Source organism: Devosia rhizoryzae, assembly GCF_016698665.1.
Lineage (GTDB): Bacteria > Pseudomonadota > Alphaproteobacteria > Rhizobiales > Devosiaceae > Devosia > Devosia rhizoryzae.
The window spans coordinates 3376134-3432504 of the sequence record NZ_CP068046.1; the positions used below are offsets into that span (position 1 = coordinate 3376134).

At 62.8% G+C, this 56371-nt stretch carries 51 protein-coding genes and 1 pseudogene (2 of these 52 only partly in view); 34 read left to right on the top strand and 18 right to left on the bottom strand.

Translation table 11 applies throughout. The features are described 5' to 3' along the window. From JI748_RS16570 to JI748_RS16585, 4 genes and pseudogenes are all read left to right on the top strand, one after another. A protein-coding gene (locus JI748_RS16570; RefSeq protein ID WP_233280564.1) for a fumarylacetoacetate hydrolase family protein crosses the window boundary here: on the top strand, positions 1–76 show its 3' portion. It extends 608 nt beyond the left edge of the window; 76 of the gene's 684 nt are visible here — the last part of the coding sequence; the start codon falls outside the window, past its left edge; the stop codon is at positions 74–76. Then, complete coding sequence (locus JI748_RS16575; protein WP_201633256.1) at positions 76–1167, top strand: ATP-dependent DNA helicase; 1092 nt, start codon at positions 76–78, stop codon at positions 1165–1167. Before JI748_RS16570 ends, JI748_RS16575 begins: the two co-directional genes overlap by 1 nt. Before the next feature lie 153 nt (positions 1168–1320). Beyond that, a pseudogene (locus JI748_RS16580) lies at positions 1321–3150 on the top strand (cation:proton antiporter domain-containing protein); the annotation flags it as partial. Positions 3151–3669: 519 nt separating this feature from the next. Beyond that, the gene (locus tag JI748_RS16585) at positions 3670–4107 is read left to right on the top strand and encodes an RrF2 family transcriptional regulator (protein ID WP_201633262.1); all 438 of its coding nucleotides are present in this window, start codon (positions 3670–3672) and stop codon (positions 4105–4107) included. Between the two features lie 110 nt (positions 4108–4217). On the opposite strand, the gene purU is transcribed toward JI748_RS16585, so the two are convergent. The 5 genes from purU to JI748_RS16610 form a co-directional block, all read right to left on the bottom strand. After that, positions 4218–5069, bottom strand: coding sequence for a formyltetrahydrofolate deformylase (purU, locus tag JI748_RS16590; protein ID WP_201633264.1), 852 nt, complete (start codon positions 5067–5069; stop codon positions 4218–4220). A gap of 864 nt (positions 5070–5933) precedes the next feature. Next, entirely contained in the window at positions 5934–6743 is an 810-nt protein-coding gene (locus JI748_RS16595; protein WP_201633267.1) for an ABC transporter permease subunit, read from the bottom strand. 1 nt (position 6744) lies between these two features. Then, positions 6745–7698, bottom strand: a complete 954-nt coding sequence (locus tag JI748_RS16600; RefSeq protein ID WP_201633269.1) for an ABC transporter permease subunit — start codon at positions 7696–7698, stop codon at positions 6745–6747. Next, positions 7695–8849 (bottom strand): ABC transporter ATP-binding protein, encoded by a 1155-nt coding sequence (locus JI748_RS16605; protein ID WP_201633272.1) that lies wholly within the window; start codon positions 8847–8849, stop codon positions 7695–7697. Before JI748_RS16605 ends, JI748_RS16600 begins: the two co-directional genes overlap by 4 nt. Positions 8850–8907: 58 nt before the next feature. Next, a complete protein-coding gene (locus tag JI748_RS16610) occupies positions 8908–9990 on the bottom strand; it encodes a polyamine ABC transporter substrate-binding protein (RefSeq protein ID WP_201633275.1) in 1083 nt (360 codons plus the stop codon). 315 nt (positions 9991–10305) lie between these two features. Between JI748_RS16610 and JI748_RS16615 the strand changes: the two genes are divergently transcribed. Together JI748_RS16615 and JI748_RS16620 are read left to right on the top strand one after the other, a co-directional pair. Then, the gene (locus JI748_RS16615) at positions 10306–11232 is read left to right on the top strand and encodes a pseudouridine-5'-phosphate glycosidase (RefSeq protein WP_201633278.1); all 927 of its coding nucleotides are present in this window, start codon (positions 10306–10308) and stop codon (positions 11230–11232) included. After that, positions 11229–12113 carry a carbohydrate kinase family protein gene (locus tag JI748_RS16620; RefSeq protein ID WP_201633280.1) on the top strand — a complete coding sequence of 295 codons (885 nt, stop codon included), beginning with the start codon at positions 11229–11231 and terminating at the stop codon, positions 12111–12113. Before JI748_RS16615 ends, JI748_RS16620 begins: the two co-directional genes overlap by 4 nt. Here JI748_RS16620 and JI748_RS16625 read toward each other — a convergent pair. After that, positions 12106–12783: a DUF2726 domain-containing protein gene (locus JI748_RS16625; protein ID WP_201633283.1), complete on the bottom strand. Its 678-nt coding sequence runs from the start codon at positions 12781–12783 to the stop codon at positions 12106–12108. The two genes, JI748_RS16620 and JI748_RS16625, sit on opposite strands and share 8 nt — an antisense overlap. 79 nt (positions 12784–12862) lie before the next feature. After that, entirely contained in the window at positions 12863–13666 is an 804-nt protein-coding gene (locus JI748_RS16630; RefSeq protein ID WP_201633286.1) for a siderophore-interacting protein, read from the bottom strand. 114 nt (positions 13667–13780) lie between these two features. Between JI748_RS16630 and JI748_RS16635 the strand changes: the two genes are divergently transcribed. From JI748_RS16635 to JI748_RS16645, 3 genes are all read left to right on the top strand, one after another. Then, on the top strand, positions 13781–14302 hold the full coding sequence (locus tag JI748_RS16635; protein ID WP_201633288.1) for an HPP family protein: 522 nt from the start codon (positions 13781–13783) through the stop codon (positions 14300–14302). Positions 14303–14371: 69 nt separating this feature from the next. Beyond that, positions 14372–15340 (top strand): zinc-binding dehydrogenase, encoded by a 969-nt coding sequence (locus JI748_RS16640; protein WP_201633291.1) that lies wholly within the window; start codon positions 14372–14374, stop codon positions 15338–15340. A 199-nt stretch (positions 15341–15539) separates the two neighbouring features. Then, complete coding sequence (locus tag JI748_RS16645; RefSeq protein WP_201633294.1) at positions 15540–15893, top strand: endonuclease domain-containing protein; 354 nt, start codon at positions 15540–15542, stop codon at positions 15891–15893. Positions 15894–15973: 80 nt separating this feature from the next. Here JI748_RS16645 and JI748_RS16650 read toward each other — a convergent pair whose 3' ends face one another. After that, positions 15974–17290 (bottom strand): NAD(P)H-dependent oxidoreductase, encoded by a 1317-nt coding sequence (locus JI748_RS16650; RefSeq protein WP_201633297.1) that lies wholly within the window; start codon positions 17288–17290, stop codon positions 15974–15976. 167 nt (positions 17291–17457) lie between these two features. Here JI748_RS16650 and JI748_RS16655 point away from each other — a divergent pair, with 167 nt between their 5' ends. The 5 genes from JI748_RS16655 to JI748_RS16675 all read left to right on the top strand — a co-directional run bounded on the left by JI748_RS16655 (position 17458) and on the right by JI748_RS16675 (position 22268). Beyond that, positions 17458–17748 (top strand): STAS domain-containing protein, encoded by a 291-nt coding sequence (locus tag JI748_RS16655; protein ID WP_201633300.1) that lies wholly within the window; start codon positions 17458–17460, stop codon positions 17746–17748. Continuing rightward, positions 17745–18110, top strand: coding sequence for a response regulator (locus JI748_RS16660; protein ID WP_201633303.1), 366 nt, complete (start codon positions 17745–17747; stop codon positions 18108–18110). Before JI748_RS16655 ends, JI748_RS16660 begins: the two co-directional genes overlap by 4 nt. A 33-nt stretch (positions 18111–18143) precedes the next feature. Continuing rightward, complete coding sequence (locus JI748_RS16665; RefSeq protein ID WP_201633306.1) at positions 18144–20453, top strand: chemotaxis protein CheA; 2310 nt, start codon at positions 18144–18146, stop codon at positions 20451–20453. A gap of 78 nt (positions 20454–20531) precedes the next feature. Further along, the gene (locus JI748_RS16670; RefSeq protein ID WP_164532664.1) at positions 20532–21020 is read left to right on the top strand and encodes a chemotaxis protein CheW; all 489 of its coding nucleotides are present in this window, start codon (positions 20532–20534) and stop codon (positions 21018–21020) included. A gap of 210 nt (positions 21021–21230) precedes the next feature. Beyond that, positions 21231–22268, top strand: coding sequence for an ATP-dependent DNA ligase (locus JI748_RS16675; protein ID WP_201633308.1), 1038 nt, complete (start codon positions 21231–21233; stop codon positions 22266–22268). Between the two features lie 10 nt (positions 22269–22278). On the opposite strand, the gene JI748_RS16680 is transcribed toward JI748_RS16675, so the two are convergent. Then, complete coding sequence (locus tag JI748_RS16680) at positions 22279–22632, bottom strand: hypothetical protein (protein ID WP_164532662.1); 354 nt, start codon at positions 22630–22632, stop codon at positions 22279–22281. A 167-nt stretch (positions 22633–22799) separates the two neighbouring features. On the opposite strand from JI748_RS16680, the gene JI748_RS16685 reads away from it, so the two are divergent. The 14 genes from JI748_RS16685 (at position 22800) to JI748_RS16750 (ending at position 40900) form a co-directional block, all read left to right on the top strand. Then, positions 22800–23390, top strand: a complete 591-nt coding sequence (locus JI748_RS16685; RefSeq protein ID WP_201633311.1) for a chemotaxis protein CheD — start codon at positions 22800–22802, stop codon at positions 23388–23390. Positions 23391–23469: 79 nt separating this feature from the next. Next, on the top strand, positions 23470–25020 hold the full coding sequence (locus JI748_RS16690; RefSeq protein ID WP_201633314.1) for a methyl-accepting chemotaxis protein: 1551 nt from the start codon (positions 23470–23472) through the stop codon (positions 25018–25020). A 33-nt stretch (positions 25021–25053) separates the two neighbouring features. After that, positions 25054–25896: a CheR family methyltransferase gene (locus JI748_RS16695; protein WP_201633317.1), complete on the top strand. Its 843-nt coding sequence runs from the start codon at positions 25054–25056 to the stop codon at positions 25894–25896. Further along, positions 25893–26945 (top strand): protein-glutamate methylesterase/protein-glutamine glutaminase, encoded by a 1053-nt coding sequence (locus JI748_RS16700; RefSeq protein WP_325166884.1) that lies wholly within the window; start codon positions 25893–25895, stop codon positions 26943–26945. Before JI748_RS16695 ends, JI748_RS16700 begins: the two co-directional genes overlap by 4 nt. 93 nt (positions 26946–27038) lie before the next feature. Beyond that, entirely contained in the window at positions 27039–27428 is a 390-nt protein-coding gene (locus tag JI748_RS16705) for a response regulator (RefSeq protein WP_201633319.1), read from the top strand. 184 nt (positions 27429–27612) lie between these two features. Beyond that, positions 27613–30135 (top strand): methyl-accepting chemotaxis protein, encoded by a 2523-nt coding sequence (locus JI748_RS17460; RefSeq protein WP_233280565.1) that lies wholly within the window; start codon positions 27613–27615, stop codon positions 30133–30135. A gap of 168 nt (positions 30136–30303) precedes the next feature. Next, positions 30304–32394, top strand: coding sequence for a methyl-accepting chemotaxis protein (locus tag JI748_RS16715; RefSeq protein WP_233280566.1), 2091 nt, complete (start codon positions 30304–30306; stop codon positions 32392–32394). 183 nt (positions 32395–32577) lie between these two features. Beyond that, positions 32578–34575: a methyl-accepting chemotaxis protein gene (locus JI748_RS16720; RefSeq protein ID WP_201633322.1), complete on the top strand. Its 1998-nt coding sequence runs from the start codon at positions 32578–32580 to the stop codon at positions 34573–34575. 245 nt (positions 34576–34820) lie between these two features. Then, entirely contained in the window at positions 34821–36560 is a 1740-nt protein-coding gene (locus tag JI748_RS16725; RefSeq protein WP_201633325.1) for a methyl-accepting chemotaxis protein, read from the top strand. Positions 36561–36617: 57 nt separating this feature from the next. Next, positions 36618–36980 carry a methylglyoxal synthase gene (locus tag JI748_RS16730; protein WP_201633328.1) on the top strand — a complete coding sequence of 121 codons (363 nt, stop codon included), beginning with the start codon at positions 36618–36620 and terminating at the stop codon, positions 36978–36980. Between the two features lie 105 nt (positions 36981–37085). Beyond that, positions 37086–37868: an ABC transporter ATP-binding protein gene (locus JI748_RS16735; RefSeq protein ID WP_201633330.1), complete on the top strand. Its 783-nt coding sequence runs from the start codon at positions 37086–37088 to the stop codon at positions 37866–37868. Next, on the top strand, positions 37869–38573 hold the full coding sequence (locus JI748_RS16740) for an ABC transporter ATP-binding protein (protein WP_201633333.1): 705 nt from the start codon (positions 37869–37871) through the stop codon (positions 38571–38573). A 3-nt stretch (positions 38574–38576) separates the two neighbouring features. Next, positions 38577–39584 (top strand): branched-chain amino acid ABC transporter permease, encoded by a 1008-nt coding sequence (locus tag JI748_RS16745; RefSeq protein ID WP_201633337.1) that lies wholly within the window; start codon positions 38577–38579, stop codon positions 39582–39584. Then, entirely contained in the window at positions 39581–40900 is a 1320-nt protein-coding gene (locus JI748_RS16750) for a branched-chain amino acid ABC transporter permease (protein ID WP_233280567.1), read from the top strand. The genes JI748_RS16745 and JI748_RS16750 overlap by 4 nt, the downstream gene beginning before the upstream one ends. 89 nt (positions 40901–40989) lie before the next feature. Here the strand turns inward: JI748_RS16750 and JI748_RS16755 are convergent, their stop codons facing one another. Both JI748_RS16755 and JI748_RS16760 read right to left on the bottom strand, forming a co-directional pair. Next, on the bottom strand, positions 40990–41916 hold the full coding sequence (locus JI748_RS16755; protein ID WP_201633340.1) for an SDR family oxidoreductase: 927 nt from the start codon (positions 41914–41916) through the stop codon (positions 40990–40992). 104 nt (positions 41917–42020) lie between these two features. Continuing rightward, positions 42021–43223: an ABC transporter substrate-binding protein gene (locus JI748_RS16760; protein WP_201633342.1), complete on the bottom strand. Its 1203-nt coding sequence runs from the start codon at positions 43221–43223 to the stop codon at positions 42021–42023. 221 nt (positions 43224–43444) lie between these two features. Between JI748_RS16760 and JI748_RS16765 the strand changes: the two genes are divergently transcribed. The 4 genes from JI748_RS16765 to pyc all read left to right on the top strand — a co-directional run bounded on the left by JI748_RS16765 (position 43445) and on the right by pyc (position 50250). Beyond that, positions 43445–44476, top strand: coding sequence for a glycine betaine ABC transporter substrate-binding protein (locus JI748_RS16765; RefSeq protein ID WP_201633345.1), 1032 nt, complete (start codon positions 43445–43447; stop codon positions 44474–44476). Positions 44477–44661: 185 nt separating this feature from the next. After that, complete coding sequence (locus JI748_RS16770) at positions 44662–46176, top strand: putative bifunctional diguanylate cyclase/phosphodiesterase (protein ID WP_201633347.1); 1515 nt, start codon at positions 44662–44664, stop codon at positions 46174–46176. 112 nt (positions 46177–46288) lie between these two features. Then, positions 46289–46705 carry a TIGR01244 family sulfur transferase gene (locus tag JI748_RS16775; protein ID WP_201633350.1) on the top strand — a complete coding sequence of 139 codons (417 nt, stop codon included), beginning with the start codon at positions 46289–46291 and terminating at the stop codon, positions 46703–46705. 104 nt (positions 46706–46809) lie between these two features. After that, positions 46810–50250 carry a pyruvate carboxylase gene (gene pyc, locus JI748_RS16780; protein ID WP_201633353.1) on the top strand — a complete coding sequence of 1147 codons (3441 nt, stop codon included), beginning with the start codon at positions 46810–46812 and terminating at the stop codon, positions 50248–50250. A 150-nt stretch (positions 50251–50400) separates the two neighbouring features. On the opposite strand, the gene JI748_RS16785 is transcribed toward pyc, so the two are convergent. Continuing rightward, the gene (locus JI748_RS16785) at positions 50401–50757 is read right to left on the bottom strand and encodes a YkvA family protein (protein WP_201633356.1); all 357 of its coding nucleotides are present in this window, start codon (positions 50755–50757) and stop codon (positions 50401–50403) included. Positions 50758–50871: 114 nt separating this feature from the next. Here JI748_RS16785 and ispG point away from each other — a divergent pair, with 114 nt between their 5' ends. Beyond that, on the top strand, positions 50872–52113 hold the full coding sequence (gene ispG, locus JI748_RS16790) for a flavodoxin-dependent (E)-4-hydroxy-3-methylbut-2-enyl-diphosphate synthase (protein ID WP_201633359.1): 1242 nt from the start codon (positions 50872–50874) through the stop codon (positions 52111–52113). A gap of 84 nt (positions 52114–52197) precedes the next feature. On the opposite strand, the gene JI748_RS16795 is transcribed toward ispG, so the two are convergent. The 6 genes from JI748_RS16795 to JI748_RS16820 all read right to left on the bottom strand — a co-directional run bounded on the left by JI748_RS16795 (position 52198) and on the right by JI748_RS16820 (position 55691). Continuing rightward, on the bottom strand, positions 52198–52491 hold the full coding sequence (locus tag JI748_RS16795) for a hypothetical protein (protein WP_201633361.1): 294 nt from the start codon (positions 52489–52491) through the stop codon (positions 52198–52200). A 38-nt stretch (positions 52492–52529) separates the two neighbouring features. Continuing rightward, on the bottom strand, positions 52530–52958 hold the full coding sequence (locus JI748_RS16800) for a PACE efflux transporter (RefSeq protein WP_201633364.1): 429 nt from the start codon (positions 52956–52958) through the stop codon (positions 52530–52532). A gap of 97 nt (positions 52959–53055) precedes the next feature. Next, a complete protein-coding gene (locus JI748_RS16805; RefSeq protein WP_233280568.1) occupies positions 53056–53694 on the bottom strand; it encodes a class I SAM-dependent methyltransferase in 639 nt (212 codons plus the stop codon). After that, a complete protein-coding gene (locus JI748_RS16810; protein WP_201633370.1) occupies positions 53676–54143 on the bottom strand; it encodes a YbaK/EbsC family protein in 468 nt (155 codons plus the stop codon). Before JI748_RS16810 ends, JI748_RS16805 begins: the two co-directional genes overlap by 19 nt. 10 nt (positions 54144–54153) lie before the next feature. After that, the gene (locus JI748_RS16815; RefSeq protein WP_201633373.1) at positions 54154–54792 is read right to left on the bottom strand and encodes an MOSC domain-containing protein; all 639 of its coding nucleotides are present in this window, start codon (positions 54790–54792) and stop codon (positions 54154–54156) included. After that, on the bottom strand, positions 54789–55691 hold the full coding sequence (locus JI748_RS16820; RefSeq protein WP_201633376.1) for a polyprenyl synthetase family protein: 903 nt from the start codon (positions 55689–55691) through the stop codon (positions 54789–54791). Before JI748_RS16820 ends, JI748_RS16815 begins: the two co-directional genes overlap by 4 nt. Positions 55692–55766: 75 nt before the next feature. Here JI748_RS16820 and JI748_RS16825 point away from each other — a divergent pair, with 75 nt between their 5' ends. Next, a protein-coding gene (locus JI748_RS16825; protein WP_201633379.1) for a transglycosylase domain-containing protein crosses the window boundary here: on the top strand, positions 55767–56371 show its 5' portion. Its footprint extends 103 nt past the window's final position; the window shows 605 of its 708 coding nt (coding positions 1–605); it begins with the start codon at positions 55767–55769; its stop codon lies beyond the right edge, outside the window.

Below are 56371 nucleotides of genomic sequence, written 5' to 3' on the forward strand. Positions count from 1 at the left end.
CAGTGCCGTCACGCGTGGTGACGTGCTTGAAGGGGCGATAGAAGGCGTTGGCACCGTACGGACGACGATCGTCTGATGGCGCCGGTCTGGTCCTCGCAGCAGGACGCGGCGCTGGTCGCCGTCTCCAAATGGCTCAAGGATCGGAACGGGCCGCAGGTTTTTCGCCTGTTCGGTTGGGCGGGGACGGGCAAGTCTACGCTCGCGGTGCATTTGGCGCAGGATGTACGGACCGTCAAATATGCGGCCTTCACCGGCAAGGCGGCTATGGTGATGCGAAAGCGCGGCTGCAAGGGCGCTCAGACCATCCATTCGCTGATCTATACGCTGGTCAGCGAAAAAGAGGGCGAGCCACGCTTCGTCCTTGATCCGGAATCGCCGGCGGCAGATGCCGACCTCATCGTCATCGACGAAGTCTCGATGGTGGACGAACAGCTCGGGGCCGACCTTCTGAGCTTTGGCACCAAGGTTTTGGTGCTTGGCGATCCGTTCCAGCTGCCGCCAGTGCAGGGAGCGGGATTTTTCGTCGCTACCGAGCCCGACATCATGCTGACCGAAATTCATCGGCAGGCGGCGGACAATCCGATCATCCAGCTGTCGATGGCGGTGCGTGAGGGCGGCTATCTCGAGCATGGCCGCTATGGCGAAAGCGTTGTCGTCGGCCGCAACAAGGTAGACCGCGACGCGGTGATGCAGGCCGATCAGGTGCTGGTGGGCCGCAACAAGACACGGCTGACCTATAATGACCGTTTGCGCGAACTGCGTGGCCTGCCGTTTCACGAGCCAGTCGTGGGCGACCGAATGGTCTGCCTCAGGAACAATCCGCGCAAGCGCCTGCTGAACGGGCAGATCTGGATCGTTACCGACACGACGCGACGGTCCAACGGCAAATGGAGCCTGATGCTGGCCGATGACGAGGGCAAGGGTGAGACGCGCGTGCTCACGCACAAGGCGTTTTTCTCCGGCGAGGAGGAAGCCATGGCCTGGACGGAGCGACGCCAGTTCGACGAATTCACCTTCGGCTACTGCCTCACCGTCCACAAGGCGCAGGGCAGCCAGTGGGACAATGTTTATCTTTTCGACGAAAGCTTCGTCTTCCGCGAGGAGCGGGCACGCTGGCTTTATACGGGCATTACCCGCGCCGCCGAAAAGATCACCATCGTCAGCTAAGACCCAACTTCAGCCAAGTTTGCTGCCTTTATGGGCGCATGGTCGCTTCTTAGCCTAACGGACAATCGGCTTTTGCCGATGAACGCTTGCGCTCGGAATGTCGTTACCCCATTGTCCCGATAGAGATTTTCCCAAACCTGCACGGAGGCGCGAATGCACCATGACACCCCCCTGATCTCAACGATCGTCGCGGGTCTGGTGCTGGCCTTTATCTTTGGCATGATCGCCAACCGGTTCAGGATGCCGCCTTTGGTGGGGTATCTCTTTGCCGGTATTCTGGTCGGGCCGCATACGCCCGGCTTTGTGGCCGACCAGCAGCTTGGCTCCGAACTCGCGGAAATTGGCGTCATTCTCCTGATGTTTGGCGTGGGCCTCCACTTTTCGCTCAAGGACCTGATGAGCGTGCGGGCGCTCGCCATTCCCGGCGCCGTCGCACAGATGGGCTTTGCGACGCTGCTCGGCACCGTCCTGGGCCTGGTGCTGGGCTGGGAGCTGTTCGGCTCGATCCTCTTTGGGCTCGCGCTTTCGGTAGCCTCGACCGTCGTGCTGCTCAAGGCGCTGCAGGACCGGCGCTTGATCGAGAGCGAGCGCGGCCGCATCGCCGTGGGGTGGCTGATCGTCGAAGACCTGGCGATGGTCCTGGCGCTGGTTTTGGTGCCCGCCATCGCGAGCCTTAATGGCGGCGATACCGGGGTACACGATCCATTCGTGTCCTTCGTTACGCGCCTGCTAGGTGTCGAAGTCGGCATTTGGGGCATTTTGATCCTGACGCTGATCAAGGTCGCGGCCTTTGTCGGCTTCATGCTGGTCGTGGGACGGCGCGTCATTCCCTGGGCGCTGCATGGCACGGCCCATACCGGCAGCCGTGAGCTGTTCCGGCTGGCTGTGCTGGCCATCGCGTTGGGCGTGGCCTTGGGATCGGCCGTGTTGTTCGGCGTATCGCTGGCGCTGGGCGCCTTCTTTGCCGGTATGATCCTTTCGGAAAGCGAGCTGAGCCACCGGGCCGCACAGGAAACGCTGCCGCTGCGCGACGCCTTTGCCGTGTTGTTCTTCGTTTCGGTCGGCATGCTGTTTGACCCCATGATCATCGTCACCCAGCCGCTTCTGGTGCTGGCGACGGTGTTCATCATCGTGGTCGGCAAGTCGTTGGCGGCTTTTGCGATCGTGATCCTGGCTCGACGACCGATCTCGACGGCGCTCACGATTTCGGCCTCCCTGGCGCAGATCGGCGAGTTTTCGTTTATCCTCGCCAGCATGGGCGTGGCCCTGGCGATCCTGCCGCCCGAGGGCCAGGACCTGATCCTTGCCGGCGCGCTGATCTCGATCGTGCTCAACCCTGTCGTGTTCATGGCGCTCGATGTGCTCAAGCCTCGGCTCGAAGCACGCGCTGGCTTCCGCCGCAGCTTCGAGCCCGATATGGCATCCGCCGACATGCGTCGCGAGCCGAGCATGGCGGCGCAGGGGCCGATCACGACGGATGCGCCGAGCATCGCCGCTGTGGATCGCGGTGCGCCCGGCGACGATGACGATACCGGCGAGCCGTCGCACCAGACCGGGCATACCGTGCTGGTCGGGTATGGCCAGGTCGGGCGGATCGTTGCTGCCGGCATCAAGACCGATGGTGGCGGGCTGGTGGTGATCGAAGATAGCGATCACGACGTTGCCGCCGCCCGCGCCGAGGGGTTCGAGGTGATCTTCGGCAATGCGGCAAGCCAGGACGTGTTGCGGCTTGCCAATCTTCCGGCTGCCCGAAATCTTCTCGTCGCCATTTCCAATGGTTTTGAAGCCGGCACGGTGTGCGAGAGCGGGCGCAAGCTCAATCCCGGAATTTCGATTATTGCCCGCGCCTATTCCGAGGAGGAAGAAAGCTTCCTGCGCGGGCTGGGTGCCTCGACGGTGATCCGCGGCGAGCGCGAGATCGGCAAGGGCATTTTGCAGTTCCTGCGCAATGAAGGCGCGACGAGCATCGTGCCGGAAGCGAGCAAGCTGCCCCTCGGCGAGAACCTGGTGGCGAGCGCCGCAATCAGTGCCGCTGTGAGTGAACCCGAGCCGGTGGCCGAGAGCGTGCCGGTTGAGGCGGAGCCCGTGGTGGTCGAGCCGGTCGAGGTTATGAGCGAACCGAGCCTCGCAGCGCCGACGCCGGAAGCCGAGATCACCGTGGTCGAGGCTCAGCTGCCGCCGGCCGATGAGCCTGTGATCGACCTGCCGCCGCCGGTGGAAGAGCCTGATGCCGATGATGAGATCGAAGCCGTCGAGGTCGTCGAGGCCGTGGTGATCGACGAGGAGACGGCAGCCGAAGTGGTGGTTGCCGCCGAGGCGGAGCCCGTGCCTTCGGCTGAGATCGTGCCGGTCCAGCCGGCGCCGGAAATCGGTGAGGCTCCGGCAAGCATCGATGAAGTTGTGCCCGCCCCAAAGGTCGCCAAGGCAAGACGGAGCCGCAAAAGGGCGCCAGAGGGCGATGGTGGCGTGCCGCCGGTGGAGCCGGAGACCAAGAGCTAGACCATGATCTCGCAAAAGGCCAAATATGCTCTTCGCGCGCTGGTGGCGCTGGCGCGCGCCGGGCGCGGGCAGAGCCGGATGATCGGTGAGATTTCGCGTGACCAGGCTATTCCCAAGAAGTTCCTGGAGCAGATCCTACTCGAACTGAAACGCGCGGGGATAGTTTCGAGCCGCCGCGGGCGCATGGGCGGCTATGAGCTGGTGCGGGCACCCGAGGAGATCATGTATGGCGAGGTGCTGCGGCTGATCGACGGACCGATCGCGCCGCTGCCGTGCCTGAGCAAGATCGCCTATCGCAAATGCGAGGATTGCAAGGACGAGGGATCCTGTGAGATCCGGCACGTGTTCGAGCGGGTGACGCTGGCGACGAGGGCGGTTCTGGACCGCACCAGTCTAGCGGATTCGCTTAACCTGGAGGACATCTCGGTGGATGCGGCTTAGAGCCCCCACCCGGCCTCCCCCGTAAGGCGGGGGAGGAGCACCATCGAGTTCAACCCACCAGCCGGACTCCTCCCCCTTTTTCAGGGGGAGGTTGGGTGGGAGTGCTTCCCTTACCCAAACACCACGGTTTTCTTTCCATTCAGCATCACCCGGTTTTCAAGGTGCAGCTTGACGGCGCGGGCGAGGACGCGGCTTTCAATGTCGCGGCCGGCTGCGACGAGGTCGTCGGGGCTCATGGCGTGGGTGACGCGGGCGGTTTCCTGCTCGATGATCGGGCCTTCATCGAGATCGGGGGTCACGTAGTGGGCGGTGGCGCCGATGATCTTGACGCCGCGCTCATGCGCCTGGTGATAGGGCTTGGCGCCCTTGAAACTTGGCAGGAACGAGTGGTGGATGTTGATCACCTGGCCAAAAAGCCGGGTGGAGAGCTGGTCGGAAAGAACCTGCATGTAGCGGGCGAGGACGACGAGGTCGGCGCCGGTGGACCGGACGATGTCGAGGATCTGCGCTTCCTGCTCGGCCTTGGTGTCCTTGGTGACGGGCAGATAGTGGAACGGAATGCCGGCATCCTCGGCGATCTTGCGCGCTTCCTCGTGGTTGGAGATGACCGCGGCAACGTCGGCGTCGAGCCAGCCGACGCGGATCTGGTAGAGCAGATGCAAGAGGGTATGGTCGAATTTCGAGACCAAGATGGCGATACGCTTGCGGCGGCTTTCGTCGCTCAGCATGGTCTGCATGTCGAAGCGGGCGATCGGGGCCTTAAGGGCTTTTTCGATTGTTTCGCGGCTCATGCCATCGGGGGCAGCAAAGGCCAAGCGCATGAAGAAACGGCCGGTCTCGCGATCCCAGAACTGGTTGCTCTCGGCGATATTGGCGTTGAGCGCCGCCAGTTCGGTGGTGATGGCCGCAACGATGCCGGGACGATCGGCGCAAGAAAGGGTCAGGACGAAATTGGCCGACATGCTGGCTACCCGCTGAAATACTGGGCAGCGGTATCGATGGCTTGAGCCTTCCCGTCAAGGGAAACAGAAAAGGCCCGCTCCTGCGAGCGGGCCTTCCCTGAGTTTTAAGGTCTCGAGCGACCTAGGAGGGGTGTTTTAGGTGAGATCACTCCCGACCGTCACACCAAAACCCAGAACGACCTCGAGCACCAAATTCTCATGAGACACTGGATCACCTCCTTTGCAATTGTTGAACATGACCGAAAGATGCGCCTCGTTTGCCGTCTTGTCCATAGACACGGTCGTTCACGATTTTTGTGATCGGCTCAAAGAGCGCTCCGCCTGCTTGAGGCAGGCCGAGAGGCCGGTCGGGATTGCCGCCGGTTGATGATCAGATGATGGTGCCCCGAGACGGCTTCCGTCTCGTGAGTAGTTAGTATGTGAGACGCAAGACGTCTCGGGGCGCCGGGCTTTCTGGCAGGCAGCGTCTTAGGGGATGATTACTCAAGCCCCGTCCGCGGACCCAGGATCCTCAACGATAAAGACCCCTCCCGACTGTCGCCGGGCGGTTGATCGTTGCAACCCCATCTCCACCCGGCTGATGGGGAGAATGTAGCGGAGGATTCGGGGGAGAGGATAAACGGGGTACATTGAGTTTGTGGAGAAGCCGACACCCCCTTCCGAGCTGCGCTAAGGCGCGGGGCGCCTAAGCTTCGCTTGCCTTCCCCTCAAGGGGGAAGGGGGCATCGGGTATTTTGGACGATAATGCCAAACACACCGCGTTCACCTTCCCCCTCAGAGGGGAAGGCAAGCAGAGCTTGGCGACGGAGGAGCCTAGCGGCGCTCGGAAGGGGGTGTCTTCTCCGCGCGCTGAGACAAGATGGGCTATGCCCTCGCCTTCTTTGGTTTCGACCTGAGCTGAATGATTGTTGCTGCAAGCACGCCCAAAGCGACGATGCCGATGATGATGGTGGCCAAAGCGTTGACGTCGGGGGAGACGCCGAGGCGGACTTTCGAGAAGATGACCATTGGCAGGGTCGAGGAGCCGGGGCCGGAGACGAAGCTGGCGATGACAAGGTCGTCGAGCGACAGCGTGAAGCCGAGGAGCCAGCCCGAGACGAGAGCCGGGGCGATGATGGGCAGAGTCACATCGAAAAAGGTGCGCAGGGGCGAGGCGCCCAGGTCCATCGCCGCTTCTTCGAGGCTGCGGTCGAAGTCGGAGAGGCGGGACTGGACGACAACGCAGACATAGGCCGTGCAGAAGGTGGCGTGGGCAATGACGATGGTCAGCATGCCGCGGCCGCGCGGCCAGCCGATCAGCGACTCCATGGCGACAAAGAGCAGCAGAAGAGCGAGGCCGGTGATGACGTCGGGCATGACCAGCGGAGCGGAGACCATGCCGGAAAAAAGCGTGCGGCCCTTGAAGCGGCGGAAGCGGACGAGGGCGACGGCGGCCAGGGTGCCCAGAACAAGGGCGATCGAGGCCGCGAGAGCTGCGATCTGGAGGCTTAGCCAGGCGGCGCCCAGCATCTGCGGATCACGGAACAGTTCGCCATACCATTTCAGCGAAAAGCCGGACCAGACGGTGACAAGCCGGTTTTCGTTGAAGCTGAAAATGACGAGGCTCACGATCGGCGCATAAAGGAAGGAGAAGCCGAGCGCGGCAGCGATGGGGAGGAACCAGCCACGGCGCATGTTACTTCTCCACCACCGCGCCCTGGGCGCGTTGCAACAGCATGATGGGCACGACGACCACCAGGAGCATGGCCATGGCAACCGCGGCAGCGCGGGGCCAATTGGCATTGGTGAAGAATTCGTCCCAAAGAACGCGGCCGATCATCAACGTTTCCGGACCGCCGAGCAGCGACGGGATGACGAATTCGCCGATGGCCGGGATGAAGACCAGCATGGAGCCGGCGATGATCCCGGGCAGCGACAGCGGCAGGGTCACCGAGAGGAAGGTGCGCAGCGGCTTGGCACCCAGGTCGGCAGAGGCTTCGAAGAGCGAGGTGTCGAGCTTCACCAGCGTCGTATAGAGCGGCAGGATCATGAAGGGCAGGTAGGTGTAGACGATGCCGACATAGACGGCAAAATCGGTCTGCATCATCACCAATGGCTGGATGCCGAAGAGGCCCAGGACCTGGTTGATGACTCCATTGCCGCGCATGAAGCCGGTCAGGGCGTAAACGCGCAGGAGGAAGGAGGTGAAGAAGGGCAGGATCACCAGCATCAGCAGGATATTGCGCCAGCGATCGGGCGCGCGCGCGATGGCATAGGCCATGGGGTAGCCGACGATCAGGGTGATGATCGTGGCGATCGCGGCGATGCGGATCGAGGAGAGGTAGGCGGCGACATAAAGGTTGTCGGTGAAGAGGCGGATGTAGTTGGAAAGGTGCAGGGTGAGCTGCACGGTGCCGTCTTCGGTCGAAAGAAGGGCGGAATAAGGCGGGCGGCCGAACTGCTTGGTGGCGAGCGAAATGCCGAAGACCACGGCGAGGGGGATCAGGAAGAAGACCAGGAGCCAGAGCGCCGGCGCGGCCAGCACCAGCATGCGGCCGGTAATGCCGACCTTGGCGAGGCGCCGCTCGACTGCATTCCAGGGACGCAGGCGGCGCGGGGGCGGGTAGGTGGGTTCGTGCGTGGCGGTCATGACGTCAGCACCGAGCCGGCATTGTCGTTCCAGGTGACGTAGACTTCTTCTTCCCAGGTGATGGCGTCGGGGTTGCCGCGGACGGAATTGGTCTGGCTGACGCGGATGCGTTTGCCGCTCTCAAGAACGATTTGGTAGAGCGAGATATCGCCGAGATAGGCGATTTCCTCGACCACGCCCTTGGTGACGTTGGCGTCGAAGAGGCCTTCGGGACGCTCGCGCGAGATCGACATTTTTTCGGGGCGGATGGCCCACCAGAGGATCTGGTCGGGGGCGCAATCGACGCCGTGCCCAACATAAATATCGCAGCCCAGTTCCGCCGAGCGGATGCGGACGTGATCGGGTTCGTCTTCGCTGACCACGCCTTCCACCATGTTGGCGGAGCCGATGAAACCGGCGACAAAGCGCGAATTGGGGAATTCGTAGATATCGGTGGGCTCGCCGATCATGGCGATTTCACCCTGGTTCATGACGCCGATGCGGGTCGCCAGGGTCATGGCTTCTTCCTGGTCGTGGGTGACCACGATAAAGGTGACGCCGAGCTGTTCTTGAATTTTTACCAGTTCGAACTGGGTTTCCTCGCGCAGCTTCTTGTCGAGCGCGCCAAGGGGTTCATCGAGCAGCAGGAGCTTGGGACGCTTGGCGAGGGCGCGTGCGAGGGCGACGCGCTGGCGCTGGCCGCCGGAGAGCTGGTGCGGACGGCGCTTGCCATAGTCCTGGAGCTTGACCAGGGCCAGGAGCTCGGCGACGCGCGCATTGATCTCGTCACGGGGCAGGTGATCGCGCTTGAGGCCATAGGCGATGTTCTGCTCGACCGACATGTGCGGGAAGAGCGCATAGGACTGGAACATCATGTTGACCGGCCGCTGATAGGGCGGCACGTCGGTCATGTCCTGGCCATCGATTTCGATCGTGCCCGAAGTGGGGCGTTCAAAGCCGGCCAGCATGCGCAGAAGCGTCGACTTGCCGGAGCCGGAGCCGCCCAGGAGGCAGAAGAGTTCGGAACGGTAGATATCGAGCGAAACGTCATAGACCGCGGTGATGTCACCGAATTTCTTGGTGACGTTCTTGATGCGGACAAAGGGCTTGTTGTTGGAGGGATCACGCCAAGGGCGGGTGTCGATGGCAAGCTGTTGCGGTTTCTTGGCCATTTGGCGGTCTCTGCTCAAGAGTGAAGGGGCAGCTTGCGCCGCCCCTTGCTGAAGACAATTACTGGCCCGTTTTGATGCGGGTCCAGGTGCGGGTCAAGAGCTCTTCGAATTCAGGTGTGTGCGCCCGCATGGTGAAGCCGGCGGCCAGCGTTTCGGCCGATGGATAGATGGAAGGGTTGGACTTGACCTCTTCATCGACGAATTCGAGCGAAGCCGGGTTCGGGTTGGCATAGAACACGGTGTTGGTGATCTCGGCCACGACTTCGGGACGCAGGATATAGTCGATGAACTTGTGGGCGTTCTGCGGATGCGGCGCATCGGCCGGGATGGCGAGGACGTCGTAAAGGGTCGGCGCGCCCTCAGAGGGGATCAGGTAGCTGATCTCGGTGCCTTCGGCAGCCGCATCGGCGGCGATGAACATGTCGCCCGAATAGCCCATAGCGAGGCAGATTTCGCCATTGCCGAGGTCATCGATATATTGCGAGGAGTGGAAGTAACGCACCGACGGCTTGATGGAATTGAGCAGTTCCTCGGCCTTGGCGAGATCTTCTTCGCTTTCCGAATTCGGATCGAGACCGAGATAGTGGAGCGCAGCGCCGACGACTTCGGAGGGGCTATCCATGACGGCGACGCCGCAGGAGGCGAGCTTGCCCACGGTTTCCGGATCGAAAAGCAGGTCCCAGCTGGTGGGCGGGGTATCGGTGCCCAGGGCTTCGGCGACCTTGGCGGTGTTGTAGCCGAGGCCGATGGTGTTGAGCATATAGGGAATGCCATGGGCGTTGTCGGGATCGAGCTCGGCGACGGTCTCCATGGCGACGGGATCGAGATTGCCAAGGTTTGTCAGCTGGCTCTTGTCGAGCGGCAGGATCAGGCCGGCCATGATCTGGCGGGCGAGGAAATTGCCGGAAGGGACGACGATGTCGTAGCCGGAATTGCCGGCGAGGAGCTTGGCGTCGACGATCTCGTTGTTGTCGTAGACGTCGTAATTGACCTGGATGCCGGTTTCCGCCGTGAAGTTGGCGATGGTGTCTTCTGCGATGTAGTCGGACCAGTTGTAGACGTTAAGGACCGGCTCTTCCTGGGCAAAGGCCGGGGCGGCGGCGAGAAGGGCGCCAAGGGCGATGGCGAGCGACTTTGTCATGAGGGCCAAGTCTCCTGATGTGGACCGTATGGGGAGGTGAATTTCAGGGGCGCGGAAAGGCGCGCGGGGCAGTCGCAAGGATCAGCCCAGATTTGGGCGCATATCGTGGCGCGCTCGGCGCACCATCAACAATGGACCTGGTCAGCGAAGTGCCCTTTCCCGTATCGATGGCCGCACGGTACTCATAAAGGCGAGGAGCGGCAAGGCTTGGACTCTTAGTTTTATGAGGGTTGACCGGGTTTTTGCCCTAGCGCACAAGCGGGGCAAAGCGGGCCGCTCGACGGCCTCGGTCAGAGAGTTTTCGGAGCGTATAGCATGAGCGGCAAGGCCTATCTTTCAGTGAGCAACGAAGTCGAGGCGGCGCTTGCTTCCGGCAAGGCGGTGGTGGCGCTGGAATCGACCATCATCACCCATGGCATGCCCTTTCCGCAGAACCTCGAAATGGCGCGCGACGTGGAAGAGGTGATCCGGGCTCAGGGCGCGGTGCCAGCGACGATCGCGATCATGGACGGCAAGCTCAAGGTGGGCGTTTCGGGCGAGGACCTGGAGCGGCTGGCGCGCGAGGGGCACAAGGCGGCCAAGGCGAGCCGGCGGGACATGGCGGCGCTTCTGGCCAATGGGGTGATGGCCGGCACGACCGTGGCGACGACGATGCAGATCGCAGCGCTAGCAGGGATCAAGGTTTTTGCCACCGGCGGCATCGGCGGCGTGCATCGCGGGGCCGAAGATAGTTTCGATATTTCGGCCGACCTCGAGGAGCTGGGGCGCACGCCGGTGGCGGTGGTTTGCGCGGGGGCCAAGTCGATCCTCGATATCGCCAAGACATTGGAAGTGCTGGAAACCAATGGCGTGCCGGTCTTGGGCTTTGGCACCGACCATTTCCCGGCCTTCTGGGCGCGTGAGAGCGGGTTTGGGGTCGATCAGCGGTTCGACGATGCAGCCGGCGTGGCGCGGATGCTGGCGATCCAGAACAATCTGGGCATGGGTGGCGTCTTGATCGCAAATCCCATTCCCGAAACGGATGCCTGGGCGGCATCTGCGATCGAGGGCTTTATCACCCAAGCGCTGAGTGATGCTGACAGCCAGGGCGTCAAAGGCAAAGCGATGACGCCATTCCTGCTCAAGCGCATTTTCGAGCTGACCGGCGGCAAGTCGCTGGTGAGCAATATCGCGCTGGTCAAAAACAATGCGCGGGTGGCGGCCGATATCGCCGTGGCGTTGGCAGGCATCCCCCGGGCATGAGCCGGCGCATCCTTGTCGTCGGCGACGTCATGACCGACATCATCGTCAAGCCCGATGGGCCGATGGTGATGGGGTCGGACCGGGCCGCTTCGATCCGCAACCGGCCGGGTGGGTCGGGCGCCAACCAGGCGGTGTGGCTCGGCGCGGCGGGTGCGGACGTGATGTTTGCAGCGCGCGTCGGGGCCGACGAGCGGGCGATGTACGAGAACTATTTCCGCGGGCTCGGCGTCGTGCCGGCGCTGGCGGGGGACCGCGAGCTGCCTTCCGGGGTGCTGGTCACGATCCTTGATCCGAGCGGCGAGCGCAGCTTTCTTACTGACCGGGGCGCGAACCTCAATCTTTGCGCCGACGACCTGCCGCCCACGCTTCTCGATGGCGTCGGCATGGTGATGGTGTCCGGCTACAGTTTTTTCGCGCCTGGGCCGCGCAAGGCCGTGCAGGGCCTCTTGGCGTCGGCGCGCGAGCGCGGGGTGGCGATTGCGATCGATCCGGCCTCGATCGGGTTCTTGGCCGAAGTCGGGCCGAGGCATTTCCGCGACTGGGTCGGGACCGCGGACTGGCTCTTTGCCAATGAAAGCGAAGCCGAGATGCTGACCGGCGAGGCTGAGTTCGAGAGGCAGATTGAGCTGCTCGGTCAGCAGTTCGGCCATGTGGTGATCAAGCGCGGCCGCTTCGGCGCGGCCCTGGGGGGTAGGGACGGCATCGCGGTCAGCCAGCCGGCGCCGGTGGTGCAGGTGGTGGACACGACCGGGGCTGGCGATGCTTTTGCGGCAGGGTTCATGGCGGCGCTGATGCGGGGCGAGGCGCATGAGCGGTGCCTGGCAGCAGGGATCGAGCGCGGCGCCAGGGCGGTGCAGTTCGTGGGTGGGCAGCCTAGTTAGGAGACCGTTCAAAAGGCGAGATCATGCCAGGTGAGGTTGGCGGCTTGTTGCGCTGAATGCTGTCGCTCACCAAGCGGCAGATTTCTGCGGCTTGATGATAATCGAAGATCTCCAAGAACTCGACGCCGGCCCGGCGCAGAGCTTCGCGCTTTACCGCGTCCCGCGCGGCAGCGTCGCCCTGGTGATGACCAGGCCCTTGATGCTCGATTGCGACGACCGGGAAACCATGGGTGTCGATGACCAGCATATCGACCCGCTTAGAGTTCACGGACCTGTAGGCTTCTGCATCCGTGGAGTGCAGGAACTCGCCCATGCTGGGTTGTGCCATCAGTCGAAAACCCGGGCCGCAGTTTCGAAGATGAGACTCGACGGTGCGAAACACATCATACTCACCTTTCGACATGAGCCTCTGCTTTTGGAAGGGCGCATGCATTACGGTACGCAATTGATCAGCAGCGTCCCTAGGCTTTGCCGCTGATCGATGTTTTCTCTCAAAGCCTTTCTCTTGTCGGTCGGAGACTTGCACAGTTCGCGGCGACCACGGTTTGCCCTTTGTGGGTGGCCTTCGCCCGTAGAACGCTGCAACAGCTGCCGCAGCAGCCAGCAAGATCAATGCGATGACTTCCATCGACAAGAAACTGGGCATGGCCTTTACCGCAATGATTTCCACTTACGCCTCCCTCACGGAGGAGTAAGCTGCAGCAGATCGGTTAAAGTCTTTCTCTGTCAATCCGTGCAATTGCGCGAGATTAATGATCCTCATTGGCGTCGGCGATGCCGCGGTTCCAGTAACCGGCGGCCTTGATGTATTCGGGGTTGAAGCCGCGCGCCTCGAGATCGGCGCGGACGGCTCGGGACATGGCGACTTCGCCGGCGATATAGGCGTAGGCGATGCCTGCCGGGAAAGTGGCGGCGGCAATGGCGTCCTGGATCAGCGTCGTGGTGCCGGCGGGGGCGCGTTTGCGGTGGAGGTAGGTGAGGCTGAGGTCAGCGGCGGTTTGAAAGCGCTGCTCTTCGGCCGCGTTTTCGACTTCGATGAAGGCGAGGATTTTTGCGCCGGCGCCTAGTTCTTCGATACGGCGGCCGATGGCGGGAAGGGCGGTTTCGTCGCCGGCCAAAAGGTACCAGTCAAAGGTCATGGGCACGACCATGGAGCCGCGCGGCCCGCCGATGACCAGCGTCTTGCCGGGCGCAGCCTCCGCGGCCCAGGTCGAGGCAGGGCCATCGCCGTGAAGCACGAAATCGAGCTCGATCCAGCCTTCGGCGACGCTCCAGTAGCGCGGGGTATAGTCGCGCATCTCCGGCCGCGTACCGGGCGGGAACTCGGCGCCGTTTGGCCCAATGGGCGGCAGCAGCGGCTCGACACCCTCGGGGAAAAAGAACGCCTTGATGTGATCGGCATGGGCTGGGGACACAAAGCCTGTCATGTCGCCGGTCAAATGAATGCGGCGCATCAGCGGGGTGATATCGGTGACCGTTTCGACGGTAAGGAGGCGCAGGCGGGTTTCGTGGCGGACGCGTTGCGGGGCGCGGGGGTCGAGGGTCTCGGTCATGCAGTCAATCCTGATTTGAGTTGTCAGCATTAGCGATGTGCCGGCGGTGAGACAAGTTACGGCTAAGCAAGGATGCAGCTTTCAAAACCCGGAGCCGAGCTTATAACGGGCCCCATGCATCCCCTGGTTCATCGATTCATCGCCCGCCACGAGCCGCGTCACGACTGGCGCGTGCATGCCAAATCGGCAGCCGCAGCGACATTGAGCGTGTCGCTGATTGGCGGTCTCGGAGCGTTGACGGGCATTCCCCTGCTGCTGGCGCCGCTCGGGCCAACGGCCTTGCTGATCTTCGGTCAGCCCAATTCGGCTGGGGCGCAGCCGATCAATATCTTTGCCGGTTACCTGATCAGCACGTTGATCGCCGTGGCGGCAATGCAGGTGGTGCCAGAGCCGTGGTGGCTGGCTGCCATGGCGGTGGGTGTCGCAATGCTGGCCATGCTGGTGCTGCGGGTGACGCATCCGCCGGCCCTTGCCGTGCCGCTGTTGATCCTCACCGGACCGGTGGATGCCGGGCGGCTCTTTGGCGTGCTGCTGGTGGCGTGTCTGGTGCTGGTAGCTCTTGGCATGGTGCTTCATCGCCTGCCGCCCAAAGTGCGCTATCCGTTGCCGCTGGCCGAAGAGATCGACAAGCGCTGATCGCCGCAGTGGGGTTGAACCTTCGGCCCCCGCCTCTATGTCAGGCACCTAATAACAGGAGCCAGTGTCATGAAGCGCGCCATCCATTCCGAGTTCGGTTCGCCCGAAAAAGTGTTGCGCAGCGAGGAGGCGCCGCGGCCGGAACCGGGCAAGGGGCAGGTGCTCGTCCGCATGCTGCTGTCGCCGGTGCACAACCACGATCTCATGACCATTGCCGGCCAGTATGGGTTCAAACCCGAGCTCCCCTATGTGCCGGGCACCGAGGCTGTCGGCGTGGTCGAGGCGCTGGGCGAAGGCGTTTCGAACCTCCAAACCGGGCAGCGGGTGGCGGGTGGCGCGAGCAGCACCTGGGCGGAATTTTACCTCGCCGATGCGACGCGGCTGGTGCCAGTGCCCGAAGGGGTCAGCGACGAGACGGCGTGCCGGCTGGTATCGATGCCGCTCAGTGCCAAGATGCTGCTGGAATCGCTTGATGTTCAGCCGGGCGAATGGATCGTCCAGAATGCCGCCAACGGCGCCGTGGGCAAGCTCGTTGCGCAATATGGCAAGGAGCGGGGCATCAATGTGCTTGGCCTTGTGCGCCGGTCGGCGGCAGTCGAGGAGATGCGGGCGCTCGGCATCGACGCTGTAGTGGCGACCGATGAAGACGGCTGGGTCGAGAAGGCAAAGGCGCTGACGGGTAGCGCGCCGGTCGTGCGGGCCGTGGATTCGCTTGGTGGCGATGGCGCTGCGCAGGTGCTGAGCGTCGCCTCGGATGGCGCAGTGCTGATCAGCTTTGGCGCGATGACGCAGCGGCCGCTCAAGATCGCGGCGGGGGAGCTCTTGTTCCGCGGCATCACCGTCAAGGGGTTCTGGGGTGCCAAGCCGCCGATCAAGCCTGAGCGGATCGGCGAATTGCTCGGCGAATTGGTGCGCGATGCGGCGGCGGGGAAGCTGGTGCTGGAAGTCGAAAAGGCTTTTCCGATCGAAGAGGTAGCGGAGGCAGCGCGCGCGAGTGGCGAGCCGGGCCGCAAGGGCAAGATTGCGATCAGGGGGTGAGGGCTGGCGGATGCTTCGACATCCCAGACACCCCCTTCCGAGCGTCGCTAAGGCGCTGCGCACCTAAGCTCTGCTTGCCTTCCCCTCTGAGGGGGAAGGTGGCACCAAGTATGCGGCTCCCCTTTACCCTCCCCCTCAGAGGGGAGGGTAGCGCAGCTTGGCCGCAGGCCTTAGCGTAGCTAGGGAGGGGGTGATCAGGATGGTCAACATCGCACAGCGTTTGCGAAAGAATCCGACAGCGCCGGAGCTGAAGTTCTGGGCACTGATCCAGCCGATCCGAACACAGTGGCATTTCCGCAAGCAGGTGCGGATGGGCGGCTATGTTGTGGACTTTGCCAGCCACCAGGCGAAGCTGGTTGTCGAGATCGATGGGGACACGCATTTTGTCGGCACCGGTCCGATGCGGGACAAAGACAGAGACGGCGTGCTGCGTGCCTACGGTTATCAGGTTCTGCGGTTCACCAATGATGACGTGATGCGCAATCCGGAAGGTGTCTACAATACCGTGTTTGCAGCGCTCGCGTCGAAGGCACCCCCTTCCGAGCGACGCTAAGGTGCTGCGCACCTAAGCTCTGCTTGCCTTCCCCTCTGAGGGGGAAGGTGGGCATCCAGTATGTGGCGCCACCATGCGCCTCAGAGATAGCCCAGCATGCGGTCCTGCTCCTGGCGCAGGGCGTAGAGACGGGTAAAGGTGTCGGGCTGGGCGTTGGCGCGGGTGAGGAGCTCGCCGATCTTGATCGGGGCCGTGACGACCCCGCCTTCGAGGAGGCCGACGGGCAATGCGCCCTGGGCGCGGGCTTCGTCGGCGCGCATGGCGTAGGAGCGGTAGGAGGTTTCACCGATCGCGTCGAGGCTGTCGCCGGGCTTGAGGTCGCGCTTGGCGACGGCGCAGACTTCGGCAACGGGGCGGGGCAGCGGGACCATGTCGGGCTTGCCATACATCATGATGCGCGCGGCGGTCAGCGGGACTTCGAGGCTCGTAAGGTGGTAGGGGCGGAAGAAGGCGTAGTAGGGACCGTGGCCGATATGAAGATCGTCCATGCGCTCGATGATGCGCGGATGCTCGGCCTTGACGATGACGAAGACGCCCGGGGCGACGCCCTTGCCGATTGTGAAATCGACGACGCCGGAGCCGTTGAGAATGCCGCCATCGGATTTGGGGATCAGCACCTTGGCCATGTCGTCGCGATTGGTGGCGGGGCCGTGCATGCCGGGGATGTCGGGCATGAGGCCGGTGGCATTGGCGATGGCGGTCATTTCGACGGCGGTCTTGGAGCCATCGACGAACTCGACCAGCATGCGCGGGTTCATGTTGCGGCGGGTGGCTTCTTCCCGGTAGTCGTCGGGGACGGCGGAATGTTTGAGCGGATTGTTCTTGCCCTTGCCGGCGGCGACGATGTCGAGGCCGAGGGCGGAGACGAATTCGATCAGCTCCATGCAGGAGCTCGGTTCATCGCCGGCGCCGACGGAATAAACGACGCCGAGGCGATCGGCCTGGGCCTTGAGGTAGGGTCCGATGGTGACGTCGGCTTCGACATTCATCATCACCAGATGCTTGCCGTGTTCCATGGCCATGAGGTCGTAATCGGCGGCGACGCCAGGCTTGCCGGTAGCGTCGATGACAACATCGATATTGGGCGTGGTAACAAGGGTTTCGGCGGAGGTGATGGCGATCTTGCCCGCTTCGATGGCAGCGGTCGCGGCGGCGGGGCTGTCGGCGGTCCTGCCCTTGCTGTCGTCACCATAAGCGATAGTCATGGCGTCGAGCGCAGTGTGCGGGCGGCGGGTGGCAATGGCGGCCATTTCGATGCCGGCCATCAACGACATCTGGGTGACGAGATCTGTGCCCATTTCGCCCGAGCCGATGACCCCGACGCGGATGGTTTTGCCCTCTGCGGCACGGGCGGCGAGGTCGCGGGCGATGCCGGTCAGGGCGATTTTGGCGGGCATGGCGGTTCCGATCTTGTGGTCGGGTTGCGATAAACCGCGCGGCTGGCTGCGGCAAGCGTTTAGCAGATTTACGCGCGGCGGAGCAGGACGGATCAGACTTAGCGATTTCTAAACCGTTCCTCACGAATATGACTTTCGGAGAATGCTCCGGGGGAAAAGCCATAATCATGGCCAAGCAGAGCCTGAGGAAGATCGCCTTGCCGGCGGTCATCGACCTCGATGCCATCGATGGAATTCGCGACACGCTGATCGACGCCCTCGAAGAGGGATCGGTGAGCGTGGCCGGCGGCGTCGTCGAGCGGGTATCGACCAATGCGCTCATGCTTCTTGTCAGTGCGGCCGAGACCGCGCGGCGACACCAGTTCGATTTTACTATTGAAGCGCCGAGCGCGGCGATGACTGCCGCGATCGAGCGGCTGGGCTTGGGCGCCCAGTTTTCAGGGATGATGAGACAATGACCTTGCGCGTACTGACGGTTGATGACAGCCGCACCATTCTGGCCATGCTGCACCATACTTTGAGCAATGCCGGGTTCGAGGTGCTGCAGGCCGAGGACGGCAGGCAGGGGCTCGACATGCTCAAGACCGAGACCGTGGACGTGGTGATCACCGACATCAACATGCCGGTGATGGATGGCATCGAGTTCATCCGCAAAGTGCGCGCCACCGGCCAGCACAATTCGCTGCCGATCCTGATCCTCACCACCGAGACCTCGCAGGACAAGCGCGACCAGGGCAAGGCTGCGGGCGGCACCGGCTGGATCGTGAAGCCTTTCGACCCCGAAAAACTCATCTCCGTCATCCATCGCGTAGTCCACTAAGCGCAACAAACCCAGAAGGGTTGGGCGGTTCGCATGAGCGATCTCGACGATTTCAAGGCCACCTATTTCGACGAATGCTCCGAGCTCCTGACGGCGCTCGAGGAGGAATTCGCGGCGATCGAGGCGGGTGAGCGCGACAGCGACCGGCTCAATGCCGTGTTCCGGGCCATTCACTCGATCAAGGGTGGCGCCGGGGCGTTCGGCTTTAGCGCGCTTGTGGGCTTCGCCCATGCCTATGAAACGCTGCTCGATTACGTGCGCGACGGGCGGGTGGAACTGACCGACGAGGTGGTGAGCCTTTGCATCCGCGCCAATGACATTGTCGCCGATCATGTCAATGCGGCACAGACCGGCGAGGCCCTCGACGCCGATTATGGCGCCGAGGAAAAGGCGCGCTTCGATGGGCTGGCGCGCGGGGACAGCGGCGAGGATGACGAGGGCGGCGAGCCACTCGAAGACTTCGATATCGATTTTACCCCGGTGATGGTCAATCTGGGCCATGCCGAGGGCGAGGCTGCGGTCGAGGACGTGTTCGACGTGCCGCCGATGGCGCCGGCGGAGGGAAGCTGGGAAATCCGCTTCACGCCGCATCGGGCACTTTACGCCCGCGCCAATGATCCGCTGCTGCTGTTCCGCGAGCTCGCGGCCCTGGGCACGATGCGGGTCAAGGCGCGCATGGGGCAGGTGCCGCCGCTTTCGGATTTCGAGCCGTTTGCGGTTTATTGCTCATGGGAAATCTCGCTCAGCGAGCCAAGCCTTACCGAGGCGCAGATCCGCGAAGTGTTCGAATTCGTCGATGGCGATTGCGATATCGCGATCACCCAGGCGGGTGCGGTGCCGGCGGCTGACCTCGAGGCGATGGAAGAGGATCTGCTGGCCGATGCCGGCGAGGCGGACCTTTCCAGCCTCCTGGCGCTGACCGAAGACGAAATGGCGATGCCGGAGCCCGAGGCGGGGATTGCATCGCTGCTCGATTTTGCGCCGGAGCCAAAGCCGGTCGCAGCGAGCAAGCAGGACCGGTTCGAGGAAGCGCCGTCGCTAAGCTTTGCCGATCTTGCCGCAACGATCGCGCCGACGCCGGCTACAGCGCCCAAGCCGGTGGCGGTGGCACCCAAGGCGATGGTGCCGGCCAATAGCGATGGCGAAGAAAGCCATCGCAGCAATGGCGTGCAGTCGATCCGCGTCGACCTCGACAAGGTCGACCGCGTGGTCAACATGGTGGGTGAACTGGTCATCACCCAGTCCATGCTGACCCAGCAGATGGATGAGACGCTGCGCGCGCGCTACACCGAACTGGTGCGCGGGCTCGAAGTGCTAGCGCAGACGACGCGCGGGCTGCAGGACTCGGTCATGGCGATCCGCGCGCAACCGGTGAAATCGGTGTTTTCGCGCATGCCGCGCCTGGTCCGCGAACTGGCGACGAAAACGTCCAAGAAGATCAAGCTCGAAACGATCGGCGAGAATACCGAAATCGACAAGACGGTGATCGAGCAGCTGTCCGACCCGCTGACGCATATGATCCGCAATTCGGCTGACCATGGCATTGAAAGCCCGGAAAAGCGCCTCGCAGCCGGCAAGTCGGAGACCGGCACGATCCGGCTTTCGGCGGAGCAGGCGGGCGGCAATATTCTCATTATCGTTGAGGATGATGGCGCCGGGATCAATCGCGAGCGCGTGCTCAAGCTTGCGCGCGACAAGGGGATCGTGGCGCCGGACTTTACGCCAAGCGACGAGCAGATCGACCAGCTGATCTTTGCGCCGGGTTTTTCAACTGCCGAAGCGGTGAGCGATATTTCCGGCCGCGGCGTCGGCATGGACGTGGTCCTCTCCAACATCAAGAAGATCGGCGGTTCCGTCCATGTCCGTTCTTGGACCGGCAAGGGCTGCCGGATGACCTTGCGCCTGCCGCTGACGCTGGCGGTGCTTGATGTCATGCTGGTCAAGGTCGGGGAGTCGCCATATGTCGTGCCGCTTTCTTCGATCGTTGAAACCATGCAGTGCTCGCGCGCCAGCTTCGAGCGCGTGCCATCGGGTGGCCGCGTGCTGCAGGTGCGGGGCGAATATGTGCAGGTGATCGACCTCGGCAAACGCTTCGGGCTGGCCAAGCCGACCGGCACCGCGGACCAGTTCGTGGTGCTGTGCGAGAGCGAGGGCAGCCAGAAGGTGGCGCTCGTGGTCGACGACATCATCGGCCAGCAACAGGTGGTGATCAAATCGCTCGAGGAAAATTTCGAGCGCGTCGAAGGCATCGCCGGCGGCACGATCCTGGGCGATGGCAATGTGGCGCTGATCGTCGACGTGCAGGGGCTGCGCACGACGCATCTGCACCAGAACGCGGCTTAAGAGATTGGCGTCATTTGGACGCTAGAGTGTGTATCGAGTTGAGTGAGGCGCCCAGAAGGGCGTGAAGGGGCTAAAACAATGGAAGCGTTGAGCCTTCGGGACGATCTGGGTGATCGTGCCGCAGCCGCCGGGCAGAACAGCCTGCAACTGATCGCCTTTTCCATCGGCGAACAGACCTATGGTGTCGAGATCACCACGGTGCGCGAAATCCGCGCCTGGAACGGGGCGACGCCGCTGCCCAATACGCGCGAATATGTGCGCGGGGTCATCAACCTGCGCGGCACGATCGTGCCGATCTTCGACCTGCGCGCCCGCTTTGGCGATGGCCAGACCTCGCCGACCAAGAACCATGTCGTCGTGGTGATGAGCGTGGGCGACAAGTGGGTCGGGATTTTGGTGGATGCGGTGAGCGATATCCTGACCGTCAATCGCGACGACATCCACAATGTGCCGGAAGGCAATTCTATCGACACCGAGCTGCTCAACGGCATCGTGACGCATGAGAGCCGCATGGTGGGGCTGATCGACCTCCAAGCCGTGGTGTCGGGTGCAAAGGCAGACGCTTAGCGGTTTGTTGCTATCCAGCTGAGGATGGATGAAGGGGCGCCTTGGGCGCCCTTTTTGTTTTCGATCTAGCTACAACCACGGTGTCATCCCCGCGCAGGCGGGGATCCATCCTGAGATCTCAAGATGGGCCCCGGCTCAAGGCCGGGGTGACAGCTGGTGGATGGGCAACATCGGGGCCTTTCCTTCGTTATATGATCGGAGGACCGCCCGATGCCCGATCTTGATTTTATTGCGCCCATGGAAGCCAAGCTTGTGACCGAGCTGCCGGACGGGGAGGGGTGGCAGTTTGAGCCGAAGTGGGATGGGTTTCGGTGCATTGCGGTCAAGGATGGTGCTTCTACGGCACTGTTTGCGAAGTCGGGCAAGGATCTGGGGCGGTATTTTCCCGAGGTCCTGGCGCTGATCGAAAAACTGCCGGCCAAACGGTTCGTGCTGGATGGCGAATTGCTGGTGACGGTGGATGGCGTTGCCTCGTTCGATGATCTGCAACAGCGTCTCCATCCGGCGGAGAGCCGGATCCGGAAATTGTCAAAGGAAACGCCGGCGCTGCTGGTGGTGTTCGATCTCCTCGTGGATGGGAAATCCGACCTGACCGCTAAGCCGCTCAAGGAGCGGCGGCAGCGGCTCGAGACATTCTTGGGTAAGTTAAGCGACGTCGCCGGCCTGCGGCTGTCGCCGGTAGGCCGGGACGTGGAGGAAGCGCGGGGCTGGTTCGAGCATCTGAGCCAAGAGCTCGATGGCATTATCTGCAAGCGGTTGGATGGACCCTATAAGAGCGGCGAGCGTGCCATGCTCAAGGTCAAGCGCATCCGCTCGGCCGATTGCGTGGTGGGCGGCTTTCGCTACGGGACCGGCAGCGATGAGGTCGGTTCGCTCTTGCTCGGGTTTTTCAATGCGGAGGGCAAGCTCGACCATGTCGGCTTTACCTCAGCCATTTCTGCCAGCGAAAAGCCGGCGCTGACCAAAAAGCTAGAAAAGCTCAAGGGTGGGTCGGGATTTACCGGTGATGCGCCGGGCGGGCCGAGCCGCTGGTCGACGGAGCGGTCCAGCGAATGGGTGCCGCTCATGACCGAGCTTGTAGTTGAAGTCTCCTACGACCAGATCACCGGCAACCGCTTCCGCCATGGCACGCGGCTCTTGCGCTGGCGGCCCGACAAGGCGCCGGAGCAATGCACGTTCGAGCAATTGGCCGAGCCGGTCGATCCGGATGCGGTGATCAGGGCGGTGGTGGCGCCCGAAGCGCGTTAGCGCGACGCGTCTAGAACAGCTCGGCTTCGCCGTGCATCTGGTGGGCGGCGATGCCGGAGAGGGCGGGGACGCGCAGTTCGTCGAGCGTCAGGCTGGCCCAGATCTCGTCATAGACGCTGTCGGGTGCGGTGGGCGGAAGGAGCGCGAACTGGCGCACGGCCAAAGCCATGTTATGGCAGCGCTGCTCGATGCGGTCCTGGCCCTGGAGGGCGGTGATGATCAGCTGCACGGCTTCGCGGACGGTGGGGTCCTTGCCAACCTTGTTGTCGGCAAGGATTTCCAGCGCTTCGGTGATGCCTTCGAGCATGGACGCGGTTTGCCGCGCGGTCTCGTCCAGTTCGCGTGCAAGCTTTTGCAATGACATTGCGGTTGATCCTAGCCCCCAGTCCGACAACCCTATCGTTCTATTCCTAAACCGCTTGTTGCCAAGGAGGGCAGCTGCGTGTGCCTCGTATGTCTTGGTTAGCGTTTGGCTAACGAGTTTACCGCTACGATCCGAAGTAATTCGTTCGCACCAGGTATTCGCGACCAATGGCCCTGACTAACTCCCTGCCACCCGAATTCGACCGCGGGGTGGTAACGACCGTACACCAGGGCGACTGCCACGTGTCCAACGCTCCCGATGTCACCTTTTCGACCGTGCTCGGCTCGTGCATTTCGGCCTGCGTGCGGGACCGTGTCGCCAATATCGGCGGCATGAACCACTTCCTTCTGGCCGAGCAGTCGGGTTCTGCCAAGGACCGCTATGGGGCGTCTGCCCGCTATGGCGCCTTTGCCATGGAACAGCTGATCAACAAGGTCTTGAGCCAGGGCAGCGGCAGGAAGGGCAATCTCGAGATCAAGATCTTTGGTGGCGGCAAGATCAACTCGGCGCTCGACGACGTGGGCGCCAAGAACATCGAATTCGTGCGCCAGTTTCTGTCGCTTGAAGGCTATGCCGTCACCAGTGAAGACCTGGGCGGTACCTATGCCCGAAGGGTGCTGTTCAAGCCCCATTCCGGCCGCGCTTTTGTTAAACGTCTCGATAGCGACATGAACGCCAATCTTGCGCGTGAAGAAGAAGCAATTGCGCGCCGCCGTGTTGTCGTGCCGGCGCCGGTGGACGATATCGAGCTGTTCTAGCTTCAACACTTGCCCAAGTGTTACTTGGCCGGGTCGAACTACACTCTTGGTTAACCATAATCCGGCTAGGGTTTTCGCTATGTCGGACAATGCCGCAAAACTCCACGATTCGCGCCCGCTTGGCGGGGGGCTCCGGCTCGCGCTCCAGGCGTCCGGGATGTGGCTTTTCGGCAGCGCCGTGGGTGTCGGCCTGTTGCTGGCAATGGGGCCGGGGCCGGGATGGTTCGCTGCGGTCGGCAGCATTTGTGGGCTCGCCACCGCCGGAACGATCGGCGCGGCTTTGCTGGCGGATCGTAAGGAAACCCAGCATCTTGCAGCCTTGGCGCGGGCGGCGGGCCTGAGCGACCGTCCGGACGACCGGCTCACCATGGCCCACATCGTCCGTCGCCTGGGCGATCGGCTAGAGCGGGCCAGCCATTTTCGTGCGGCGCTCGGCACGATGGAGACAGCGACGGTTGTTGTCGATGAAAAGGGCGCGCTTTTGGCGGTAAGCCAGGGTGCCGAGCGGCTGGTGCCGGGCCTCCATGAAGGCGAGACGCTGGATCGTCTGTTCGGCAAGGGTTATCTCGAGAGCGGCGGCGGTGCACCGGCCGAGAGCATGGTGCTGATGGGCGGGCGGCGCTTTTCCATGCTGCGCCGCAATCTGCCGTCGGGGCGCTATGTGCTCGAGTTCAAGCCGGCGGGCAATTACCTCGAAGACGATGAATTCGATGCGCTGCTGGGCGCGCTGGCGACGGGGCAGCTGAGCTTTCGCTTCGAAGGCGTGGCGCACAAGCCGGCGCTTGCCGCCTTCAACGAGGGGCTGGAGCGGCTCGACCAGGGGCTGATGCAGTTGCGCGGCGTCTTGTCAGGGCGCGTGGAGACATTGGGCGACGCCGATTTGCCGCTCGCCGACGAAGCCAAGGACGTGCTCGATCTTCTGGCGCTGGTCGAGGATCGGCAGCGCGAGGAAGAAGCGGTTCGCGACGGGCTCGAGGACAAGCTCGGGGCGGTCAAGGACCTGTTGCGCCAGTTCGAGGCACGGGCTGCCGAGCTCGAGGCCAAGGGCGAAACCGGCAGGCAGGCCTTGGCGGCGGGGGTGGAGCGGATGGCGGCGCTGGAAAGCGCGCTTGCTGCAGCCGACCAACGGGCCGCCGATGCGCGGGCCATGGCAGTGCAAGCCGATAGTGCAGCAGGGCGCACGCGGGCGCTGGTGAGCGAGATTGCGCGGATGACGCAGGAAATCGACACCATGACGGCCAGCATCGAGGACGTGTCGTTCCGCACCAATCTTCTGGCGCTGAATGCGGCCGTTGAAGCGGCGCGGGCGGGCGAAAAGGGCGCGGGCTTTGCCGTGGTTGCCGATGAAGTGCGGCAGCTGGCGCAGGCCACCAATCGCTCGGCCAAGGAAATCCGCGTCATTGCCGACAAGGGCCGGGCGCAGGCACGCATCGGGCTTGGTGAAGCGGTGGAACTGCAAAAAATCACTGCGGCGCTCCAGGATAGTTTACGCAATCTAAGCAATGATCGCCCCAATATTGGTGCAGACGAGAGCAATGGGGCGGTGCAGATGCGCCCCGTTGCTGTTGATCAGCCCAAGAGCAGCGCGATTGGCCGGGGGGCCGGCTTGTTGCGGCGGGCGGCAGGCTAGCCGGTTCTTTGCCCGGCGCAGAGGGGTAGTTGCATGGAACAGGGAGAGTTCTCCCTCAGCGAGCGTGAGTTCGCGCGGATCAAGGCGCGCGTCTACACGGTCGCCGGTATTTCGCTCAGCGATGCCAAGAAAACCCTGGTTCTGTCGCGGCTTTCCAAGATCGTGCGGACGCTGGGGCTCCAAAGCTTTGATGCCTATGTCGATTATCTCGAACGCGGCGGTTCGGCGCAAGATGGGCAGGATTTCGTCAACGCGCTGACCACCAATCTGACGCGCTTCTACCGCGAGGATCACCATTTCGATCATCTTCGCAGCTATATCGGCACGCTGCTGTCGGAGCGGCCGCGCGGCACGCGGCTGCGCATCTGGTCGGCGGGCTGCTCGACGGGGCAGGAGCCCTATACTATCGGCATGGACTTGCTGGCGGCTTTCCCGGATTTGCGGCGCTGGGATTTCAAGATTCTCGCCACCGACATCGATACGGCGGTGATCGCCAAGGCTGCGAAGGGCGTTTATCCGGAGAGCGAGCTTTCGGGGCTCAGCGCCGAGCGGGCGCGGTTGTTCGAGCGCGGCAGCGACGGCTCGCTGATCATTCCGGCGGCGGCGCGGGAGCTGGTGTCGTTCAAGCCGCTAAACCTCATCCAGGCCTGGCCGATGAAGGGGCCGTTCGACGCCATCTTCTGCCGCAATGTCGCGATCTATTTCGACAAGCCGACTCAAGGCGAAGTCTTCGGCCGTTTTGCCGGGATGATGGCGCCGGAAGGCTTTTTATACATCGGCCACTCCGAAAATCTCGGATCGGGTGGCGAGGGTTTCCGGCTGGTGGGCAAGACTATCTACCAGTCTCGAGAAAAACTGAACAGAAGAGCTGCATGATGAGCATCAAGGTTCTGGTCGTCGACGACTCGGCGCTAATCCGCGAGGTGCTCGGGCGCATGCTGACGCGCGATGGCGATATCACCGTGGTGGGCACGGCGGTGGACCCGATCGAGGCGCGCGAGAAGATCAAGACGCTCGATCCCGACGTCGTGACGCTCGATATCGAGATGCCGAACATGAACGGTCTGGCATTTCTGGAAAAGCTGATGCGGTTGCGGCCGACGCCGGTGGTGATGGTCTCGACGCTGACCAAGCGCGGCGCGAGCGAAACGCTTCTGGCGCTGGAACTAGGGGCGGTGGATTTCGTGGCCAAGCCTAGCGCCGAATTTGCCGGCGGGCTCGATGCGTTCGGCGCGGGCCTGCGCGACAAGATCAGGGCGGCGGCCAAGTCGGATGTGCGGGGCCGTTCGGCCAGCCGGGCCGAGGCGCCGAAGGTGCCGGTGCGTAGCGCTGCGGCGCCCGAAGGGTCGCTGATCGCGATCGGGGCTTCGACCGGGGGCGTCGAGGCAATCCGGACAGTTCTCGGTTCTCTGCCGGCCGATTGCCCGCCGGTGGTGATCGCCCAGCACATGCCGCCGGGCTTTACCGGGCGCTTTGCGGCGCGGCTTGATGAGCTTTGCGCGCTCAAGGTGATGGAGGCCGAGGACCGCATGCCGCTTCTGGCGGGCCATGCCTATGTGGCGCGCGGCGACTACCATTTGCGGGTCGAGCGCTCGTCGGGCCAGCTCAAGTGCCGGTTGGGGCAGGAAGCGCCCGAAAGCGGGCACCGGCCCAGCGTCGACGTGATGTTTGAATCGGTCGCCAAAACGGTCGGTCCGATGGCGGTGGGTGCCATTCTCACCGGCATGGGCCGGGACGGGGCGCGGGGGCTCAAGCTGATGCGTGACGCGGGCGCCTATACGGTGGGGCAGAGCCAGGCTTCGGCACTGGTTTACGGCATGCCGCGCGTCGCCTTCGAGGAAGGTGCGGTGATCGAGCAGGCGCCGGTGGAGCAGATCGCCTCGCGTCTGGCCAATGCCCTGGTTCGGCTCAAGTCGGCAGCTTGAGCGGACCAGGTTGAGAGATTTGTAACGCTTGAACCTTAGTGTCGGCGTCAGTGCGGGCCCAAGAGCCCAGGCGTCGGAAAAGGTAATGAGTCCATGCCAAAAGCAAGCGCAGTCAGCGTCCTGATCGTTGATGACCAGCAGTCGATGCGCGGTATCGCCAAGTATATTCTCAATCAGCTGGGTTTTAAGGACATCATCGAGGCCAAGTCCGGCCGCGATGCCTTGGGCAAGCTCGAAAAGAGCAATGTCGATCTCATCATTTCCGATTGGAACATGGACGATATCGACGGGCTGACCCTCCTCAAGGTGATCCGCAAGCATCCGCGGACGCAGACCATGCCGTTTATCATGGCCACCGGCCGCTCCGACAAGGAGCAGGTCAAGGAAGCCATTTCCTTCGGCGTCAACAACTACATCATCAAGCCGTTCGACGCGATGACGATGAAAAAGCGCATCGAAGCCGTGATTGGCGCGCTGACCTGATTCAGACCGGCAATTTTCTTGCGAACGCCCCGGCTCTCCAGCCGGGGCGTTCTGCTTTTCCCTGCCTACAATTTGTGCGTCCGGATTTATCCGTAAGAAGTGATTAATCGGCCAATTGTATCGTTCCCACAAGTTCCGGCGCAAAGCCGGTAGTCGCCAGAGGCGACGTGGGGGAAAGATAGTCATGGGTTTGTTTCCGCATCTTAGGATTGCGCAGAAGTTGCCGCTCGCGCTGGTCGGGTCGGCCCTGGTGGTCAGCGCTGGGGTGGGCATTGCAAGCTACCTGATCGGGCTGGGCACCGTCGATCAGCAACGCAACCAATCGATGCAGGCCTCACTTAACACGGCGGCGTCGCTGGTCAGCAATTACTACTCCAGCGCCGAGGTGGACCTCAGGCTGTTCGTGCAGCGGTCCGATACCGTCACCGCAATCAAGAACCTCACCCGCGCCGTTGATGAAATGCGCATGGGGCTGCAGGAACGGGCCGGGGCGCAGCTGCAGGCTGCCTATGTCACCGAGAGCCCCAATCCAGAGGATCGGGCGGCGGTCGACAGCAATATCAAGGGCGCCATGTATGACGCGCCGCACAAGCGCTTCCATCCCGGTTTCCGCACGCTGATGCAGGAGCGAGCCTATTCAGACGTGCTGCTGATCAGCGCCGCGGGCGATGTGGTTTATTCGGTGGCCAAGAACATGGACTTTGCCACCAATGTGGTGACCGATGCGGCTGCGGCCGCAAGCGGGCTTGGCCGGGCTTTTGCGGCGGGCAAGGACCTTGCCGACGGGGAAGCGGCGTTTGTCGACTTCTCCCTTTATGCCCCGACAAGCAGCGCGCAGAGCTTCATGGTGATGCCGGTTTATGAAAAGGAAGAAAATACCGGCGTCATGGTCTTGTCCATTTCGCCCGACGCGGTGAGCGCTCTGGTCTCGGGCCTTTCGGGACTGGGGCAGACCGGGGAAGTCGTGGTCGTGGGCAGCGACGGGCTGCTGCGCACCGAGTCGCCGCAAACCGCTGAGGCCGACGTTCTGGCGACCCCGTTTATGGCCGATGCCATCACGGCGGCGCTCGGGGGCAGCAGCGCGCAGGGCATGAGCTATGACTATCGCGGCGCGCCCATGGTGGTGGATGCCGAGCCAGTCAATGTCGATGGCGTCACCTGGGCGGTAGCCGCCGTGCAACCCGAGCAGGAGGCCTTTGCGCCGGTGGTCGAGATGCGCAACATGACGCTTCTGGTCGGAGGCATACTGCTCGCGATCGCCGCGCTTTTGGGGTTCTTCTTTGCCCGCTCCATCAGCCGGCCGCTCAGCCGCCTCACCGATACGATGGAGGCCCTGGCCAATGGCGACCTCTCGGTCGATGTCGCCGGTCAACACCGCCACGACGAGATCGGCGCGATGGCGCGAACGGTGGAAGTGTTCCGCGAGAATGCGCTCAAGGTCAACGAAATGACCGAAGCGGAGGCAGCGCGGATCATCGCGACGCAGGCCGAACGCGCCGCCATGATGCGGGACCTGCAACGCGCCTTCGGTCAGGTCGTGGATGCGGCAATTGCCGGGGATTTCTCGCGCCGCGTCGATGCCGAGTTCCCCGATGACGAACTCAATACGCTGGCGCGTTCCGTCAATGGATTGGTGGAAACGGTCGATCGCGGCGTGTCCGAGACTGGCACCGTGCTCTCGGCTTTGGCCAATACCGATCTCACGCAGCGCATGGAAGGCGACTACCAAGGCGCGTTCGCGCGCCTCAAGGCCGACACCAATGCCGTGGCCGACAAGCTGACCGATATTGTAGGCCAGCTGCGGGATACGTCGCGGACGCTCAAGACCGCGACGGGCGAGATCCTTTCCGGCGCCAACGATCTTTCCGAGCGCACCACCAAGCAGGCAGCGACCATCGAGGAAACGTCAGCGGCCATGGAGCAACTGGCGTCCACCGTCTTGCAGAATGCCGAGCGGGCGCGGGAAGCCTCAACGGTGGCACGCGGGGTAACGCAGACGGCCGAAGAAGGCGGGCAGGTCATGGGCAAAGCGACCGATGCCATGGAGCGCATCACCCAGTCGTCTGCCAAGATCTCCAACATCATCGGGCTGATCGACGATATCGCCTTCCAGACCAATCTCCTTGCGCTCAACGCTTCGGTGGAAGCGGCACGGGCGGGTGAGGCCGGCAAGGGTTTTGCGGTGGTCGCCGTGGAAGTGCGGCGCCTGGCGCAATCGGCGGCGCAGGCCTCGAGCGAGGTCAAGGCGCTGATCGAACAGAGCGCCACCGAGGTCAAGGGCGGCTCGCGCCTCGTGGCCGATGCCGCGCAGCGTCTCGAGCAGATCCTGAGCTCCGCCCGCGCGTCGAGCGCGCTGATGAACGGGATCGCCCATGAGAGCCGCGAACAGGCAGCCTCGATCGAAGAGGTCAATACCGCCGTCCGCACCATGGACGAGATGACCCAGCACAATGCGGCCCTGGTCGAGGAAATGAATGCCTCGATCGAGCAGACCGAAGCACAGGCCGCCCAGCTCGACCGCATTGTCGATATCTTTGCGCTCGAAGAACGCGCGCCGGCGCCTGCCAAACTTGCTTCAGCGGCGCCGGGCCCGGTCAAGTCGCTCGCCGATGGCGCCCGAGGATTGCAGGCAAAGCTTTCGACGGCCGCTCGCTCCTATTTGAGCAAGGGTAATGCTGCCGTGGATGCGGACTGGAACGAGTTCTGATCTACTCAAGAAGTCCAAACAGAGGGCGCCGAGGGCGCCCTTTTGCTTTGCAGCGCAGACTAGAGGCGGCGCTTAAGGATAACACTGCCTTAAGCGGCTTGATCTATTGTCGTCACATTGCGCCGCGGGAAGGCGCCACATTGGTTTGAATCTTGGGGGAGAAAAGCCATGTTGAAGTGGATAGGCCGGAGCCTGGCGAACACGAAGCTGACGACCATGATCGCGGCTCTGGTGGTCTCGGCGATAACCGTCTCGATCGCTGTGGTCAGCACGGCAATATTCGTCAATCTTACAGCCTCAACGGAGTCCACGGCCCAGCGCCAGCAGGTCGTAAACCTCAAAACTGCGGCGACGATCCTGGAAAGCAAGCTGCCGGGTGCGGAAGTCCTGTGGTCCGAGGACGGCAGCGAGATCCTGGGCATCTCGACCTATGGCATGCCGGGGCGTTTCAGCGGCAACGAGATTGCCGATGCGATCAGCCGCATTACCGGCGAGGCGACATCTCTCTACGTCTTCAACGAAGAGAGCCAGCAATATATCATGCAGATGACCACCTTTGCCGATGCCGACGGCAACAGGGCAGTGGGCACTGAACTTGCGGCGGACTCCCCGGCAATCGCGCAGGCCGAAGCAGGCCTCGCCTATTTCGGCGAAGAAACCATCCTCGGCAAGACCTATTACGCTGCCTATCAGCCGATCCTCAACAAGTCGGGCAAGCCGCTGGCTCTGCTTTTCGTGGGCATCGACCATGCCCATGTGGACGGCATCATCTACGACACCTTGCGCCTGATCCTGATCGTGGGCGCGGCGACGCTCGTTGTTCTTGGTGCGATCGGCTGGGCGCTGTCGCGGCAGATGATGCGCCCCATTCCCAAGCTTGCCGGCGTGATGAAGGAGATCGCCGCTGGCGACTATTCAGCCGAAGTGCCGTTCAGCCACCGCGGAAATGAAGTGGGCGAGATGGCCCGGGCGGTCGAGGTGTTCCGCGACAATGGTCTCAAGATGAGCACGATGAGCGAGGAAGAACGCGCCGCTTCCGAGCGCCGCCGCATCGAACGCACCGACATGATGGTGGCGCTGCAGGCGGCGTTCGGCGAAGTGGTGGACGCGGCGATTGCCGGCGACTTTTCCAAGCGCGTTCATGCGCAGTTCCCGGATCGCGAGCTCAACAGCCTTGCTGGCAGCGTCAATGCGCTGGTGGAAACGGTGGATCGCGGCGTGACCGAAACCGGGCAGGTGCTGGCGGCCATGGCGCATGCCGATCTCACCCAGCGCATGGTCGGCGATTACCAGGGCTCCTTTGCCAAGCTTAAGGAAGACACCAATGCGGTGGCTGAAAAGCTCAGCGATGTGATCGGGTCGCTGCGCGTCACCTCGCGGGCGCTCAAGACTGCCACGGGAGAAATCTTGTCCGGCGCCAACGATCTTTCCGAGCGCACGACCAAACAGGCCGCAACGATCGAGGAAACCTCGGCAGCGATGGAACAGCTGGCGACCACCGTCGCCCAGAACGCGCGCATGGCAGACGATGCCAACAAGAGCGCCAATGCCGTTTCGACCAATGCGTCGCGCAGCGGCGAGGTGATGGACCAGGCCAATGCGGCAATGGAGCGGATTACCCAATCCTCGGGCAAGATCTCCAACATTATCGGCATGATCGACGACATCGCCTTCCAGACCAATCTTCTGGCGCTCAACGCCTCGGTGGAAGCGGCGCGGGCGGGGGATGCCGGCAAAGGCTTTGCCGTGGTGGCCGTGGAAGTGCGGCGTCTGGCCCAGTCGGCGGCGCAGGCCTCTTCGGAGGTCAAGGCGCTGATCGAGGCCAGCGCCAGTGAGGTCAAGGGTGGTTCGGACCTGGTGTCGAGCGCGGCGCGGCAGCTGCGCGACATGCTGGGCGAAGTGTCGGCCAATGCGCAGCTGATGCAATCGATCGCCAAGGCGAGCCAGGAACAGGCGGCGGCGATCGATCAGGTAGGTGTCGCCGTGAGGACGCTCGATGAAATGACCCAGCACAATGCGGCGCTGGTGGAAGAAACCAATGCCGCCATGGAACAGACCGAGGCGCAGGCTTCCGAGCTCGACCGGGTGGTCGACATCTTCACCATCGCGGAAGACGAGACCGAAGGCGAACCCGCTCCGGCACCGGTGCAGCGCCGCCAAGCCGCTCCGCGGATCGAAACGGAAAAGATGCGCAGCGCGGCTCGCTCGTATCTGAGCCATGGCAATGCGGCTATCGCGGCGGACTGGTCCGAGTTCTAGCCGGACGCTACGGTCTTCCAATCTCCGAACGCCGCCCCCTGGGCGGCGTTTTCGTCGGTGCCTATGGTTTACCCGTGATTAATGCGGGTCCGGTAGTTTGTCGCCAGAGGGTTGCGCGCAGACGGTCATGGGAGTGTCCGGCCTGCAGGGGACCGGCGACGCCGGCCACGAAGGACGAAGAGAATGCGTATCCGGGCAAAGATTTTTGCCGTGGCGGGGCTGATGGGCCTTGCCTCAATCGTCATTGGCGGCATGGCCGCGAACATGGTTTTTGCCTATAATCAACGCGTTGATCAGCTCGAAAATCTTGCTGATCGCGCGTATCTAGGCGAGCGGCTCAACCGCTATGTCACGGCAGTGGTGATGGATGCGCGCGGCATCTATGCCTCGGAAACCACCGAAGAAGCTGCCCCTTTCGCCGAGGGGCTGACCAGTACGCTGGACAAGATCGATACCGTCCTCGCCGATTGGCGGCCAAAGGTGGATGCCGAGGGTCTGGCCGCCTTTGACGCCGTGGTGAGCCGGACGGCTGAATTTCGAGCGTTCCGCATGGAAACGGCGCGGCTCGGGCGCGAAGTGAGCCCGGCGGATGCCGATGCGCAGGGCAATACCGATGAAAATCGGGCCAATCGGCGGGCCTATCAGGCCGAGATCGATGCCGTTGTCGAGCGCGACCAGACGTTGATGGGCACCGTTCGCAGCGACCTCGACGCCTTTCAGTCGCAGATGCTGTCTATCCTGATCGGGACCATTATCGTGGGGCTTGGTGCTGGCATGGCCGGCGCGGGTTATCTTGGCACCGTGCATCTGTCGCGGCCCATCAGCGGCCTGACCAGGAGCATGCAGGCGCTGGCCGACGGCGAACTCGATGGGCAGATCGACTTTACCGGAAACAAGGATGAGATCGGCGCCATGGCGCGCACGCTGCGCGTGTTCCAAGAAAATGCCCGCACGGTGGCAGCGCTGACCGAGGAAGAGCGCCAGCGCGCCCGCTCCATCAGCGAACGGGCGCAGATGATGAGCAATTTCCAGGAGCAGTTCGACCGGGTGGTTGCAGCGTCGCGCGACGGCGATTTCAGCCGCCGCATGGATGATCATTTCAACGATCCCGACCTCAACCGCATTGCAGCCGACTTCAATGGCGTCTTGTCGAGTGTCGAAGGCGGCCTCAGCGATGCCGGCACGGTCTTGTCGGCACTGGCCAAGACGGACCTCACGCTGCGCATGACGGGCGAACACCGTGGTGCCTTTGCAGCGCTCCAAAGTCACATCAACACGGTTGCCGAGACCCTGACCGGGGTTGTCGACGGGCTGAAACAAACCTCGCGTGCGCTCAAGACTGCAACCGGGGAAATCCTCACCGGCGCCAATGATCTTTCCGAGCGCACCACCAAGCAGGCGGCGACGATCGAGGAAACGTCGGCGGCAATGGAGCAGCTTGCCTCAACCGTCCTCCACAATTCGGAACGGGCGCGCGATGCCAATGCCAATGCGCAGGTGGTGAGCCAGACGGCCGAAGCGGGTGGCGAGGTGATGGGCAAGGCCACCGAGGCCATGCGGCGCATCTCGGCTTCTTCGGGCAAGATTTCCAACATCATCGGTCTGATCGACGACATCGCCTTCCAGACCAATCTTCTGGCACTCAACGCCTCGGTGGAAGCGGCGCGCGCCGGCGATGCGGGCAAGGGTTTCGCCGTTGTGGCCGTGGAGGTGCGGCGCCTCGCACAATCGGCTGCGAGCGCCTCTGCCGATATCAAGGGGCTGATCGAGCAAAGCGCCAACGAGGTCTCCGGCGGTACCAGGCTCGTGGAGGAAGCTGCCGCAAGGCTCAGCGCCATGCTGGATGCCGCCAAGAGCAATTCGAGCCTGATGGACAGCATTGCCCGCGACAGCCGCGAACAGGCCTCGGCAATCGAGGAAGTTACCGTCGCGGTGCGGCAGATGGATGAGATGACCCAGCACAATGCAGCATTGGTGGAACAAACCAATGCCGCGATAGAACAGACCGAAGCGCAGGCGTCCGAGCTCGACCGGATCGTTGCGGTGTTCCGCACAGGCAGCGCGGTGGAGGTTGCCGAAGCGGTGGCGGTCCCGCAGCGCAGCCCGACCGTTCGCAGTGCCGCGCGCACCTACCTCAGCCAGGGCAATGCCGCCATTTCGGCAGATTGGTCCGAATTCTAAGGTCCCACTCACCTTCAAAGCTTAGCGCCGCCTCCAGGGGCGGCGTTTTCTTTTGCGGAGAATGGATTGTCCGTGTTTTGCGAAGTTCAGCGTATTGATCTAAGTAGTTCGTCTTCATCTCAGAGTAATACAAATCACAATTTGTCCTTACGGATAATCTCTAGAGCGGGGGCAGGTCTCCGTTAACCAGAAGTGGCCCAGTTTGAGCCCATGCCGCAGAACGGAGCGGCAATAGGGTGTTGGGAATGGGCATTTTATCTTTCGGCCGATCAGGCGCAGCCAGCAGCGACGCCGCCAAGGTGGCAGCAATGATGCGCAGCCAAGCGGTCATCGAGTTTGATCTCGATGGTACGATCATTACCGCCAACGACAACTTTCTTGAGGCCATGGGCTATGCGTTCGAGGATGTCGCTGGGCGGCATCATTCGATGTTTTGCGACGCAGAGCTTGCCGCCAGCCCCGAATACAAGGCGTTCTGGGCGCAGCTGGCCCGCGGTGAATATCAGTCGGCAGTATACCGGCGTTTCGCCAAGGGTGGGCGGGAAGTGTGGATCCAGGCTAGCTACAATCCGGTGCTGGACCGGTCCGGGAAGCCGGTGCGGGTCATCAAGTTCGCCACGGACATCACCGCGCAAATGCAGCAGGCGGCCGACCGGCAGGCGCAGATCGACGCCATTTCCCGTGTGCAGGCAGTGATTGCCTTTGACCTCGATGGCATGGTGATCGACGCCAATGAGAATTTCATGGCTACAGTCGGCTATGAGGTCGACGAGATCGTGGGTAAGCACCACGCCATGTTCTGCGACCCCGCTTATGTCAAATCCGAAGACTATCGGCGCTTCTGGGGGAAACTGCGGGCAGGTGAGTTTGTTGCCGCCGAGTTCCAGCGCTTCGGCAAGGGCGGCAAGGAAATCTGGATCCAGGCTTCCTATAATCCAATCTTTGATGCCTGCGGAAAGATCGTCAAAGTGGTGAAGTTCGCCACCGACATAACCGAACGAAAGCGCTCGGAGGGGATCATTGCCGAACTCACCGCCTCGCTGGCCCGAATGGCCGAGGGGGACCTGGGCGGCCGGATCGATCGCAGTTTCACCGGGCAGTACGAGGCGTTGCGGCAGGCCTTCAATACCTCGCTGACGCAGCTTGAAGAGATTGTCGCCAGCCTTCGCTCTGCTTCGGGTGCGCTGCGCACCGCCACGTCCGAAATTCTGGCCGGGGCGAACGATCTTTCGAGCCGCACGACGCGGCAGGCCGCGACTATCGAGGAGACATCGGCTTCGGTCGAGCAGCTTTCCACCACCGTCACCGACAATGCGCGGCGCGCATCGACAGCGAGCGAAAAGGCGCGGCTGGTTGCCCGCAGCGCCACCGATGGCGGCACGGTGATGAACGAAGCCACGCAAGCCATGACGGCAATCGAAGCGTCTTCGGGCAAGATCTCCAATATCATCGGCATGATCGACGACATTGCCTTTCAGACCAATCTCCTGGCGCTCAACGCCTCGGTGGAAGCGGCGCGGGCAGGTGACGCAGGCAAAGGCTTTGCGGTGGTGGCGGTCGAAGTGCGGCGCTTGGCGCAAAGCGCCGCCGGCGCTTCGGCAGACGTCAAGGCGCTGATCGAGACCAGTGCCGGGGAAGTGCGCGCGGGCGCGCAACTTGTCGGCAAGGCAGCCGAAAAGCTCTCCGACATTCTGCTTGGTGCGGAGGAAAGCGCCGGGCTGATCGACGACATCGCCCGCGCCAATCGCGAACAGTCGAGTGCGCTCGAAGAGGTCACCATCGCCGTCCGGCAGATGGATGAAATGACCCAGCACAATGCGGCGCTGGTGGAGCAAACCAATGCAGCCATCGAGCAGACCGAAGCGCAGGCCGGCGAGCTCGACCGGATCGTGGAAGTATTCCGCATTGCCGCCCAGAAGCCCGAGCCCCGGACCGCAAGACCGCGTCTGGTCAAGGTATCCGGTGGCGGGTGGCTTGAAGCCTAGCGCGACCCGATTGCCCTTTTCTCCGTGGCGAGGCACAAGGGCGCGACGGAGACTTTCATGGCACGCATTGGCCTTGTGGCGCATGACGATCGCAAAGACGAACTCTGCCGCTGGGCCGAGACGCACAAGGCGCGGCTGGCGCAACACGAGCTTTGGGGCACCGGCACGACGGGGGCGCGGGTCACGGCCGAGACCGGTCTCGCCGTGACGCTACTGAAAAGCGGGCCGCTGGGCGGCGACCAGCAGCTGGGCGCAATGATCTGCGAGGGGCGGCTCGATGTGCTGGTGTTTTTCATCGATCCGCTTTCGGCGCAACCGCATGATGTGGACGTCAAGGCGCTGACCCGGCTCGCAACGCTCTACGACATCATGCTGGCCAACAACAAATCCACAGCAGACGCGGTTCTTGCGGCCATTTGACCGAACGGAAACGTTGACCACCAGCCTTGACTATGAACAGATGCCGCAAATTTGCCGGGATTAAACCGGGCGGCATCCCTTCAGGAAATCGGGGCTTTCAGGCACTTGTCTTCCGACTTGGTTATCGACGTTCGCAACGTCTCCAAACGCTTTGGTGGTCTTCGGGCCGTCAACAACTGCTCGCTGTCGGTCCGGCGCGGCTCCATCACCGGGCTGATCGGGCCCAATGGCGCCGGCAAGTCGACGTTGTTCAACATGGTGGCCGGCAATATCACGCCCGATGAGGGACAGGTAATCTTCGACGGTCAGGACGTGACCGGCTGGAAGCCGTTCGAGCTCTTCCGCGTCGGCATGCTGCGCACTTTCCAGATCGCGCATGAATTCGGCCAGATGACGGCGCTCGAAAACCTGATGATGGTGCCGGGCGACCAGCCGGGAGAGCATCTGATCGATACCTGGTTCCGTCCGCGTCTCGTCAAGTCGCGCGAAATCGAGGTGCGCAAGAAGGCGCTCGACGTTATCGATTTTTTGAAACTCGGCCACGTGCGCGACGAGCTGGCCGGCAATCTTTCCGGCGGCCAGAAGAAGCTGCTCGAGCTTGGCCGCACCATGATGGTGGATGCCAAGGTGGTGCTGCTCGACGAGGTGGCGGCGGGCGTCAACAAGACGCTGCTCAACGATCTTGCCGGCAATATCGAGCGCATGAACAGTGAGCTCGGCTACACCTTCTTCGTCATCGAGCACGACATGGACTTGATCGGCCGGCTCTGCGACCCGGTGATCGTCATGGCGCAGGGCGAAAAGATTGCCGAGGGTCCGATGGCCGAAATCCGTGCCAATCCGGCAATCGTCGAGGCCTATTTCGGCACTCCGGTGGAGGTGGCGTAGATGGCCCTGATTGAACTCAAGCAAGTCGTCGGCGGGTACGGCGGCGCGCCGATCCTCAATGGCGTCAACATCGCTATCGAAAAGACTGATATCGGTGTGATCGTCGGGCCGAATGGCGCCGGCAAGTCGACGACGCTCAAGGCCATCTTCGGTCTGCTCAAGGTCACCGGCGGCACGATCGATTTCGGTGGCGAGAACATCGCCAATTCGCTGCCGGACAAGCTCGTGCCCAAGGGACTGAGCTTCGTGCCGCAGGAAAAGAACGTCTTTACCTCTATGAACGTCGAGGAAAACCTCGAAATGGGCGCCTTCACGCGGCGCGACGATTTCCGCCAGACCATGAACTGGGTCTATGGGATGTTTCCGGTGCTGGCTGAGAAGCGGCGGCAGCCCGCGGGCGAGCTTTCCGGCGGGCAGCGGCAGATGGTGGCGATGGGCCGGGCGCTGATGAGCAAGCCTAGCCTCTTGATGCTGGACGAACCATCGGCGGGGCTTTCGCCGCGCTATGTGATCGAGATTTTCGAGACCATCCAGCGTGTCAACAAGGAAGGCGTCGGCATCCTGATGGTCGAGCAGAATGCCCGCCAAGCGCTGGCCTTCGCCAGCAAGGGCTTTGTGCTCGCGCAGGGGCAGAATCGTTTCACTGGCACCGGACCCGAACTGATCGCCGATCCCGAAGTCGCCAAAAGCTTTCTGGGGGGCTAGGCCGTGGACGAACTTATTTTCTTTATCAACCGCGTGCTTATTTCCGGCACCGTGCTCGGCTCGATCTATGCGCTGGGCGCGATCGGCGTGACGCTGATCTTCGGCATCCTGCGCTTTGCCCATTTTGCCCATGGCGACATGATGACCCTGGGTGCCTTTATCTCCTTCCTCCTTGCCACAGCTTTGGCCGCTGCCGGCATCATCCTGCCGCTGCCGATGGGCTTTGTGGTCCTGCCTGTCGCCATGGTGATCACCGCCATACTGGCGCTTGGCATCGACAAGGGCTTTTACGCGCCCTTGCGGTCACGCGGCGCCAAACCGGTAACGCTGCTGATCGCTTCAATCGGCGTGACGCTGATGATGCAAGGCCTTATTCGCCTTGTGTTCGGCACCAGCACGCAGACCATGTATGTGGCCGGCGAGACCAAGGACATCTTTCGCTTCGACATGGCTTGGGCCGGCGGTTCGCGCCCGATCAGCGTCACCGAGCCGCAGCTGATCATGTTTGTCGTCACGGCGATCCTGGTGCTAGCGCTCCACCTTTTCCTCACCCGCTCACGCCTCGGCAAAGCGATGCGCGCCATGTCCGACAATGCGCCACTGGCTCAGGTTTCGGGCATCAACACGGCTCTGGTCGTGCGTGTCACCTGGATTATCGCGGGTGCGCTCGCCTGCGTTGCGGGCACCATGCTGGCGCTCGACGTGGCGCTGATGCCGGACCTAGCGTTCAACATTGTCCTTCCCATCTTTGCCGCGGCGATCGTTGGTGGGCTGGGGCATACCTATGGCGCAATCGTGGGTGGTTTCCTGATCGCCTTTGCCGAGACGCTGGCGGTGTTCAACTGGACTGCGGTGCTCCGCCCGCTGAACGGAATCCTGCCCGAGGGCATGGCGCTGCCGGCGAACCTGGCACTGGTGCCGACCGAATATAAATTGACCGTGGCCTTCGTAATTCTCGTGGTTACGCTTCTCGTGCGGCCCACGGGTATCTTCAAGGGAGCCTCGTCATGAGCGCTGCTTCCACCCAGACGCGCTTTCTCGATACCATGCTTGGCCGCGGGCTGATGCTGTTTGCGGCAATGTTCGTCCTTGTCGTCGTTGTCGGCATCACCCAGGGCGCGGCTTCGCTCTCGCTAATCCTGGTGCAGGCCACCGCCTTTGCGCTGATCGCGCTTGGCCTCAACATCCAATGGGGCTATGGCGGACTTTTCAACTTTGCCATCATGGGCTTCCTCATGGTGGGCGGCGCCTCGACGGTGTTCCTATCCTATCCCGTTAATCCCGACTTCTGGAACAGCGATGGCCCGATGATGCTGGGCCGCGCGCTCGCCGCCTTCGTGATCGGTGTCGCCCTTGTGATGCTGGCACGGCGCGCCGATCGCATCGGCATTCGCGGCAAGTGGAAAACCGCGCTTGTCGTTCTCGCCTGGTTTGCCGGTTACATCATCTACCGCACTCAGATCGATCCGGCGGCCGCCTATATCGAATCCACTGCCGGTTTCGTTGGTGGTCTTGGCCTTCATCCCATGCTGGGCTGGGCCTTTGGTGGCCTCGTTTCGGCGGTCATCGCCTATTTCATCGGCAAAATCAGCCTTGGCCTGCGCACCGATTACCTTGCCATCGCGACGATCGGCATTTCGGAAATCTTGCGTGCGCTGATCAAGAACATGGACTGGCTGACGCGCGGCACCATGACCGTCTCGCCCATGCCTTGGCCGACGCCACTGCCGCAGGCGCTGCAGGCGCAGGGTTTTTCCATCCCTGACAGCTTCGTCTTTGCGCGTCTAAGCTTTCTGGTGGTCGCGGTTATCGTGCTGGCCGTGGCCTTCGTCCTTGTACAACGCGCTTATGGCGCGCCGTGGGGCCGCATGATGCGGGCCATCCGCGACAACCACATTTCGGCCGGTTCGATGGGCAAGGATGTGACCGGGCGCCAGCTTGAGCTCTTTATCTTCGGTTCGGTGCTGATGGGGATCGGCGGGGCAATCCTGAGTACCTTTACCCAGATATTTGACCCGTCCGGTTTCCAGCCGATCAATCACACCTTCATGCTGTGGGTGATGGTGATCGTCGGTGGCGCCGGCAATAACTGGGGCGTCGTGCTTGGCGCATTCCTGATCTACATCGTCTGGGTCATTTCCGATCCTGTGGCACAGCTGATCTTCCTCAACCTTTCCGCCCTGGGCGAAAACCTTGGTTGGGGGGCTATTCCCGAGATCAGCTCTCGTGCGCTTCAGGCCCGCGTCTTTGTGCTCGGGGTCGTGATCACCCTTGCGCTGCGCTATGCACCGCGCGGCCTCTTGCCTGAAGTGGTGAGGCGAGGCTAAGCCTCGCTGACATCCAGAGTCGTCATAAACTCGATTGTTGCCCCGGCCTTTAGCCGGGCTCATCCTAAGATCTTCAACGTCTTGCCGGTCTATCCGACGGGATAGACCGCATTGGTCAATCGCTCCGATTCCTCCCACAAGCGGCCTGCGACGGCCATATCGCTTGCGGCCCGCGGCTCCTTGCTCGGGGCAGGCTTGCCCTTCATGCCCATGAAGTCCTTGGGGCCCCAATAGTCGCCATTGCGGGCGCCCGGTTCTGTCGCCGCGACGACCAGCGGCAGGGCGCCATCGGCGGCGGAGTGGGAGAATAACGGGTTGAGCAGCATCCCGAAAACACCGGCCACTCCCCCTTCGCCGGGACCATTGGCGACGAGGTTGGTGCGCGCAAGGCCAGGATGGGCCGCGACCGAGGTTATGTTCCAGCCAAACTGCTCGCTGCGCCGGCCCAGCTCGTGCATGAACAAGAGGTTGGAGAGCTTGGACTGTCCATAAACCCTCATGGGGCTGTAGCTGCGCTCATGCTGGAGGTCGGCGAAATTGATCTGCCCGAAGCGGGCTGCGATGCTGGCAACGGAGACCACGCGCGGCGCCTGCGCCTTGAGCAGCAGCGGCAGCAAGCGGCCGGTCAGCGCGAAATGGGCCAGATGGTTGGTGCCGAACTGAAGCTCGAAGCCATCGGCCGTGGTCTGGCGCTGGCGCGGCGCCATGACGCCGGCATTGTTGATCAGGATATCGAGGCGCTCATAAAGCGCTGAAATGCGGGCGGCGCCAGCCGCGACTGATGCCAGGTCACCCAGGTCGATCTGCTCGAAAGCAAGCTTGCCGCGGGGCCTGGTCTCGGCAATGGCACGCGTCGCCTCGGCGGTTTTGTCAGGATTGCGCCCGATCAGGATGACATGCGCGCCGGCGCCGGCCAGCATGCGCGCTGCTTCAAGGCCCAATCCACCGGTTGCACCGGTCACTGCGGCGATCTTGCCGGAAAGGTCAGGAATGTCTTTGGGTTCGGTGATGGCCATGCGGAACTCCTTGGGTTTGGAGAACGGAGGCCCGCGCGGATGGTTCAGAAACGAAAAGGCCCGGGCAGGATGCCCGGGCCTCGGAATGATCAGCTTGATCGAAATTAGTCGATCAGGCCCTTGTTCACAACGGTGCCGCCTTCGACCACGAAGTAGTTGATGGCTCCGGCGACGTCGCCGACGTCATCGAACTCGATGTTGCCCGAAGCGCCTTCATAGTTGATGTCGGTACCGGCAGCGATCAGTTCTTTGGCCTTGGACCATTCACCCGGAAGAATGGTTTCGCCGGGTGCATTGGCGACTTCGCGCAGCGCAGCCGAGATGCCGTCGCGGTCGAGCGAGCCCGACTTTTCAATTGCGAGGCCGAGCAGGAACACGGCGTCGTAGGAGTTGGTGACATAGGTTGCAGCCGGGTCCTGGTCAGCAGCTTCTGCAAGGGCGACCAGCGCGTCGTAGGACGGGCCGGCAGCGGCGGCAGCCTGGGTCAGGATCATGCCTTCAAGGTTTGCAGCGTCGCGGGTTGCGAGCAGTGCATCGCCGGCCATGCCGTCGCCGCCCATGAAGAGGTCGAACGTACCGGCTTCCACAGCCTGGTTGAGGATCGCGCCGCCGCCGGCATTTTCGTAACCGTAAATCACGAGCGTGGTGGCGCCGGTTGCTTCGATCTGGCCAATTTCGGGACGGTAGTCAGCCTTGCCGTCTTCGTGGGCAACGCTGGCGAGCACGGTGCCGCCACCAGCTGCGAAAGCGTCCGAGAACGCAGTGGCAAGGCCAGAGCCGTAATCGTTGTTGACATAGGTGACGCCGACTTCAGTGACGCCCTGGGCGATCAGCAGTTCGGCGGCCTTGACGCCCTGGATGGAGTCCGGAACGACGTTGCGGAAGACCAGGTCGTTGTCTTCGAGTTCGGCAACGGCCGGAGCGGTCGACGCGGGCGAGATCATCACAACATTGCCGGCAATCGCGGAGCCGTTGGCGCCGGCAATGGTGGAGCCGGAGCAAAAGCCGCCAAAAATGGCGAGGACGTTTTCGGCATTGACCAGACGGTCGGCTGCCGGGCCGGCCGTGCCAGCGTCGCAACCACTGTCGGCAACAACCGAGGTCAGGTCCTGGCCGTCGAGAATGCCGCCCTGTTCATTGATGTTGGCGATGGCGAGGTTGCCGCCGTCGACCATGCCGGGCGCGAAGCCGGCGATGCCGCCGGTGACGTCGGCGAGAAAGCCGATCTTGGCTTCCTGGGCCAGTGCCGGGGCGGCAATGGTCAGGGTGGTGGCGGCGACCGCAAGGGTCAGGGTTTTCTTGAACATGGACGTCCCTCTGGTTCGGTTGCCCGCGGACAGGCCTTTTGGCCCCTTCTTCTGGCGCGCAACGATATCGGGGGCGCCATGGGGCGCCCCGCTGGAGGGGACTTTGCACAATCACAAGGCGCTTGTCACCGGGGTTTCCGCGCCAAATCCGACTGCCCGCACAGTTGCTTAACAGCACGGTATTCCGCATAAATTGCCGGGCAAGGAATAAGGGGATGCACATGCCGGCACAGCGTTTGCTCCAGGGGCTTTTCGCCCTCCTGTTTCTGGCCGCGCCAGCCCTGGGCCAGGTGACCGTTCTGGATCAGGCGCAGGATGCAGGCGGCGCGCCGGAGGCCGCCGCAGCCGCGCCCGGCGCGCCTTGCGGCAACCAGCCGCTCACCATTGTCCGCATGAGCTGGCCATCGGCGACGCTTCTGGCAGAGATCCATTCCCGCATTCTGCGGGCAGAATTCGGGTGCGAGGTGCAAGTCGTGCCCGGGGATCTGGCAGCCACGGCGTCCTCCATGGGTTCGACCGGCCAGCCAGCCGTTGCCCCCGAGCTGTGGGTCAACCGCATCGCCGATGTTTGGAACGGCGCCATGGACACGCAGATGGTGCGCAGCGCCGCGCCAACTTATGCGGAGCCCGATTTTGAAGGCTGGTTCATGCCCGCCTATATGGGCGCCGGTCTGCCCGAGGTGCCCACGGCGGCAACGCTGGTCACCGTGCTGCCAACCCTTGAGACCGAGGGTCAGAAGCTGCGCTTTATTTCCTGCCCGATCGATTGGGCCTGCTCGGTGATCAACCGCAATCTGATCACCGCGCAGGGCATTGCCGATCTGGTCGAGATCGTTGAGCCCGCCAACCGGCTGGAAATGGACCGGCTGATCGCCGAAGCGGTGAACCGCCGCGAGCCATTCCTTTTCTATTACTGGCAGCCCAATGCAGTCTTGGCGCAACTCGACTTTGTCGGGCTCGACATGGGTGATTATGTTGAGGAAGCCGCGCAGTGCCTTGGCACCAGGGATTGTGCCAACCCCGAGCCTTCGGCTTTTCCGCAGGACATGGTGGTGATCGCGCTGGCGGAAAGGGTGTTCACCAACATGCCGGTTATCGCCAGTTACTTTCAGCGCACGACGATGACGCTTGAAGACATGAACGCGCTTCTGGCCCAGTTGTCCGCAGAGGGCGCCACGCCGGAGGCGGTCGCCGACCGCTTCGTGGCCGAGCGGCGAGCGCTTTGGGGCACGTGGCTGGACGCCCGCAATTAAGATTGCGGCAACTATGCTCTAGGGTCAGCCCGCCTTTGTTACCTGGCGGTCATGGGAGCTTGCTACCTACCCGGCCCTGCTGCGCAACCCGGTCTAACTTGTTGCCCTCAAACGTTTTTCTCCTTAGGTATTTACCGCTTGTTTAGTGCTGGGCTGGCAGGTTGGGGTGACTATCGAGGCTCGCCATGCGCCGCAATCAGCATCTGGAAAACATCCTTCACGGCTACCGCAACTTTGCGATCGGCATAGCTCTGGTGATCGCAGTCCTTGCCGGAACGCGTTATCTCAGCATCACCGTGGATAACCGGTTCGTGCAGGACGTCATCTTGCCTCTCGCCTGGTTTGCCGATGTGGCGGTGCTTGGCATGCTGCTGATCCTTGGTCATCGTTGGCTGAAGCGCCGGCTTACGGATGTCCATGTCGCTGCGGAAGCAGCGCGCGCCGCGGCGCATCGGGATGCGCTGACGGGGGTGTTCTCGCGCTCTTATTTCCTCGAGGCGCTTTCGGCCGAAGTGCATCACCAGTCGCGCCGGTCGGTCGGCTATATGCAGCTCGATCTCGACAATCTCAAAGTGCTCAACGACAGCGCCGGACATGGGGCGGGGGACGCGGCCCTGCAGCATCTGGTGCGGGTGATCGCCGAAGTCGTTCCCGGCGCCGTGATCGGGCGGCTGGGTGGCGATGAATTCGGCATCCTGATCCGCGACCACGACAACAAGCAGGCGCTTCGCCGGTTGGGCGAAGCCTTGCTGCGCCAGCTCGATCAGCCGGTGCAGATCGCCGGCCGGCCCGTGCGCGTCAGTGCGTCGATCGGCGTGGCCGTCGCGCCGCTCGACGCCGAGGAGACCACGGACCTGATCTCGAAAGCGGACCTCGCGCTCTACAAGGCAAAGCGCTCCGGCCGCCGCACCGTCGTGCCGTTCGACACCGACATGCTGGCCGATGAGCGGTATCGGCGCTTTGTGGAACGGGAACTGCGGGCAGCGCTCCTCATGGATGAGCTCGAGGTCCATTATCAGCCCGTCTTTTGCACCAAGACCATGACCGTCAAGTCGCATGAGGCGCTGCTGCGCTGGCGGCACAAGGTGCGTGGCATGATCCCGCCGGCCAAGTTCATCCCCTTTGCCGAAGAAAGCGACCTGATCGACAAGCTCGGCGCCTGGGTGCTGCGCCGCGCCTGTCTTGATCTGCCGGCACTGGGCAGCGCCACCGTCTCCGTGAACGTCTCGCCCGTGCAGCTGCGTCACGCCGACTTCGCGCAGCGCGTGCTTGCCATTCTTGCCGAAACCGGTACCGATCCGGAGCGCCTGATCCTCGAGGTCACCGAAACGGTGCCGCTCGATGGCGACGCCACCGCCATGGCCAACCTTGCCGAACTGCGGCGGCTGGGCGTGCGCATCGCCATCGACGATTTCGGCGCCGGCTATGCCAGCCTCCAATATCTGCGCGGCTTTGCCTTCGACATCATCAAGATCGACCGCACCTATGTGACCAATGCAGTCGACAATCGCATCGACGCCATGATTATCAATGCGATCATCAAGATCGCGCGCTCGCTGCCGGTCGAGGTGATTGCCGAGGGTGTCGAGACGGAGGCACAGCTCCAGCTACTCACCCGCATGGGCTGCTCCGGGCTGCAAGGCTATCTTCTGGGCCGGCCACACGCTCTGCAAGTGGACGCTGCAGCACAGGCCGCCTGAGCCGAAAGCATTATGCGAGAAGTCGATGACGTCACTGCGCCGCAGATGGTTGCGTCGGGTGGACCGGCGTGGCTATAACGGCATTGTAGTCAGCCGGCTTGGGAGCAATGCCTTGGACTTGAAGCGGATCAACGACCACGTCAGCGTTTCTGGACAGATCCAGCCCGAAGATGTGGCGACGCTCAAAGACCTCGGTTTTGTCGCCATCGTCAACAATCGGCCGGACGGGGAATCTCCCGACCAGCCGGAGGGTGCCGCAATCGAAGCCGCCGCCAAGGCTGCCGGGCTTGCCTACCATGCCATTCCGCTTGGGCGCGAAGGGGTCAATCCCGAACTCGTCGCCAATACCAAGGCCGTTCTCGAGGGGAGCAACGGCCCGGTGTTCTGCTATTGCCGCTCCGGCACGCGGTCGACGACGCTTTGGGCGCTGAGCCAGGCGGGTGAGGCGCCGGCCGAGGAGATCATCTCCCAGGCAGCCGAGGCGGGATACGACATGAGCCACCTGGCCGGATATCTCGGCCGCACCTGAGTTTTGTTCTGACGGCACGGACGGGTTGCCGTCCCTTCCGTCGCATTTGCTGAGCCGGACCCGCGCAACGGGTCCCAAGCCCCTCCTGCTCGGAATTTAAATCGATGCCAATGAAGAAAATACTCGTCGCCAATCGCAGCGAGATCGCCATTCGCGTGTTTCGCGCGGCCAATGAGCTGGGCCTCAAAACCGTCGCGGCCTATGCCGAAGAAGACAAGCTGGCGCTGCATCGCTTCAAGGCCGACGAGGCCTATCTGATCGGCAAGGGGCTCGGTCCGGTCGAAGCGTATCTCCAGATCGACGAATATATCCGCATCGCGCGGCTTTCCGGCGCCGATGCCATCCATCCGGGTTACGGGCTCTTGTCGGAGTCGCCGGAATTTGTGGATGCCTGCGAGGCGGCGGGCATTACCTTTATCGGGCCGCGGGCGCAGACCATGCGCGACCTGGGCAACAAGGTTGCCGCGCGCAACATGGCGATCAAGTCCGATGTTCCGGTCGTGCCGGCGACCGACGCGCTGCCGGATGACATGGACGCGGTCAAGGCCATGGCTGCCGAGATCGGCTATCCGCTGATGCTCAAGGCCAGCTGGGGTGGGGGCGGCCGTGGCATGCGCCGGATCATGGACGAAGCCCATCTCGTTAACGAAGTCTCGGAAGGCAAGCGCGAGGCCAAGGCGGCGTTTGGCAAGGACGAGATGTATCTTGAAAAGCTGATCGAGCGTGCGCGCCACGTCGAAGTGCAGCTGATCGGCGACGACCATGGCAATCTCGTCCATCTTTTCGAGCGCGATTGCTCGGTGCAGCGCCGCAATCAAAAGGTCGTGGAACGCGCGCCGGCCCCATATCTGTCCCACGCCGTGCGCAAGGAACTGACCGACGCGGCGGTGCGGCTGGGCAATGCCGCGAACTACCGGGGTGCCGGCACGGTCGAATTCCTGATGGATGCCGATACCGACAAGTTTTACTTCATCGAAGTGAACCCGCGCATCCAGGTCGAGCACACAGTCACCGAAGAGGTGACCGGCATCGACATCGTCAAGGCGCAGATCCATCTGCTGGATGGCGCGGTGATCGGGACGCCGGAGTCCGGCGTGCCGCTGCAGGAGAATATCCGCCTCAACGGCAATGCCATCCAATGCCGCGTTACGACGGAAGACCCGGAACAGAATTTCATTCCCGACTATGGCCGCATCACCGCCTATCGCGCCGCGACCGGTTTTGGCGTGCGTCTCGATGGCGGCACCGCCTATGCGGGCGCCATCATCACGCGCTATTACGATCCGCTGCTCGAAAAGGTCACCTGCTGGGCGCCGACGGCGGACGAGGCCATCACCCGCATGCATCGCGCATTGCGCGAGTTCCGCATCCGGGGTGTCGCGACCAATCTGGCGTTTCTTGAAAACATCATCACGCATCCGGACTTTCTCGAGAACCGCTACACGACGCGCTTCATCGATACGACGCCCGACCTCTTCAACTTCAAGCCGCGCAAGGACCGGGCGACCAAGCTCCTAAGCTATATCGCCGACGTGACCGTCAACGGGCATCCCGAAGTACGCGATCGTCCGCGTCCGCCTGCCGATGCCGCGGCGCCGATCGTACCGCAGTTCGAGCCGTTGATCGTCATCGAAGGGTCGCGACAGATCCTCGATCGCGAAGGCCCGATGGGCTTGGCGCACTGGATGAAGCGGCAACAGCGCGTGCTTTTCACCGACACGACGATGCGCGATGCGCACCAGTCGCTGTTGGCGACGCGCATGCGCTCCTTCGACATCACGCGCATTGCGGAAAGCTATTCGCGTGGCCTGCCCAACCTTTTCAGCCTCGAATGCTGGGGCGGCGCGACGTTCGATGTGTCCATGCGCTTCCTCAACGAAGACCCGTGGGAGCGGCTCGCGAGGGTGCGCGAGGGCGCGCCCAATATCCTGATGCAGATGCTGCTGCGCGGCTCGAACGGGGTCGGCTACACGAACTATCCTGACAATGTGGTGCAGTTTTTCGTCAAGCAGGCGGCGCGCGGCGGCGTCGACATTTTCCGCATCTTCGACTGCCTCAACTGGGTCGAGAACATGCGCGTCTCGATCGATGCGGTCGCGGCCGAGGGGAAGGTCGCGGAGGGGGCGATCTGCTATACCGGCGACCTCTTCGATCCCGATCGCAGCAAGTATGACCTCAAATATTATGTGGGTCTCGCCAAGGAGCTGGAGGCGGCCGGCGTCCATGTATTGGGCATCAAGGACATGGCCGGGCTCTTAAAGCCTGCCGCGGCCAAGAAGCTGGTGTCGGTCTTGAAGGAAGAGATTGGCTTGCCGATCCACCTTCATACGCACGATACGTCGGGCGCTTCGGCGGCAACGGTGCTGGCGGCGGTGGAAGCCGGGGTTGACGCGGTCGATGCGGCGATGGACGCCTTGAGTTCCACCACCTCGCAGCCGACGCTGGGCTCGCTGGTTGCAGCGCTTGAAGGCGATGCGCGCGATCCGGAGCTCGACCCCAAGGCGATCCGGCAGATTTCGTTCTACTGGGAAGCGGTGCGCAACCAGTATGCGGCGTTCGAGAGCAATCTCAAGGGCGGGGCTTCGGAGGTCTATCTTCACGAAATGCCGGGCGGGCAGTTCACCAACCTCAAGGAACAGGCGCGTTCGCTAGGGCTGGAAACGCGCTGGCACGAGGTTGCGCAGACCTATGCCGACGTCAACCAGATGTTCGGCGACATCGTCAAGGTAACGCCATCGTCCAAGGTGGTCGGCGACATGGCGCTGGCCATGGTCTCGGCCGGCATTTCGCGCGCCGATGTCGAAAGCCCGGACAAGGACATCGCCTTCCCGGACTCGGTGGTCGGCTTCTTTGCGGGCGATCTTGGCCAGCCGCCGGGCGGCTTCCCGGAGAAGCTGCAGAAGAAGGTGCTCAAGGGCCGGACGCCGATGAGCGAACGGCCGGGCTCCTACCTCGAGCCGATCGATCTGGAAGCCGAGCGCAAGAAGGTTTCCGAAGAGGTCGGCATGCCGGTGGACGATCTTCGGCTTGCCTCCTACCTCATGTATCCCAAGGTCTATACCGACTTCGAAAAGACCCAGGATCGATATGGGCCGACCGAAGTGCTGCCGACACCGGTCTATTTCTATGGTCTCAGCGAAGGCGACGAACTCCTGGTCGATATCGAGCGCGGCAAGACGCTGGTCGTGACCTATCAGGGCCGGGCTGAGACCAATGAGAAGGGCGAAGTCCGCGTTTTCTTCGATCTCAACGGCCAGCCCCGCACCATTACCGTTCCGGATCGCTTGAAGGCCGGCGAAGTCAAGGTTCGCGCCAAGGCGACCGCTGGCGACGCAAGACAAGTCGGTGCGCCGATGCCGGGGGTCATCTCAACGCTTGCTGTCAAGGAAGGCCAGAAAGTTTCGGCTGGTGACGTGCTCTGCTCGATTGAAGCCATGAAGATGGAAACCGCCATCCACGCCGAAGTGGATGGCACGGTGGCCGAACTGCTGATCAAGCCGGGCGACCAGATCGATGCCAAGGACCTGTTGGTGCGGCTGGACTAAAACAAAAGGCCCGGGAGCGATCCCAGGCCTTTCCTATACTAATGACCCGAAGACCTCATCCTGAGCTTGTCGAAGGACGAGGTCGGGAACTCGGTGGCTGCGACCTCGTGGATCGACAAGCTCACCATGAGGTCTAGAATGCTTTAGGAACTAAAGCCGCCGACCCTGTCCGTCGATGGTCTGGCCGTAGCCACGGCGATTGCCGGGGGCGTGGGCATAGGCGCGCTGGGCGGTGACGTCTAGCGGCAGGCGCGAGACGATCCAGCTCATCAGCAGCGGCACGACGACGAAATCGTCCATGATGCCAAGGAACGGAATGAAGTCGGGGATGATGTCGATCGGGCTCACCAGATAGAGCGGCACGAGCAACATTGCAGCCTTCAGATAGAAAGGCGTCTCCGCGTGGCGAAACGCCTTCCACAGGATCATCAATTCCTTGCGGAAGATAAAGAACCGGCCGATGGTGAAGCGACCGAGCAGGGCCAAAGGCGAGAATGGGTTTTTCATGAGCCTTAAATGGCCCATCTCCGATAAGGTTCAAGACCTCGTTCATCACGCAAGCGTAACATTGCGCAAATAGGCTCGGCGGCTTATCTCTGGCGCCAGTTACGAGGTGATCAAATGGCCGGTCCAGCGCCGCGCAGGCAGTCGGTAGGTGTTAATGTCGGTGGGGTCATGGTCGGTGGTGGTGCCCCGGTCGTAGTCCAGTCGATGACCAATACCGACACGGCCGATATCGATGCGACGGTGAAGCAGGTGATGCAGCTGGCACGTGCCGGCTCCGAGATCGTTCGCATCACCGTTGATCGCGACGAGAGCGCCAAGGCGGTGCCGATCATCCGCGATCGCCTGGCCTTCATGGGCTATGACGTGCCGCTGGTCGGCGACTTCCATTATATCGGCCATAAGCTGCTTACCGACCATCCGGCTTGCGCCGAGGCCCTTGCCAAGTACCGCATCAATCCGGGCAATGTGGGCTTCAAGGCCAAGCGTGACACGCAATTTGCGACGCTGATCGAGATCGCCAACCGCTACAACAAGCCGGTGCGCATCGGCGTCAACTGGGGTTCGCTCGATGAAGAGCTGCTGACGCGGCTGATGGACGAGAATGCCGTTTCGGCAGCGCCGATTTCGGCTTCTGCGGTGCAGCGCGAGGCGATCATCCAGTCGGCCCTGTTGTCTGCGGCGCGGGCCGAAGAGCTGGGCATGCGGCGCGAGCAGATCCTTCTTTCGACCAAGGTGTCTGACGTCCAGCACCTCATTGCCGTCTACCAGGACCTCGCCGCGCGCTGCGATTATGCGCTGCATCTGGGCCTTACCGAAGCCGGCATGGGCTCGAAGGGCATTGTGGCGTCCTCGGCAGCGCTCGGCATTCTTTTGCAGCAGGGTATCGGCGACACGATCCGCATCTCGCTGACGCCCGAGCCAGGTGGCGATCGCACCACCGAGGTCAAGGTGGCGCAGGAATTGCTACAGACCATGGGCTTCCGCCAGTTCCTGCCCGTGGTTGCTGCTTGCCCTGGCTGCGGCCGGACGACCTCGACTACGTTCCAGACGCTGGCAAAGGAGATCCAGGATCACCTGACCTCCTCAATGCCGGAGTGGAAGGAACGTTATCCGGGCGTTGAGGCACTGTCGGTGGCCGTGATGGGCTGCATCGTCAATGGGCCGGGGGAGTCGAAGCACGCCAATATCGGCATTTCGCTGCCGGGCACGGGCGAAACGCCGGCGGCGCCGGTTTTCGTCGATGGCCAAAAGGTCGCGACGCTACGTGGCGCCGATGTTGCCGACCAGTTCAAAGTGATGGTCGCCAACTATATCGAGCAGAAATTCGGCAACGGCCAGAAGACCGCCGCCGAATGAATGGACGCAATCAACGGCGCCTGTTCTGGCTCGCCATGCTGATCCTGGTGCTTGGCGGGCTCAAGCTCATGGGCCAGATCTAGGCTATTCGGTCGCCATCACCATGACCGGCAATTCGCCGCCGATCTCGACGGCTTTGCTCTCTTTATCGAAGACGCAGACGATGCTGGTCGTGTCGGTCGAGACGATGGCGAGGCCATAGCTCTCGCTGCCAAAGGGATCGACCGTTGCGGTCGCGCCCGGCAGGGCTTCGGCTGTTGCCGTGAGGCAAGCCGTTTCCACTTCAGCGGCGAATTCTGCCCAGGCGTCTTCGGAGGCGGCCTGAGCGCTGCCCAGTGCAGCAAGGCTGATGGCGAGAACGGCAATAGGCTTGAGCATAATCTCTCCTTCTGGGTCTGCGCAGTGTTGCAACCCAATCAGGCTTTTTGGTGCCACTCCGGCAGCGGGAAAACGCGGTCGTAAGCCCAGTTAAAGACCAGCGCATAGAGCATGTAGAAGAGCGCAAAGCCCATATCGAGCAGCAGCGCCTGCCACAGCGAGATGCCCAGATAGAGCGCGATCAGCGGCATCAGCATGATCAGGAGCCCGATCTCGAACAGCACGGCATGGGCGATGCGGAGCGCCGGCGTCTTCAGCGTCGTGCCGGCAAAACGGACCATGGCGCGGTCGAAAAGGAGATTGAAGACGTAGTTCCAGGCCATGGCAACGGTGGCGCTGCCAATGACAATGATGGCCGAGTCGCCGGCGTGGAGACCGAAGGCGAAAGCAGCCAAAGGGGTGGCGATCAGAACGCCCAAGATTTCGAAGCTGATGGCGTGGCGAAGACGATCTGCGGTGGTGCGCATGGGAAACTTCCGAAAGCCGGGCCGTCCCGCGCAAAAGATCCCGAACCGGGGGAGGTCGTCCTCGCGAGGCTTTATCTAGGCCGAGCGCGCACGGAACTCAAGGCTTGGGCGGCTTTAGTGCGAAAACGCCCGAGCGGATCGGGGCATCGCTGCCGAAATCGGGGACGCGGTATTCTGCGATGAGTTCGAGATGGTCCAAGGGCAGGTTGCGCCGGAAGGGGTCTCCGACCAGGACGCGTTTGCCTTGTGCGGCCATGCGGCTGAGGGCGGACAGGGTCGCTGTTGTGACCTCCGCGTCGTAGAAGACATCTCCGGCGAGTACCACCTCCGCCTCCACGATTGCGTCGCTTATCGCAATGCTGACGCCGTTCGCTTCGGCGTTGAGTGCGATCGCCGCGCGTCCGATCGGGTCGGGTTCGAAGGCGGTGACCGTCGCTCCGGCTTTGGCTGCGGCGATGGCAACCAGCCCGCCGCCAGCGCCGAAATCGAGCACGGTCTTGTTGGCGACGAGCTCAGGGTGGCTCACCAGATGAAGGGCGAGCACTGCGCCGCCAGCCCAGGCATAGGCCCAATAGGGCGGTTCGTCGGCGCGGGCCTGCTCCGTCAGCCACGAGATGAGGCCGCTTTTGGGCGTTGGGCGGTAAAGCGAAACGTCGGGGCGAAAGGGGAGGGGCGCCAGAACCAACCGCTCACGAATAAATTGTTGCGTCGACGGGTTCACTCGGGAAGCTGGCACGCATCGACCCATTTGCCGCCGCACAGTTCCGCCAGCCGCTCGACTGTCAGTTTTACCGAGGCATGGGTGTCGCCGCCAGCGGGAATGACGAGGTCATAGATCTTGAGCGAGACGTCTAGATAGATCGGCAGCGGCGCGGGCAGACCGAAGGGGCAGACGCCGCCAACCTGGTGGCTGGTGAGCCGCAAGACGTCTTCGGCACCCAGCATGCGCGGACGGCCGCCGAAGGCCGTCTTGGACTTGCCGTTGTCGAGGCGCGCATCGCCGCGGGTGACGAGCAGCACTTCCTCGTCGCGTACGCGGATGCAAAGCGTCTTGGCGATCTGGCCAGGCGCCACGCCATGCACTTCCGCTGCCAGTTGCACCGTGGCGGTCGAGGCATCGGTGACGATGACGTCGAGATCGGGGGCGCGGGCCGCAAGGTCTTCGCGGACGGACTGGAGGCTCATGGATGTCCTTTCAGAACAGGCTTGCCAGCCGCGTCTCGTATTTGAAGCGGGTTTTCTCGCGGATCGGCGTGGTTACCGCGCGGCGGATGAAGTCGAGTGGAATGTCCTTGCCGTCGAGCGCCATAAGCTCGCTGACGGTGACGCGCTCGCCGGCATAGGGCGTGATGCGCACATCCATGCCAGCGGTGACAGTGCCTTCGGCGAGCACCCGGCAATAGGGGCCGGGGCGATTGGCACGCTGGAAGCGCTTCAGCCAGCGCGGGTCGCCCATCTTGGCCGAAAAAGTAAGGCAAGGCTGTCGATAATAGGTGACTTCAAGCAAGGTGTCGCCGATGGCGAAGCGGTCGCCAATGGCGGTCTCGGCGCTGGTCGTGCCTTCTATCGTGAGGTTCTCGCCAAAGGATCCCGGCTGTGGCGCGTAGCCAAGCTCGCCCGTCCACGAATCGTAGTCGTCCTGGAAGTAGACATAGATGGCTTGGTCGCGGCCTCCGTGGTGCCGGGTATCGAGCACGGCGTCTTCGGCAATGCCGAGCGTCTTGATCCCGACAGGGCCCTGGATGGGTTCCTTATAGATGCCGGTCTTGGCGCGCATGCCGGGGATGGGCCGCGGTTGGCCGATGCAAACGGCGAGGAGCGTGCCCACGCTCATTTCTGTCGCACCGCGAAGTAGCGCGCCGTGGCGCGCAGGCCATCGGCTTTGGGACCAAATGTGCGCAGTGCCAAAAGCGCCTCGTTGACGATGCCGTCGAGCATTTTGCGGGCGCCATCAACGCCGAGGCGGCTGACCACGGTTTGCTTGCCGGCGTCCTGATCCTTGCCGGTGGCCTTGCCCATGGCTTCAGGCGTGGCAGTGACGTCGAGGATATCATCGGCGAGCTGGAAGGCGCGTCCGGCCGCCTCGGCATAGGCGGTCAGCGCCGACAAAGCCCGTGCATCGGCGCCGCCGAGAATGGCGCCCATGCGGACGGCGGCGCGGATCAAGGCGCCGGTCTTCATGGCCTGCATGGTGGCAATGTCGGTTTCGGAAAATCCGCCCTGTTCGCCCTCGATATCGCGCATCTGGCCGCCGACCATGCCGCCGGTGCCGCTGCCAGCAGCAAGTTCGCCGACAAGGCGGATGCGGGTTTCGGCATCGGGATGGCAGGCCGGATCGGCGAGGACCGCAAAGGCTTGGGTGAGGAGGGCATCGCCGGCGAGGATGGCGGTCGCGTCGTCATAGGCCTTGTGCACGGTCGGCCGGCCGCGGCGGAGATCGTCGTCGTCCATGGCCGGGAGATCGTCGTGGATCAGCGAATAGCAATGCACCATTTCGATGGCGAGACCGGCGCGCAGGGTTTGATCCTTGGGCAAGGAAAAGATCGCCGCCGACTGGCGCACGAGAAGCGGACGGAGGCGCTTGCCGCCTTCGAGGCTGCCGTGACGCATGGCCGCCACCAGCCGCTCCGCCACGGGCCCCGGCCCCGAAAGTCGCGCGCCGGTCAGGTATTCGGAAAGCCCCGCCTCAACGGCACGGGCACAATCGGCGCTGTCGGCGGAAAAGTCATACATGAGGATGTGCTAGCGGTTTGGCTTGGGGGCGGCAAGGGCCTTGGCCTCCTCCAAAGCCGTCGTTATTGAAGCCCCATGGCCCGACGCAAATCCTTCCTCCGGCACTTGCGCCTTCCGCTCGGCATCCTTGCCGTGCTGGTGGCCATTCCGCTGGTGCTGACGCCGGTTTACCTGGTCGTGCCGCCGATCTCGGTGCCCATGCTGGCGCGCCTCGTGACCGGCCAGCCGGTGGATCGGGACTGGCGGCCGATCGACGAGATTTCGGACCGGCTCAAGGCCTCGGTAATCCTCTCCGAAGACGGCCAGTTCTGCCGTCATTGGGGCGTCGATTTCACGGCGCTCCGGGTCGAGATCGACAATTACCTGGCCGGACGGGAAACGCGCGGCGCCTCCACCATCACCATGCAGGTGGCGCGCAATCTCTTCTTGTGGAACGGGCAAAGCGCCCTGCGCAAGGCGCTCGAAGTGCCGCTCGCGCTCTATATTGACTTGGTCATGCCCAAGAAGCGCATCATGGAAATCTATCTCAACATTGCCGAATGGGGACCGGAGGGGCAGTTCGGCGTCGTCGCGGGCTCCTATCGCGCCTTCGGCCGAGAGCCGCAGAACCTTGATTGGCGCACGGCCAGCCTCCTCGCCGTCACCCTGCCGAACCCCCTTGTCCGCCTCCCGGCTTCGCC

Coding starts and splice junctions, on each gene's coding strand:
- JI748_RS16575 (WP_201633256.1), top strand. CDS start 76: ATGGCGCCGGTCTGGTCCTCGCAGCAGGACGCGGCGCTGGTCGCCGTC.
- JI748_RS16585 (WP_201633262.1), top strand. CDS start 3,670: ATGATCTCGCAAAAGGCCAAATATGCTCTTCGCGCGCTGGTGGCGCTG.
- purU (WP_201633264.1), bottom strand. CDS start 5,069: ATGTCGGCCAATTTCGTCCTGACCCTTTCTTGCGCCGATCGTCCCGGC.
- JI748_RS16595 (WP_201633267.1), bottom strand. CDS start 6,743: ATGCGCCGTGGCTGGTTCCTCCCCATCGCTGCCGCGCTCGGCTTCTCC.
- JI748_RS16600 (WP_201633269.1), bottom strand. CDS start 7,698: ATGACCGCCACGCACGAACCCACCTACCCGCCCCCGCGCCGCCTGCGT.
- JI748_RS16605 (WP_201633272.1), bottom strand. CDS start 8,849: ATGGCCAAGAAACCGCAACAGCTTGCCATCGACACCCGCCCTTGGCGT.
- JI748_RS16610 (WP_201633275.1), bottom strand. CDS start 9,990: ATGACAAAGTCGCTCGCCATCGCCCTTGGCGCCCTTCTCGCCGCCGCC.
- JI748_RS16615 (WP_201633278.1), top strand. CDS start 10,306: ATGAGCGGCAAGGCCTATCTTTCAGTGAGCAACGAAGTCGAGGCGGCG.
- JI748_RS16620 (WP_201633280.1), top strand. CDS start 11,229: ATGAGCCGGCGCATCCTTGTCGTCGGCGACGTCATGACCGACATCATC.
- JI748_RS16630 (WP_201633286.1), bottom strand. CDS start 13,666: ATGACCGAGACCCTCGACCCCCGCGCCCCGCAACGCGTCCGCCACGAA.
- JI748_RS16635 (WP_201633288.1), top strand. CDS start 13,781: ATGCATCCCCTGGTTCATCGATTCATCGCCCGCCACGAGCCGCGTCAC.
- JI748_RS16640 (WP_201633291.1), top strand. CDS start 14,372: ATGAAGCGCGCCATCCATTCCGAGTTCGGTTCGCCCGAAAAAGTGTTG.
- JI748_RS16645 (WP_201633294.1), top strand. CDS start 15,540: ATGGTCAACATCGCACAGCGTTTGCGAAAGAATCCGACAGCGCCGGAG.
- JI748_RS16650 (WP_201633297.1), bottom strand. CDS start 17,290: ATGCCCGCCAAAATCGCCCTGACCGGCATCGCCCGCGACCTCGCCGCC.
- JI748_RS16655 (WP_201633300.1), top strand. CDS start 17,458: ATGGCCAAGCAGAGCCTGAGGAAGATCGCCTTGCCGGCGGTCATCGAC.
- JI748_RS16660 (WP_201633303.1), top strand. CDS start 17,745: ATGACCTTGCGCGTACTGACGGTTGATGACAGCCGCACCATTCTGGCC.
- JI748_RS16665 (WP_201633306.1), top strand. CDS start 18,144: ATGAGCGATCTCGACGATTTCAAGGCCACCTATTTCGACGAATGCTCC.
- JI748_RS16670 (WP_164532664.1), top strand. CDS start 20,532: ATGGAAGCGTTGAGCCTTCGGGACGATCTGGGTGATCGTGCCGCAGCC.
- JI748_RS16675 (WP_201633308.1), top strand. CDS start 21,231: ATGCCCGATCTTGATTTTATTGCGCCCATGGAAGCCAAGCTTGTGACC.
- JI748_RS16680 (WP_164532662.1), bottom strand. CDS start 22,632: ATGTCATTGCAAAAGCTTGCACGCGAACTGGACGAGACCGCGCGGCAA.
- JI748_RS16685 (WP_201633311.1), top strand. CDS start 22,800: ATGGCCCTGACTAACTCCCTGCCACCCGAATTCGACCGCGGGGTGGTA.
- JI748_RS16690 (WP_201633314.1), top strand. CDS start 23,470: ATGTCGGACAATGCCGCAAAACTCCACGATTCGCGCCCGCTTGGCGGG.
- JI748_RS16695 (WP_201633317.1), top strand. CDS start 25,054: ATGGAACAGGGAGAGTTCTCCCTCAGCGAGCGTGAGTTCGCGCGGATC.
- JI748_RS16700 (WP_325166884.1), top strand. CDS start 25,893: ATGATGAGCATCAAGGTTCTGGTCGTCGACGACTCGGCGCTAATCCGC.
- JI748_RS16705 (WP_201633319.1), top strand. CDS start 27,039: ATGCCAAAAGCAAGCGCAGTCAGCGTCCTGATCGTTGATGACCAGCAG.
- JI748_RS17460 (WP_233280565.1), top strand. CDS start 27,613: ATGGGTTTGTTTCCGCATCTTAGGATTGCGCAGAAGTTGCCGCTCGCG.
- JI748_RS16715 (WP_233280566.1), top strand. CDS start 30,304: ATGTTGAAGTGGATAGGCCGGAGCCTGGCGAACACGAAGCTGACGACC.
- JI748_RS16720 (WP_201633322.1), top strand. CDS start 32,578: ATGCGTATCCGGGCAAAGATTTTTGCCGTGGCGGGGCTGATGGGCCTT.
- JI748_RS16725 (WP_201633325.1), top strand. CDS start 34,821: ATGGGCATTTTATCTTTCGGCCGATCAGGCGCAGCCAGCAGCGACGCC.
- JI748_RS16730 (WP_201633328.1), top strand. CDS start 36,618: ATGGCACGCATTGGCCTTGTGGCGCATGACGATCGCAAAGACGAACTC.
- JI748_RS16740 (WP_201633333.1), top strand. CDS start 37,869: ATGGCCCTGATTGAACTCAAGCAAGTCGTCGGCGGGTACGGCGGCGCG.
- JI748_RS16750 (WP_233280567.1), top strand. CDS start 39,581: ATGAGCGCTGCTTCCACCCAGACGCGCTTTCTCGATACCATGCTTGGC.
- JI748_RS16755 (WP_201633340.1), bottom strand. CDS start 41,916: ATGGCCATCACCGAACCCAAAGACATTCCTGACCTTTCCGGCAAGATC.
- JI748_RS16760 (WP_201633342.1), bottom strand. CDS start 43,223: ATGTTCAAGAAAACCCTGACCCTTGCGGTCGCCGCCACCACCCTGACC.
- JI748_RS16765 (WP_201633345.1), top strand. CDS start 43,445: ATGCCGGCACAGCGTTTGCTCCAGGGGCTTTTCGCCCTCCTGTTTCTG.
- JI748_RS16770 (WP_201633347.1), top strand. CDS start 44,662: ATGCGCCGCAATCAGCATCTGGAAAACATCCTTCACGGCTACCGCAAC.
- pyc (WP_201633353.1), top strand. CDS start 46,810: ATGCCAATGAAGAAAATACTCGTCGCCAATCGCAGCGAGATCGCCATT.
- JI748_RS16785 (WP_201633356.1), bottom strand. CDS start 50,757: ATGAAAAACCCATTCTCGCCTTTGGCCCTGCTCGGTCGCTTCACCATC.
- ispG (WP_201633359.1), top strand. CDS start 50,872: ATGGCCGGTCCAGCGCCGCGCAGGCAGTCGGTAGGTGTTAATGTCGGT.
- JI748_RS16795 (WP_201633361.1), bottom strand. CDS start 52,491: ATGCTCAAGCCTATTGCCGTTCTCGCCATCAGCCTTGCTGCACTGGGC.
- JI748_RS16800 (WP_201633364.1), bottom strand. CDS start 52,958: ATGCGCACCACCGCAGATCGTCTTCGCCACGCCATCAGCTTCGAAATC.
- JI748_RS16810 (WP_201633370.1), bottom strand. CDS start 54,143: ATGAGCCTCCAGTCCGTCCGCGAAGACCTTGCGGCCCGCGCCCCCGAT.
- JI748_RS16815 (WP_201633373.1), bottom strand. CDS start 54,792: ATGAGCGTGGGCACGCTCCTCGCCGTTTGCATCGGCCAACCGCGGCCC.
- JI748_RS16820 (WP_201633376.1), bottom strand. CDS start 55,691: ATGTATGACTTTTCCGCCGACAGCGCCGATTGTGCCCGTGCCGTTGAG.